The 57,671-nt window shown below is 63.2% G+C and carries 49 protein-coding genes and 1 pseudogene (2 of these 50 only partly in view); 25 read left to right on the forward strand and 25 right to left on the reverse strand.

Going from position 1 to position 57,671, the window contains the following annotated elements; translation table 11 throughout:
* Positions 1-248, forward strand: partial view of a hypothetical protein gene (locus tag PSEEN_RS16305; RefSeq protein WP_011534646.1) — the 3' portion only. 34 nt of this gene lie to the left of the window's left edge; only the last 248 of its 282 coding nucleotides appear in the window; its start codon lies beyond the left edge, outside the window; the stop codon is at positions 246-248.
* Positions 249-289: 41 nt separating this feature from the next.
* Here the strand turns inward: PSEEN_RS16305 and PSEEN_RS16310 are convergent, their stop codons facing one another.
* On the reverse strand, positions 290-2,092 hold the full coding sequence (locus PSEEN_RS16310; protein WP_011534647.1) for an aminopeptidase P family protein: 1,803 nt from the start codon (positions 2,090-2,092) through the stop codon (positions 290-292).
* Between the two features lie 130 nt (positions 2,093-2,222).
* A complete protein-coding gene (locus PSEEN_RS16315; protein WP_011534648.1) occupies positions 2,223-2,591 on the reverse strand; it encodes an antibiotic biosynthesis monooxygenase in 369 nt (122 codons plus the stop codon).
* A gap of 85 nt (positions 2,592-2,676) precedes the next feature.
* On the opposite strand from PSEEN_RS16315, the gene soxR reads away from it, so the two are divergent.
* The gene (gene soxR / locus PSEEN_RS16320) at positions 2,677-3,129 is read left to right on the forward strand and encodes a redox-sensitive transcriptional activator SoxR (protein ID WP_011534649.1); all 453 of its coding nucleotides are present in this window, start codon (positions 2,677-2,679) and stop codon (positions 3,127-3,129) included.
* Between the two features lie 8 nt (positions 3,130-3,137).
* Here soxR and PSEEN_RS16325 read toward each other — a convergent pair whose 3' ends face one another.
* Complete coding sequence (locus tag PSEEN_RS16325; RefSeq protein WP_044488243.1) at positions 3,138-3,701, reverse strand: helix-turn-helix domain-containing protein; 564 nt, start codon at positions 3,699-3,701, stop codon at positions 3,138-3,140.
* An 84-nt stretch (positions 3,702-3,785) separates the two neighbouring features.
* On the opposite strand from PSEEN_RS16325, the gene PSEEN_RS16330 reads away from it, so the two are divergent.
* The 7 genes from PSEEN_RS16330 (at position 3,786) to PSEEN_RS16360 (ending at position 10,928) form a co-directional block, all read left to right on the forward strand.
* A complete protein-coding gene (locus tag PSEEN_RS16330; RefSeq protein WP_011534651.1) occupies positions 3,786-4,730 on the forward strand; it encodes a DMT family transporter in 945 nt (314 codons plus the stop codon).
* Between the two features lie 149 nt (positions 4,731-4,879).
* Positions 4,880-7,786: a monovalent cation/H+ antiporter subunit A gene (locus tag PSEEN_RS16335; protein ID WP_011534652.1), complete on the forward strand. Its 2,907-nt coding sequence runs from the start codon at positions 4,880-4,882 to the stop codon at positions 7,784-7,786.
* A complete protein-coding gene (locus PSEEN_RS16340) occupies positions 7,786-8,130 on the forward strand; it encodes a Na+/H+ antiporter subunit C (RefSeq protein ID WP_011534653.1) in 345 nt (114 codons plus the stop codon). The genes PSEEN_RS16335 and PSEEN_RS16340 overlap by 1 nt, the downstream gene beginning before the upstream one ends.
* Complete coding sequence (locus PSEEN_RS16345; protein WP_011534654.1) at positions 8,127-9,806, forward strand: monovalent cation/H+ antiporter subunit D; 1,680 nt, start codon at positions 8,127-8,129, stop codon at positions 9,804-9,806. Before PSEEN_RS16340 ends, PSEEN_RS16345 begins: the two co-directional genes overlap by 4 nt.
* Complete coding sequence (locus PSEEN_RS16350) at positions 9,803-10,291, forward strand: Na+/H+ antiporter subunit E (RefSeq protein ID WP_011534655.1); 489 nt, start codon at positions 9,803-9,805, stop codon at positions 10,289-10,291. Before PSEEN_RS16345 ends, PSEEN_RS16350 begins: the two co-directional genes overlap by 4 nt.
* On the forward strand, positions 10,288-10,566 hold the full coding sequence (locus tag PSEEN_RS16355) for a K+/H+ antiporter subunit F (protein WP_011534656.1): 279 nt from the start codon (positions 10,288-10,290) through the stop codon (positions 10,564-10,566). The genes PSEEN_RS16350 and PSEEN_RS16355 overlap by 4 nt, the downstream gene beginning before the upstream one ends.
* Positions 10,563-10,928 carry a Na+/H+ antiporter subunit G gene (locus PSEEN_RS16360; protein WP_011534657.1) on the forward strand — a complete coding sequence of 122 codons (366 nt, stop codon included), beginning with the start codon at positions 10,563-10,565 and terminating at the stop codon, positions 10,926-10,928. Before PSEEN_RS16355 ends, PSEEN_RS16360 begins: the two co-directional genes overlap by 4 nt.
* A gap of 18 nt (positions 10,929-10,946) precedes the next feature.
* Here PSEEN_RS16360 and PSEEN_RS16365 read toward each other — a convergent pair whose 3' ends face one another.
* The 5 genes from PSEEN_RS16365 to PSEEN_RS16385 form a co-directional block, all read right to left on the reverse strand.
* Entirely contained in the window at positions 10,947-11,147 is a 201-nt protein-coding gene (locus tag PSEEN_RS16365) for a hypothetical protein (protein ID WP_011534658.1), read from the reverse strand.
* Entirely contained in the window at positions 11,144-11,614 is a 471-nt protein-coding gene (locus PSEEN_RS16370) for a hypothetical protein (protein ID WP_044488245.1), read from the reverse strand. Before PSEEN_RS16370 ends, PSEEN_RS16365 begins: the two co-directional genes overlap by 4 nt.
* Before the next feature lie 389 nt (positions 11,615-12,003).
* The gene (locus tag PSEEN_RS16375) at positions 12,004-12,198 is read right to left on the reverse strand and encodes a hypothetical protein (protein WP_011534660.1); all 195 of its coding nucleotides are present in this window, start codon (positions 12,196-12,198) and stop codon (positions 12,004-12,006) included.
* Positions 12,199-12,312: 114 nt separating this feature from the next.
* A complete protein-coding gene (locus PSEEN_RS16380) occupies positions 12,313-13,911 on the reverse strand; it encodes a methyl-accepting chemotaxis protein (protein WP_083789187.1) in 1,599 nt (532 codons plus the stop codon).
* Between the two features lie 161 nt (positions 13,912-14,072).
* Entirely contained in the window at positions 14,073-14,477 is a 405-nt protein-coding gene (locus PSEEN_RS16385) for a TraR/DksA family transcriptional regulator (protein ID WP_011534662.1), read from the reverse strand.
* A gap of 340 nt (positions 14,478-14,817) precedes the next feature.
* Between PSEEN_RS16385 and PSEEN_RS16390 the strand changes: the two genes are divergently transcribed.
* Entirely contained in the window at positions 14,818-19,362 is a 4,545-nt protein-coding gene (locus PSEEN_RS16390; protein WP_011534663.1) for a hypothetical protein, read from the forward strand.
* A 38-nt stretch (positions 19,363-19,400) separates the two neighbouring features.
* Here PSEEN_RS16390 and PSEEN_RS16395 read toward each other — a convergent pair whose 3' ends face one another.
* The 8 genes from PSEEN_RS16395 to PSEEN_RS16430 all read right to left on the reverse strand — a co-directional run bounded on the left by PSEEN_RS16395 (position 19,401) and on the right by PSEEN_RS16430 (position 31,629).
* Entirely contained in the window at positions 19,401-20,174 is a 774-nt protein-coding gene (locus tag PSEEN_RS16395; protein ID WP_011534664.1) for an enoyl-CoA hydratase, read from the reverse strand.
* Positions 20,175-20,187: 13 nt separating this feature from the next.
* On the reverse strand, positions 20,188-21,315 hold the full coding sequence (locus tag PSEEN_RS16400) for an acyl-CoA dehydrogenase (protein ID WP_011534665.1): 1,128 nt from the start codon (positions 21,313-21,315) through the stop codon (positions 20,188-20,190).
* A gap of 8 nt (positions 21,316-21,323) precedes the next feature.
* The gene (locus PSEEN_RS16405; protein WP_011534666.1) at positions 21,324-22,517 is read right to left on the reverse strand and encodes an acetyl-CoA C-acyltransferase; all 1,194 of its coding nucleotides are present in this window, start codon (positions 22,515-22,517) and stop codon (positions 21,324-21,326) included.
* A gap of 12 nt (positions 22,518-22,529) precedes the next feature.
* Positions 22,530-23,297 carry an SDR family NAD(P)-dependent oxidoreductase gene (locus PSEEN_RS16410; protein ID WP_011534667.1) on the reverse strand — a complete coding sequence of 256 codons (768 nt, stop codon included), beginning with the start codon at positions 23,295-23,297 and terminating at the stop codon, positions 22,530-22,532.
* Positions 23,298-23,309: 12 nt separating this feature from the next.
* A complete protein-coding gene (locus PSEEN_RS16415; RefSeq protein ID WP_011534668.1) occupies positions 23,310-24,956 on the reverse strand; it encodes an acyl-CoA synthetase in 1,647 nt (548 codons plus the stop codon).
* An 89-nt stretch (positions 24,957-25,045) separates the two neighbouring features.
* On the reverse strand, positions 25,046-29,599 hold the full coding sequence (locus tag PSEEN_RS16420) for an NEL-type E3 ubiquitin ligase domain-containing protein (RefSeq protein ID WP_011534669.1): 4,554 nt from the start codon (positions 29,597-29,599) through the stop codon (positions 25,046-25,048).
* A 70-nt stretch (positions 29,600-29,669) separates the two neighbouring features.
* Positions 29,670-30,701, reverse strand: coding sequence for an AraC family transcriptional regulator (locus PSEEN_RS16425; RefSeq protein WP_011534670.1), 1,032 nt, complete (start codon positions 30,699-30,701; stop codon positions 29,670-29,672).
* A 64-nt stretch (positions 30,702-30,765) separates the two neighbouring features.
* Entirely contained in the window at positions 30,766-31,629 is an 864-nt protein-coding gene (locus tag PSEEN_RS16430) for a LysR substrate-binding domain-containing protein (RefSeq protein ID WP_011534671.1), read from the reverse strand.
* Between the two features lie 113 nt (positions 31,630-31,742).
* Between PSEEN_RS16430 and PSEEN_RS16435 the strand changes: the two genes are divergently transcribed.
* Both PSEEN_RS16435 and phnX read left to right on the forward strand, forming a co-directional pair.
* Positions 31,743-32,849 carry a 2-aminoethylphosphonate--pyruvate transaminase gene (locus PSEEN_RS16435; protein WP_011534672.1) on the forward strand — a complete coding sequence of 369 codons (1,107 nt, stop codon included), beginning with the start codon at positions 31,743-31,745 and terminating at the stop codon, positions 32,847-32,849.
* A gap of 34 nt (positions 32,850-32,883) precedes the next feature.
* Positions 32,884-33,711 (forward strand): phosphonoacetaldehyde hydrolase, encoded by an 828-nt coding sequence (gene phnX / locus PSEEN_RS16440; protein ID WP_011534673.1) that lies wholly within the window; start codon positions 32,884-32,886, stop codon positions 33,709-33,711.
* A gap of 81 nt (positions 33,712-33,792) precedes the next feature.
* Here the strand turns inward: phnX and PSEEN_RS16445 are convergent, their stop codons facing one another.
* Positions 33,793-34,350, reverse strand: coding sequence for an NADPH-dependent FMN reductase (locus tag PSEEN_RS16445; RefSeq protein WP_011534674.1), 558 nt, complete (start codon positions 34,348-34,350; stop codon positions 33,793-33,795).
* A 158-nt stretch (positions 34,351-34,508) separates the two neighbouring features.
* Here PSEEN_RS16445 and PSEEN_RS16450 point away from each other — a divergent pair, with 158 nt between their 5' ends.
* Complete coding sequence (locus PSEEN_RS16450) at positions 34,509-34,727, forward strand: hypothetical protein (protein WP_011534675.1); 219 nt, start codon at positions 34,509-34,511, stop codon at positions 34,725-34,727.
* Here the strand turns inward: PSEEN_RS16450 and PSEEN_RS16455 are convergent.
* The 4 genes from PSEEN_RS16455 to PSEEN_RS16470 form a co-directional block, all read right to left on the reverse strand.
* Positions 34,711-36,951, reverse strand: a complete 2,241-nt coding sequence (locus PSEEN_RS16455) for an Orn/Lys/Arg family decarboxylase (protein ID WP_011534676.1) — start codon at positions 36,949-36,951, stop codon at positions 34,711-34,713. The genes PSEEN_RS16450 and PSEEN_RS16455 overlap by 17 nt on opposite strands.
* 128 nt (positions 36,952-37,079) lie before the next feature.
* Positions 37,080-37,835, reverse strand: coding sequence for a DNA polymerase III subunit epsilon (gene dnaQ, locus PSEEN_RS16460; protein WP_011534677.1), 756 nt, complete (start codon positions 37,833-37,835; stop codon positions 37,080-37,082).
* A 160-nt stretch (positions 37,836-37,995) separates the two neighbouring features.
* Entirely contained in the window at positions 37,996-38,442 is a 447-nt protein-coding gene (gene rnhA, locus PSEEN_RS16465; RefSeq protein ID WP_011534678.1) for a ribonuclease HI, read from the reverse strand.
* 7 nt (positions 38,443-38,449) lie between these two features.
* Complete coding sequence (locus PSEEN_RS16470) at positions 38,450-39,229, reverse strand: class I SAM-dependent methyltransferase (RefSeq protein ID WP_011534679.1); 780 nt, start codon at positions 39,227-39,229, stop codon at positions 38,450-38,452.
* An 80-nt stretch (positions 39,230-39,309) separates the two neighbouring features.
* Here PSEEN_RS16470 and gloB point away from each other — a divergent pair, with 80 nt between their 5' ends.
* From gloB to PSEEN_RS16525, 12 genes and pseudogenes are all read left to right on the forward strand, one after another.
* A complete protein-coding gene (gene gloB / locus PSEEN_RS16475) occupies positions 39,310-40,089 on the forward strand; it encodes a hydroxyacylglutathione hydrolase (RefSeq protein WP_011534680.1) in 780 nt (259 codons plus the stop codon).
* A 100-nt stretch (positions 40,090-40,189) separates the two neighbouring features.
* On the forward strand, positions 40,190-41,620 hold the full coding sequence (locus tag PSEEN_RS16480; RefSeq protein ID WP_011534681.1) for a lytic transglycosylase domain-containing protein: 1,431 nt from the start codon (positions 40,190-40,192) through the stop codon (positions 41,618-41,620).
* Positions 41,621-41,854: 234 nt separating this feature from the next.
* Complete coding sequence (locus tag PSEEN_RS16485) at positions 41,855-43,687, forward strand: extracellular solute-binding protein (protein ID WP_011534682.1); 1,833 nt, start codon at positions 41,855-41,857, stop codon at positions 43,685-43,687.
* Positions 43,684-45,516 carry an extracellular solute-binding protein gene (locus PSEEN_RS16490; protein ID WP_011534683.1) on the forward strand — a complete coding sequence of 611 codons (1,833 nt, stop codon included), beginning with the start codon at positions 43,684-43,686 and terminating at the stop codon, positions 45,514-45,516. Before PSEEN_RS16485 ends, PSEEN_RS16490 begins: the two co-directional genes overlap by 4 nt.
* A gap of 1 nt (position 45,517) precedes the next feature.
* Positions 45,518-46,591: a microcin C ABC transporter permease YejB gene (locus tag PSEEN_RS16495; RefSeq protein WP_011534684.1), complete on the forward strand. Its 1,074-nt coding sequence runs from the start codon at positions 45,518-45,520 to the stop codon at positions 46,589-46,591.
* Between the two features lies 1 nt (position 46,592).
* Positions 46,593-47,612: an ABC transporter permease gene (locus tag PSEEN_RS16500; RefSeq protein WP_011534685.1), complete on the forward strand. Its 1,020-nt coding sequence runs from the start codon at positions 46,593-46,595 to the stop codon at positions 47,610-47,612.
* 1 nt (position 47,613) lies between these two features.
* Positions 47,614-49,224 (forward strand): ABC transporter ATP-binding protein, encoded by a 1,611-nt coding sequence (locus PSEEN_RS16505; protein ID WP_011534686.1) that lies wholly within the window; start codon positions 47,614-47,616, stop codon positions 49,222-49,224.
* Positions 49,225-49,387: 163 nt separating this feature from the next.
* Positions 49,388-51,214 carry an ATP-binding protein gene (locus PSEEN_RS26225; protein ID WP_011534687.1) on the forward strand — a complete coding sequence of 609 codons (1,827 nt, stop codon included), beginning with the start codon at positions 49,388-49,390 and terminating at the stop codon, positions 51,212-51,214.
* Between the two features lie 456 nt (positions 51,215-51,670).
* Positions 51,671-51,916, forward strand: a complete 246-nt coding sequence (locus PSEEN_RS16510) for a hypothetical protein (RefSeq protein WP_011534689.1) — start codon at positions 51,671-51,673, stop codon at positions 51,914-51,916.
* Between the two features lie 141 nt (positions 51,917-52,057).
* Positions 52,058-52,327: a DUF3077 domain-containing protein gene (locus tag PSEEN_RS16515; protein ID WP_011534690.1), complete on the forward strand. Its 270-nt coding sequence runs from the start codon at positions 52,058-52,060 to the stop codon at positions 52,325-52,327.
* A gap of 174 nt (positions 52,328-52,501) precedes the next feature.
* Positions 52,502-52,942: pseudogene (locus PSEEN_RS16520) on the forward strand (GNAT family N-acetyltransferase); the annotation flags it as partial.
* A 361-nt stretch (positions 52,943-53,303) separates the two neighbouring features.
* The gene (locus tag PSEEN_RS16525; RefSeq protein ID WP_011534692.1) at positions 53,304-53,651 is read left to right on the forward strand and encodes a DUF3757 domain-containing protein; all 348 of its coding nucleotides are present in this window, start codon (positions 53,304-53,306) and stop codon (positions 53,649-53,651) included.
* Positions 53,652-54,004: 353 nt separating this feature from the next.
* Here the strand turns inward: PSEEN_RS16525 and PSEEN_RS26695 are convergent, their stop codons facing one another.
* The 4 genes from PSEEN_RS26695 to PSEEN_RS16545 form a co-directional block, all read right to left on the reverse strand.
* Positions 54,005-54,703, reverse strand: coding sequence for a hypothetical protein (locus tag PSEEN_RS26695; protein ID WP_011534693.1), 699 nt, complete (start codon positions 54,701-54,703; stop codon positions 54,005-54,007).
* A 48-nt stretch (positions 54,704-54,751) separates the two neighbouring features.
* Positions 54,752-55,915 (reverse strand): AAA family ATPase, encoded by a 1,164-nt coding sequence (locus PSEEN_RS16535; protein ID WP_011534694.1) that lies wholly within the window; start codon positions 55,913-55,915, stop codon positions 54,752-54,754.
* A gap of 82 nt (positions 55,916-55,997) precedes the next feature.
* Positions 55,998-57,314, reverse strand: a complete 1,317-nt coding sequence (locus tag PSEEN_RS16540; RefSeq protein WP_011534695.1) for an APC family permease — start codon at positions 57,312-57,314, stop codon at positions 55,998-56,000.
* 281 nt (positions 57,315-57,595) lie between these two features.
* Positions 57,596-57,671, reverse strand: the final stretch of a protein-coding gene (locus PSEEN_RS16545) for a helix-turn-helix domain-containing protein (protein WP_011534696.1). The gene runs 737 nt beyond the window's last position; only the last 76 of its 813 coding nucleotides appear in the window; its start codon lies off the right edge, out of view; the stop codon is at positions 57,596-57,598.

Below are 57,671 nucleotides of genomic sequence, written 5' to 3' on the forward strand. Positions count from 1 at the left end.
CCATTGCTGGATGCGCCGCTACAGCCAAGACCGAGGTGAAGCGGGGAAAAAAGGGCTTGCATATCAATTGCTCAGGCCTCTCCTCATCGTGGGAGAAGTGTTACAGCAAGGCTGCCGCCTCGTGTGGCAGCAAGGGCTACAAGGTCATTGCTCGCTCCGGTGACACTGACGAAGAGCCAGGGGATTATGTCTTCGGCATCAACCCCGCCGGCTATACCAGCCGCAGCATGATCGTGATCTGCAAGTAAGCAAAAAGGGCAGCCAGTGGCTGCCCTTTTTCATTGGAAGGTCACAGTGGTGCGGTACGTCGCACCAACCAATCCAGCGCATCGCCCTGAAGCAATGGCGAGACACGCTCTCGGACCGTTTGGTGATAAGCGTTGAGCCAGGCAATGTCGTCCGCCCCAAGCTGCTCCGGCAAGAGGCAACGGGTATCGATCGGACACAAGGTCAGCGTCTCGAACGCCAGGAAGTCGCCGAAGACACTGCTCCCCACTTCACGATTGACGACCAGGTTCTCGATGCGCACCCCCCACTCACCAGGGCGATAGGTGCCCGGCTCGATCGAACTGATCATCCCCGGTTGCATCGCCGTCTGTGGCGCGGTGGCCGCCTGGTAGGCAATGACCTGTGGCCCTTCGTGCACGTTCATGAAGTAGCCCACACCATGGCCTGTGCCATGGCCGTAGTCGACCTGATCTGCCCAGATAGGCGCACGGGCAATGGCGTCGAGCAGCGGTGAGAGGATGCCGCGCGGAAACTTTGCCCGCGACAACGCGATCATGCCTTTGAGCACTCGCGTGCAGTCGGCCTTCTGTACGTCGCTCGGCTGGCCGATGGGTACCATCCGGGTGATATCCGTCGTCCCCCCCAGGTACTGGCCGCCCGAATCGATCAGCAACAACCCATCACCTTCGATCACCGCGTGGGACTCGTCAGTCGCCCGATAGTGGGGCATCGCGCCGTTGGCGTTATAAGCGGCAATCGTGGAGAAGCTCAGCGATACAAAATCCGGGCGCCGGGCACGGGCGGCGCTCAGTCGCTCGTCAACGGTCAATTCGGTGATGCGCTCCTTGCCCAGGTTCGCCTCGAACCAGGCAAAGAACTCGCAAAGCGCAGCGCCATCTTGCTCCATGGCCCGACGAATATGCTTGAGATCACCCTCATCCTTGCGCGACTTGCTCAAGGTGGTCGGGTTGATGCCCTCGACCAGACGCACCTGCGTGTCGAGGTGCTCGATCAGGCCACACGTGACCCGCGCCGGATCTACCTGCAGGCTGCTGCCCGGGGCGATCGCCGCAAGGGCTGTGCCCACCTCGTCGTAATCACGAACTTCGATACCATCGGCCGCGAGCACGTTGCGCAAGTGACCATCGACCTTGTCCTTGCCGACGAACAGGTAGGCCTTGTCCTGGCTGATCAAGGCGAACGAGACGAATACCGGGTTGTAGGAGACATCGCTGCCCCGGAGGTTGAACAACCAGGCGATATCGTCGAGGGTCGCGATAAAATGCCAGTCGGCACCTTTTTCCAGCAGTGTCTTGCGCAGGTCCTCCAGCTTGCGTGAACGGCTGACCGTCGCATGAGGCGGCAGGTGTTGGTATACAGGATTGCCTGGCAGGCCAGGCCGCTCGATCCATACCTGCTTGAGCAGGTCCGAGTGAGTCTGCAAACGTGCGCCACGGGCTTCCAGGCGCTCGCCTAGCTGTCGCGCCGAAGCCAACGCCATGACCGCGCCGTCCACCGCGACCGTGCCCTTGGCCTGTTCGCCAAGCCACTCCAGCGCCCCCGGTTGCCCAGGCCGCAGCTTCATCAATTCAATGCTGCTGCCCGCCAGCTCCTTCTCGGCCTGCTCCCAATAACGGCTATCGGCCCACACGCCGGCAAAATCTGCCGTCACCACCAGCGTGCCCACCGAACCGTGGAATCCGGACAACCATTGCCGCCCCTGCCAATACCCTGGCAGGTACTCGGACAGGTGCGGGTCGGCCGACGGTACCAGCAGGGCATCCACACCCTCCCTGGCCATGGCCTCACGCACACGGGCCAGACGTGCCGGCACGGTTTCCGGAAGGGGGGACTGACTGTTCATGCGCACTCCTGCGAATTCATCTTGACTGATCCAGGCCAAGGATAATGGTACAGCCCGCGAGCGCCCGCAATCTTCCCGGCGCATACAGGGCACGCTTTGCCCCAAGCACCCTGTGACCGTGCAGTCAAACTTATCGCGCCGCAGTGCCGACCTGGCAGTGCAGGCCGCCATCGTTACCGCGCACCAGGCTGCGCAGGGCCTGGTACGCAGCGAAGTTGACGCCACGCGCCTGGTGCTGGCTCAACAGTTCCAGAAAAGGCTCCTCGACAAAGCAATCCGCAGCGGCGGCCCACGCCTGGCGCGATTGCCACTGCAGGTACTGCAACACCCGGCAACCATCGTCGCTGGCCTGGATGCTGACACCTTGCAAGCCTTCACACCGTTGCGCCAGATGCTCGCTGCGGGCCACCAGCGCCTGCGCCAAGGCCGCCTGCCGCCCAGGCGGCACGTCGTATTCGATCATTTGGGTGAACCACAGGGAATGGGAATGAACCGCCATGGACTGTCTCCTTGATTCCGGCACTTGCAGCCAGTTGCCGCGGAGGGTAAAACCTCCAGTTAACTCAAGGTCAAGGATTTTCTGCATGAAGACGCCCCCTTCCCCGGAGCGACTGCTCAGTGTCGGTCAGCTGGCCGCGCGCAGCGGGGTGGCGGTGACCGCCCTGCACTTCTACGAAACCAAGGGCCTGATCCACAGCATCCGCAACGCCGGCAACCAGCGCCGCTATCCGCGTGCCGTACTACGTCGGGTGGCGGTGATCAAGATGGCACAACGCCTGGGCATCCCCCTGGCGGACATCGCCGAGGCACTGGCCACCCTGCCCCGCGACCACACGCCGACGGCCGCTGACTGGCAGCGCCTCTCCGCGCAATGGCGTGACGATCTTGATCGGCGTATTGAGCAGATGATGTTGCTGCGCGACCAGCTCGATGGTTGCATCGGCTGCGGCTGCATGTCGCTGAAGGAGTGCCCGCTGCGCAATCATCACGATCATCTCGCGCAAGATGGGCCTGGCCCCCACCCCTCGATAGCGTGACAGATGCGTCAGATCACCACATTGCGTACAAAGCGCACAGCCACGTCGCCGTCATTGCGGTAGGCATAACGGCAATCGCTGGGAAAAACAAAGAACTCGCCACTGCGCAAGCGCTGTTCCTGCCCCTCGATCACCAGGGTCAGGCAGCCTTCGGCGACATAGATCTGCTCACGCCATCCCGCCGCATCGGCCTCACTGGTGTAGCACTCGCCGGGGGCCAGGGTCCACTCCCACAGCTCGACCTCACGCCGCGCCGGGCTGCTGCCGAGCAGCACGGCGCGGCTGCCGGGATGCTCGCCGGCCCACGCCAGCTCGTCGATACGACTGGGGTCGCGCTGGTCGGGCGCCTGGATCAGGGTGCTGAATGCCACGCCAAGGGCCTCGGCGATCAGGTCCAGGGTCGTCAGGCTGACATTCTTCTCGCCCGCTTCGATGGCCACCAGCATCCGCCGGCTCACTCCTGAACGTTCCGAGAGAGCGGCCTGGCTCAAGCCTGCATCACTTCGCAAGCGGCGGACATTCTGGCTGACATGCTGCAACACCGACGCGCGGTGTTCGGAATCTTTGTGCACTATATTGCTCACTGATAGAAGTTGCGCAGTATACTGCCCACTTTGCGGCGGATTGTGCGCCGCCCCTTTCGAGTACGCAAGACCATGAGCCAAGCCCCCAGCCACAAACCCGCCGTCACCTTCCGCCTGAGCAAGGCTGAACTGGTGCTGGTGTTCATCACCATGCTCTGGGGCGGCACCTTCCTGATCGTGCACAACGTCATGACCGTCAGCGGCCCGATGTTCTTCGTTGGCTTGCGCTTCGCCGCCGCCGCGCTGTTCGTCGGCCTTGTCTCGGCGCGCTCACTGCCGGGGCTGACCTTCACCGAACTGAAGGCCGGGGTGTTCATCGGCGTGTCGATCATGCTGGGATACGGCTTGCAGACCATGGGCCTGCAAACCATCAGCAGCAGCCAGTCGGCGTTCATCACCGCGCTTTACGTGCCCTTCGTACCCCTGCTGCAATGGCTGGTGCTGGGGCGCCGCCCAGGCCTGATGCCGAGCCTGGGCATCGGCCTGGCCTTCGCTGGCCTGATGCTGCTGGCCGGCCCCGAGGGCGGCGCGCTGCACTTCAGCGAGGGTGAACTGGTGACCTTGGTCAGTGCCGTGGCGATTGCCGGCGAGATCATCCTGATCAGCCGCTACGCCGGCAAGGTCGATGTACGCCGGGTCACCGTGGTGCAATTGGCGACCGCCTCGGTACTGGCGTTCCTGATGATCGTCCCCACCCAGGAACGCCTCCCCGACTTCTCCTGGCTGCTGCTGGTCAGTGCCGTGGGCCTGGGCGCGATGAGCGCGGTGATTCAGGTGGCGATGAACTGGGCGCAGAAGTCCGTCTCGCCCACCCGCGCCACCCTGATCTACGCCGGAGAACCGGTGTGGGCAGGCATCGTCGGGCGTATCGCGGGTGAGCGCCTGCCAGGTGTGGCCCTGCTTGGCGGGTTGCTGATTGTCCTGGCGGTGGTGGTGAGCGAGCTGAAAATTCGTCGCGCAGACGAAACCGCCATTGCCGACGACGATGCGCAACGCCAGCGTGAAGCCGGCCTGTAAAGCCGCCAGCACCCGCTATGCTCTGAAAGAAACTGTTATAAAAAAACAGCTTGTCACAGCACATTTGTAGGATTCTGCAACTGCTCGCGTGTTGGTGATCAACGGCCCGGCACGTATGATCCTTGGCAAACTTCTCAGAACAGAACGCTATGTCATTGATTGTGCTATTGCTTCTGCCCTTCCTGGGCAGCTGCCTGGCGGCGATCCTGCCGCACAACGCACGCAACGCCGAGTCCATTCTCGCCGGACTCGTGGCCCTGGTCGGTACTGTCCAGGTAGCGTTGCTGTACCCTCAGATAGCCGATGGCGGCGTGATTCGCGAGGAGCTGCTGTGGCTGCCCAGCCTGGGCCTGAACCTGGTCCTGCGCATGGACGGCTTCGCCTGGCTGTTCAGCCTGCTGGTACTCGGCATCGGCACCCTGGTGTCGCTGTATGCCCGCTACTACATGTCGCCACAAGACCCGGTGCCGCGCTTCTTCGCCTTCTTCCTGGCGTTCATGGGCGCCATGCTCGGCCTGGTCATCTCCGGCAACCTGATCCAGCTGGTGTTCTTCTGGGAGCTCACCAGCCTGTTCTCGTTCCTGTTGATCGGCTATTGGCACCACCGCGCCGATGCCCGTCGCGGTGCCTACATGGCGCTGATGGTCACCGGCGCCGGGGGCTTGTGCCTGCTGGTCGGGGCCCTGCTGCTCGGCCATGTGGTCGGCAGCTACGACCTTGACAAGGTCCTGGCTGCCGGTGACATCATCCGCCAGCATGCGCTGTACCCGGTGCTGCTGCCCCTCATCCTTGTCGGCGCGCTGAGCAAAAGCGCACAGTTCCCCTTCCAGTTCTGGCTGCCCCATGCAATGGCGGCGCCCACCCCCGTATCGGCCTACCTGCACTCGGCGACCATGGTCAAGGCCGGGGTGTTCCTGCTCGCCCGGCTGTGGCCGGCGTTGTCGGGCAGTGAGGAGTGGTTCTGGATCGTCGGCGGCGCCGGCGCGGCCACCTTGCTGCTGGGCGCCTTCGCCGCGATGTTCCAGAACGACCTCAAGGGCCTGCTGGCCTACTCGACCATCAGCCACCTGGGCCTGATCACCTTGCTGCTAGGGCTGAACAGCCCGCTGGCGGCTGTGGCCGCCGTGTTCCACATCCTCAACCACGCCACGTTCAAGGCCTCGCTATTCATGGCTGCGGGGATCATCGACCATGAAAGCGGCACCCGTGATATCCGCCGCCTGAGCGGTTTGTTCCGCCTGGTGCCCTTCACCGCCACGCTGGCCATGGTCGCCAGCGCCTCGATGGCCGGTGTACCGCTGATGAACGGCTTCCTGTCGAAGGAAATGTTCTTTGCCGAGACCGTGTTCATCACCTCCAGCGCCTGGGTCGAGGCCGCCCTGCCGGTGATCGCGACACTCGCCGGGACCTTCAGCGTGGCCTACGCGCTGCGCTTCACCGTCGATGTGTTCTTTGGCCCGCCCGCCCAGGACCTGCCGCACACACCCCACGAGCCACCGCGCTGGATGCGCGCGCCGGTCGAGCTGCTGGTGCTCACCTGCCTGGTGGTTGGCATCTTCCCCGCGCAATCGGTCGGTCCGTTGCTGGCCGCCGCCGCACTGCCGGTGGTTGGTGGCACGCTACCCGAGTACAGCCTGGCCATCTGGCACGGCTGGAACGCCCCGTTGATGATGAGCCTGATCGCCATGACCGGCGGAATCGTGCTCTACCTGCTGCTACGCAAGCAGTTGCAGCGCGGCCGCTTCCCCCATCCGCCGCTGATCGAGCGCTTCAACGGCAAGCGCCTGTTCGAGCATGGCCTGGTGCGCCTGATGCTGCTGGCCCGGCGCATCGAGCGGCTGCTGACCACCCGGCGCCTGCAAAAACAACTGTTCATGCTGGTGCTGGCGGCGTTCATCGCCGGTCTGGTACCGCTGCTGTACAGCGGCCTGAGCTGGGGTGACCGGCCGAAGATCCCCGGCTCCGGGGTGTTCGTCGCGCTTTGGCTGATCGCCATTGCCTGCGCCATTGGCGCAGCCTACCAAGCCAAGTACCACCGTCTGGCCGCGCTGATCATGGTCAGTGTCTGTGGCCTGATGACCTGCATCACCTTCGTCTGGTTCTCCGCACCGGATCTGGCGCTCACGCAGTTGGCGGTCGAGGTGGTGACCACCGTGTTGATCCTCCTCGGCCTGCGCTGGTTGCCCCGGCGTATCGAGGGTGTCTCGCCATTGGCCGGCACACAAGAGCGCGCGCGCCTGCGGCGCCTGCGCGACCTGGTCCTGGCCGTGCTGGTCGGTGGCGGCATGGCGCTGCTCTCCTACGCCATGCTGACCCGCCCCACCCCCAATGACATCTCCTCGTTCTACCTCAGCCGCGCCCTGCCACAAGGTGGCGGTACCAACGTGGTCAACGTGATGCTGGTGGACTTCCGCGGCTTTGACACGCTGGGCGAGGTCACCGTGCTGGTGGCCGTTGCGCTCACGGTGTTCGCCCTGCTGCGCCGCTTCCGCCCCCCCAAGGAAAGCATGCAGCTACCCGCCCAGCAGCGTCAGCTGGCACCGGACGTGGTCACCGACCTGGTCAACCCGCGCCATGCCACCGACACCGCCCTGGGCTTCATGATGGTGCCCGCTGCGCTGGTGCGCCTGTTGCTGCCCATCGCCCTGCTGGTGTCGATGTACCTGTTCATGCGCGGCCACAACCAACCGGGCGGCGGGTTCGTCGCCGGTCTGGTCATGTCAGTGGCGTTCATCCTCCAGTACATGGTCGCCGGCACCCAGTGGGTCGAGGCGCAGATGAGCCTGCGGCCATTGCGCTGGATGGGTACGGGCCTGCTATGCGCCACCCTCACCGGCGCCGGGGCGATGCTGTTCGGCTATCCGTTCCTGACCACCCACACCGCCCACCTGCACGTACCGCTGCTGGGTGACGTGCACGTGGCCAGCGCGCTGTTCTTCGACATCGGCGTGTACACCGTGGTGGTCGGTTCGACGCTGCTCATCCTCACCGCCCTGGCCCACCAGTCGGTGCGCGCCTACCGCCCCGCCAAGTCCAGCCAAGCAGGAGCCGCCTGATGGAAGAAGTCATTGCAGTCGCCATCGGTGTCCTGGCCGCCTCCGGGGTCTGGTTGATCCTGCGCCCACGGACGTACCAGGTGATCATGGGCCTGTGCCTGCTCTCGTATGGGGTCAACCTGTTCATCTTCAGCATGGGCAGCCTGTTCATCGGCAAGGAACCGATCATCAAGGATGGGGTGCCCCACGATCTGTTGCACTACACCGACCCGCTGCCCCAGGCTCTGGTGCTGACCGCCATCGTCATCAGCTTTGCCATGACCGCGTTGTTCCTGGTGGTATTGCTGGCTTCGCGCGGCCTCACCGGCACCGACCATGTCGACGGCCGGGAGCGTGAGGAATGAGCACCATGAATCAACTGGTCATCGCACCGATCCTGCTACCACTGGTGACCGCCGCGCTGATGTTGCTGATCGGTGAAAAACACCGCTGGCTGAAGGCGCGCCTGAACCTGCTTTCCACGTTCGCCGGCCTGGGCATCGCCGTTTCGCTGCTGATGTGGGTACGCACCCAGGGGCAGGCCGAGTCCATCGGTGTCTACCTGCCGGGCAACTGGCCGGCGCCGTTCGGCATCGTGCTGGTGGTGGACCACCTGTCGGCGTTGCTGCTGGTGCTGACCGGTATCGTCGGCAGCAGTGCACTGCTGTTCGCCCGGGCGCGCTGGGACGGCGCCGGTGCCAGCTTCCACGCCTTGTTCCAGATCCAGCTGATGGGCCTGTACGGCGCCTTCCTGACCGCCGACCTGTTCAACCTGTTCGTGTTCTTCGAAGTCCTGCTGGCGGCCTCCTACGGCCTGCTGCTGCACGGCTCGGGCCGGGCGCGGGTCAAGGCCGGGCTGCACTACATCGCCATCAACCTGTTCGCTTCGTCGCTGTTCCTGGTCGGTGCGGCCATGCTCTATGGCGTGACCGGCACCCTGAACATGGCCGACCTGGCCCTGAAAGTTCCGCTGGTGCCTGAAGCCGACCGCGGCTTGCTGCATGCCGGTGCGGCCATCCTGGCAATCGCCTTCCTGGCCAAGGCCGGGATCTGGCCGCTGAACTTCTGGCTGGTACCCGCCTACTCGTCCGCCAGTGCGCCCGTGGCTGCGCTGTTCGCAATCATGACCAAAGTCGGCCTGTACGCGGTGCTGCGTCTGTGGACCTTGCTGTTCTCCGGCCAGGCCGGCGCCTCGTCGTACTTCGGTGGGGACTGGCTGGTTTACGGTGGGCTGGTGACGCTGGCCGTGGCAGCCACTTCCATCCTTGCCGCCCAGCGCGTCGACCGCCTGGCAGCACTGAGCATCCTGGTATCGGCCGGCACCCTGCTGGCAGCGGTTGGCTTTGGACAAACCGTACTGACCGGTGCCGCCCTGTTCTACCTGGCGAGTTCGACCCTGGCGCTGTGTGCACTGTTCCTGCTGGCCGAGCTGATCGAGCGCTCACGTTCGGTCAACGAAGCACCACTGGACGATGAGGAAGATGCAATGCCTCCGGCATTGGTAGCGTCGCACCCTGCCAAGGGGATCAACCTGGACGACGATCAGAAGGCCGTGATCGGCCAGATCATCCCCTGGACCATGGCTTTCCTTGGCCTGAGTTTCATCGCCTGCGCCCTGCTGGTGATCGGCATGCCACCGCTGTCGGGCTTCATCGGCAAGCTGAACCTGATCAGCGCGCTCTTCAACCCCGAAGGGCTGGGTGTCACCGCGCAGAAACCTGTCGGTGCCGCTGGCTGGACCCTGGTCACCTTGCTGCTACTTTCGGGCCTGGCCTCGCTGATCGCCTTCGGGCGTGTCGGCATCCAACGCTTCTGGAAGCCCGAGGAGCGCCCCTCGCCAGTCCTGCGAGGCTACGAGTGCATACCCGTCGCCATCCTGCTGGCCCTGTGCATCTTCCTCAGCCTCAAGGCCGAGCCGCTGTTGCGTTACACGCAGGACACCGCCGCCAGCCTGCAGGCACCCGACACCTATATCAATGCGGTGATGGCGACCCGGCCATTGCCTGGCCCTACCACGCTCAATGCCGAGGCACAGCCATGAACCGACTGTTCCCCGCCCCCTTGCTGTCCGTGGCGCTGTTCGTGCTGTGGCTGCTGCTGAACCTGTCGATCAGTCCGGGCAACCTGCTGCTGGGCGCCGCGCTGGGTGTCCTCGCCCCGATCCTGATGGCGCCGCTGCGCCCGCAACACGCCCACGTGCGTCGCCCACTGGTGATCGCCCGGCTGATCGGCCGTGTGGGTATCGATGTGGTAGTTTCCAACCTGCAAGTGGCACGAGGGGTACTGCGGGCCAGCACCAAGCCACCGCGCTCGGCTTTCGTGCACATCCCCCTCGCCCTGCGCGACGCGCACGGCTTGGCGGCGCTCTCGATGATCACCACCGTGGTGCCGGGCACCATCTGGTCGGAACTGGCCCTGGACCGCAGTGTACTGCTGCTGCACGTGTTCGACCTGGACGACGAAGCAGCGTTCGTCGAGCATTTCAAGCACACCTATGAACGCCCGCTGATGGAGATTTTCGAATGAGCGGCCTGCTTGCCAACGCCGTCCTCGCCAGCCTGTTCATCTTCGCCCTGGCCATGGGCCTGACGTTGATCCGGCTGTTCCGCGGCCCCTCTGCCCAGGACCGCGTACTGGCCCTGGACTACCTGTACATCCTGGGCATGCTGATGATGCTGGTGCTGGGCATCCGCTACGCCAGCGACACCTACTTCGAAGGCGCACTGCTGATTGCCCTGTTCGGCTTCGTTGGCTCGTTCGCCCTGGCCAAATTCCTGCTGCGAGGCGAGGTGATCGAATGAATGAGATCGTTGTCTTGCCGTTCTGGCTGGAACTGGTCGTCTCCGCGCTGCTGCTCATCGGCAGCCTGTTCGCATTGATTGGCGCCATCGGCCTGGTGCGTCTGAAAGAGTTCTTCCAACGCATGCACCCGCCCGCGCTGGCTTCGACCATTGGCGCCTGGTGCGTGTCGCTGGCGTCGATTCTCTACTTCTCGGTGCTCAAGCAAACCCCGGTGCTGCACGCCTGGCTGATACCGATCCTGCTGTCGATCACCGTGCCCGTCACCACGCTACTACTGGCCAGGGCGGCGCTATTTCGCAAGCGCACTTCGGGAGAAAACGTACCGGAGGAGGTCAGCAGCGGCCGCGACAGCGGCAACTGAGCGTACCTGCACGCCTGCTCACTCCTGGGTCAGGCGCTGCAGCTCCCGGCGAACCATCGCCGCGTAGGGGGCCGGGCTCAGCGCGTAGAGCTGGCCTGCCACCCAGCCCAACCATGCCCCCTGCAGCGCCTCCCGTTGCGCCAGCAACCGCTCGGCCTGCTCGGCGGCCCGGGCCTGATGCTCACGATGAAAGTCAGCGCGGCTGCCCGCCTCGCTCATTCGCTGGCCTTGAATGTGGTCAATTCACCCTTGCGCCATTTTGCGACCTTGCCGGTGACCGCCTTGAGCAGCTTGCCCAGGCCTTCCTGGACCTGTTGCTGGGCCGCGAACACCATCATCACCCCATGCCCTTCACGGAACACGATGGCATCACCTTCCGGCACCGAGACGAACGCATAGTCGCCCTGGCCATAGACATTCAACTTGATCTCGCGAAAACGCAGTTCGAGCTTGCCGCCTTCACGGCTGGGCAACACCGCTGCGCGGAAATGGTCGCCTACTTTCAATTCAAGGCGCTGCTTGTCATCGACCACCATCGCGCTGTCGGTGTCGATCTCGGCCATGTACAGGCCTTCGGGGTTCTGCTCGGTGACGTAGATGAAACGCCCCTGAAAGAGCTTGACCAGCTTGGCGCGCAAATCGCCCAAGGCAAACAACGCATGGGTATCCAGAGTACTGACTGCCAATGAAAAGCTCCTCACATCAATTACAACCGGCAAAACCGCCCACACCCCATCGGGCATCCGGCGGTCGCCATTTCAAGTCAAAGTCCGAAGGACCGTGGAATCCATGGACAAAGATCCACGCAAATGGGCCACGCGTTCAGCAGGAAGGGTTTCTCCTGCACGCGGGCCGAGGCCTTTGTGTGTTCTTCGGCATGAATCCGTCAAAAAAGGATACGTAATGCCTGATCTGAAAGAGTCAGATGGCGGCGACAAAGCCTGATCAGCATCCGGCGCAAAGGGGTGCTGAACGTGAGTCGCGCATTACTGGGTGACGAATATGCACGAAAAGACCGAAACACGTCGAGAGGCAAGACACATTTCTTGCCTCGGTTCTGCATTGGCCAAGCCGCTCAGGCCGCCTGCACGCTCACCAACTGCGCTTCCCAGGCGGCCTGGCACTCCAGCGCCTCGGCACGGCTGGCAAAGGCCGTTCCGCGGCGCTCGCCATTGACCAGCACCACCCAGCACGCCCGAACGCCCAACGCCTGCAATGTCGCCGGCACTCCGGTGCCGATCATCACGGCTACATCGACTCGGCTATTCATCATCCCTCCGGAATTTAATTAGCAACCTAACGATGCGCGCATGATACGCCCCGCCCCCTCTGGAAAAAAGCATGGTTTGGTACAGCTGTATTGCATGACGAGCAACAAATCGACTCAATCGAGCCCCGGCTCAGGCCGATACCCCAGGCGCAGGCCGCCCCAGTGCCGGTCCTGGACGAAGATCGGCACCGAAAGGTCATGCATCAGTTCACCCGTGTCGCGCGTGTAGGTTTGCAGCAGGACTCGTTGCTGGTGACTGCCACAACGAATACCCGTGCGGTCGTCGAACGTGCGCTTGCTGCGGTTGTGAGCGGTGTCGTGCTGCGCATCACCGGTCAGTGGCTGGTTGAAGGCACTGTTGTGGGTGGGCACATAACCCTGCTGAGTGCAGGCGATGGCATACACCAATCCATCGTGCTGTTGCAGCAATGGTTCCTGGATCTGCGGCAGCACGGTATCGGTGTAATGGTCGAAACGCGTGGTGAAGCGCGGTGGCTGCATACCCGCGATAGGCCGGTAATGACGATCGAACAAGTCATCCAGCGTGACGCGCCCCTGGGCGACATCCGCCTCGAAACGTTCCGCGATCTGCCGGGCGCCTGCCTGAGCCAACTCGAACACCCGCTGGTGGTAGGCGTCCAGGCCCACCTCAGCCAAACGCTCGCTGAGATTCTCCACCTGCCCTTCCATCTGCACCGCCGCCTTGGCCAGCCGACGGGTTTGCTGGTCGCTGACCTCCAGATCGCCACGCACTTGGGCCACCGCCTGGAACAAGGTATCGAGCTGGGCGCGGTTGGTCTGGGTGCCCTCGGCGATTTCGCTCACCTGCCCCTCGACGCTGGCGGCAAGCCTGGCGATCTGTTGCAGTTGCCCACCGGTCTGCTCGACCTGCTCGACACCACTGCCCAGGTCATCGGCCAACTCACGGATCTGCCCCACCACCTGGGCGGTACGCGCCTGGATGTCCGCCACCATCTGCCCGACTTCTTCGGTGGCACTGGCAGTGCGCCCAGCCAACCCGCGCACTTCGTCGGCAACCACCGCAAAACCACGCCCGTGCTCGCCGGCACGGGCTGCCTCGATGGCGGCGTTGAGCGCCAGCAGGTTGGTCTGGCTGGCGATGGACTGGATCACCAGGGTCACCCGGGCAATATCATCGCTGCGCTGATGCAGTGCTTCGATCAATTCACGGCTGGTGGTTGCACGCTCGCTCAGGTCGTGCATGCGCTGGATGGACTCGGCCAGCACCGCGCTGCCTGCAACGCTGCTGCCATGGGCCGAGCGCGCGGCATCCAGGGCCTGCTGGCTGAGCTGGGCGGCGGCCTGCTCAGTGACAATCATGGCCTCGGCGCTGCCGACAATGTCCTGGGCTGCGCTGAGCTGAGACTGAACGCGCGCGGCCAACTGTTGTACGGAATGCGCGACAGCGGCAGCCGTCAAGGCGTTATGGCTGGTGCCTCGAGCCAGTTCCTGGATCAGGTCACTGCCCTGTGCTGCTGTTTCGACCGGCGCAGGTGCAGGCACCCGCCTCCAATGGGGCAGGCAAAGCACCAGCAACGCCAGTGGCAAGGCGAAGTACAGGGCCAGCCCGGCGAAGGCCATAGCCGACAGCACGGCGCACAGGGCAAGTGCCTGCAGCACCGCGGTCATCGTTCCTCGGGCCGTCATCGGGCGCAGCATTTCGCCGGCCGCCTGAGATCCTTCTCGCATCATCGTCGTGGTCCATCCAAATGTCGTTATTGTGACGCCATTAAACGCCACTATAACGCCATTATCCACGCTCACTTGGATGCAGGCCGCCCCCCGTTGATACAGGGCAAGAAAACATGAAGGCCCCAGGGATCGCTCCGTGGGGCCTTGCGCAGGGGGCTGGATCAGATCTGCCGCTGGTGACGGTCGAGCTGCTCGTGGCGCTCCTGGGCTTCGATGCAGTACTTGGTGGTCGGGCTGATCAGCAGGCGTTTAAGGCCGATCGGCTCGCCGCTGTCGTCGCACCAGCCGAAGCTTTCGTCGGAGATGCGGTCCAGGGCCATCTCCAGCTGCGGCAGCAGGCGCTGATCGCGGTCGATGGCATTGACCAGCCAGGTACGCTCTTCCTCGACCGACGCCACGTCGGCAGGATCCGAGGGGCTGTCCAGGCTTTCGATGGACGTGCGGCTGAGTTCGATGCGCTCGTGCGTTTCGACTTTCATCGCTTGCAGCAGCTTGGTGAAGAACGCGAGCTGTTCGGCGTTCATGTAGTCATCGGCCGACATGGCCAGCAACTGTTCCTTGGTCATCGATTTCTCTATGAAAAAATGTGCATTTGGGCGATTCGGGTGCCGCCGACGATGCTTCGTCGACGGCGGAATTCTTCAAGCGCCAACCGGCACTCTTTTACAGGGGGCGGCAGTCTAAGGTGCCAGGCGGCAAGGGGCAACATAAATGACGGTGGTTTTGACCGAAATGGCCAGGAATCCGCCCGTTGGTGCCGTGGATGCACCACCCGACGCGCGTGCAGGACGCCGCCGGGCAATATACCGCAACAAATCCACTACCCGGTGTGGTAACCGACTAGTGCACGGTGCCGCGCGAAAGCGCGCCTGATAGGCGCCCTTTCATTCGACCGAGGCCATTGCCATGAACGAGAACCTACGCCAACGCCTGGCCAACTTCAGCACGCTGGACTGCAAGGTCGCCAGGCGCTTCAGCGACCGCCCGACACTGCTGGACGCCGCCGACGACATCCTGCGCGAAGAGTGGCAACACCGCCACCTCAGCAGCGCCCACGACCCACTCGCCCTGTACCTGGCCAGCGCGCAACCGGCACCGGGCACAGCCTGGGTCCGTCCGCTGTCAGAGGTTTTGGTGGAGCGCTACTGCCAGCCCGGCACCTTGAACCTGACCGCCGATGAAGACTACCTCACCACACGGGCAGATGCCGATCCTGCCTGGAAAGTAGACATCGATCTACACGAAGTCGAAGTACTGATCAACGAGACCGGCCCTCTGCTGCTCGACATCTACCTGCAACAGCAGGTTGCCTATTGGAGCCGCTACGACAGCAGCGGCATCACACCCTGGAGCTGGTACTCCAACTACCTGCGTGAACAGTTTCAGCAGGCTCTACGCGGGGCGGACAACTTGCCAGGCTTTGCTCGTGCCATCCTGCAAATGGTCCATGACGCCCCCGCCGATGGCCAGCGCGGTCGCTGGGCCAACACAAAAGGGCTCAAAACCCTCAACATGAGCCTGGACTTGTCGGCCAGCGGCAAGTTCGATGCCGATCTGGCCAGCGCGGTGTTGATCGAACACAGCGACGACGAACCGGCACGTAATGTGGCGCTGCTTTTTACCCTGACCGGTCGTCTGTTGCGCTACCCCTCACGCCCGGCGTTGCTGCAGGCGCTCAGCCATGCCGAGCCACCATCGCTGCAGGGCAGCCCACGCCAGGTCGAAATCGCCGCGTCGACCAATTCGGTGTTCGAGGTCCAGGCCCTGGGGCTGTTGAACCAGCAGCTACGGCTCATCGAGCACCTCGCGGGGCAATACCAGGGGAGGCTCGACGCCATCGCCATGAACCGCGACCTGGACCGCCTGACCTCGTTGATCGACTTGTGCGACGAGGCCGAAACCGCCCAGCGCCAAAGCCTCAGTGAACAACTGCCCGATTGGTTGCGCAATGCCTCTAGCCGTTCACTGATGCAGTACAGCGAGCGGCTGATCGACGTCGCGCAGCAAACCCGCGACAGCAACGGGCAGTTCTGGCTCGATGGCATCGATGAGGCCGAAACCTTCGCCAACCGCAAGCTGGCGGCGCGCCTGGCCGCAGACCATCCGCAGGACACGCTCGCGCCCGAGGATGTCGTGGTCACCAACTACCAGACCACCGCCAGCGCGACCGCAGGTCAGGATACGATCATCTCGTCAGGAGAGGTCACACCCGTGTTCTACTCGCTGGCTCAACTGGCCATCGGCAACCTGGGCCTGCTCAAGCCGGGGCGCGTGGCCTTGAGCCGCAAGGACGAAGGCGCCCTGCCGAGCTGGATGAACGAGGCCTACCTGCGCCGCCTGGTCAGCGAACTGGATATTGGCCGCGCCTACCCCGCCATGTTGCGCGAGAAACTGCTGGACGATCCGGTCCGGCGCCTGCAACGCCAACACCAACTGAGCGATCAATTGCGGGTGCAATTGCCGGCGCTGGCCATGGAGCTGTACCTGCGCGGCCAACTGCCAGCCCCCGCCTTCGCCGAACACATAGCCCAGGTGTTCGCCCCTGGCCCCGGCCAGGGCACGACACGCTGGATCATGCGCGCGCTGGGGTTCATCAAGGCGCCTGGTTCTACACCGGATCACCCGCTCAACACCTGGTTGATCGAAGCCGAACGTCCCGGCACCGAAGGGTGCCTGCTGTATCGCCCCCTGCACCCAGAGCCACTCCTGTACTTCGGCGACCGCATGGCTCTGTTCGTCGCCATCAGCACCTCAGGCGCCTTGCAGGACGACCTGTTGCAACGTCTGCCCGCCGAGGACCGCCGTTTCTACGCCCACGGCGGCTTTCTCGAACCGCACCTGTTCGTCCCGTTGGACGATACCAGCGCCGTGCCCTTTGGCACACCGGGACCGGTAACGCTGTCCATCGAGGATGCGCTCGCCGACATCGGCAAAGCCCTCTACGACGGGTGCGTCAGCGAGTCGATCCAACGCTTCGAGGTGCAATCCAGCACGACTGCGCAAACCCGCTGGAACAGCTGGAAGGAGCTGGGCTGGCTGCTGTTCAACACACTCTTGCCACTGGCAAGCAACACCTTGGGCAAGGTGGCGTGGTTGGCCCAGATGGAAATCGCCCTGGCCGACTTCGTCGAGTCCGATGCCGAGGACAACCCGACCGGGCATGAACTGTCGCTGGTCAACCTTCTGCTGAATATCGCCTTGTTGCTGTTCTCCCATTCGATCTTCCGCTTGCAACTGGAACAAGGCGCGAAGGTGCAAGTGCCCTCAGACGAACACGTGCCTGTGGAGCACGGGAGCAGCACACCTCTGTCCGTCGCCACCCAGTCGTCGCCGACCCGGCTCGAGTCCAGCTGGGCGCATCCCAATCGTAAGCTCAACGCCACGCAGCGAGCGGCTCTGGAAGCCCTTCAAGCCACGATTGCACCTTCCACACTGGGTAAACCGGTGCCACTCGGCACCCTTCGCGGCCTTTACCTCAAAGGTACTGGCTTCTTCACCTTGCTCGAGAACAAGGTCTACGAGGTCGAGCTGGTCGAACCGCAGAAGCTGCGCATCATCGGCCCGAATGGCGCCCAAGGCCCATGGCTGCACCGCGACGAAATCGGTCGCTGGCAGCTTGACCTGCGCCTGGGCTTGAAGGGGGGCATGCCATTGTCCGAGCAGCTGCGCAAGCTGCGCCTGGACAAGGAACAGGCAATGCTCGCGGCCAACGAGGCGATCAAGGCGGACAAGGCAGTCCTCTCTGCCAAGCTCCGCGAAATGAGTACGATCGAAAAACTGGTGCATGCCACCCTCGAGGACGCCATCCTCGAGCAGTGCCAAGGCAAGATACAGGCACTCTCGCAGTTCTGGGCCGAGCACATCGAGCACCTCAGGGCACGCAACGCCATGCAACCGGTCAAGGATTTCAGGAAAGTGCACGCCTTCGCGCTGTATCAGGACGCCTGCTGCCAGCATCTGCTGGGCACGCTGCTGAACAAGCGCTACAAGCCTGGTCGGGAACAGTTGCTGGAGATCGCCCGGCAACAGCAGCACGACGGCCAGGCACTCACCACCACCGATATCCGCATCGCTACCCAGCGCCTGGACACACTGGTCCCCCTGCTCAAGCAGATGATCGACAACAACACCCTGCTGCGCCAACGCCAGGAGGAGCTGGCCAAACTGGCCAGCCAGCGACATCCCAACATCGTCGAATGGCGTGACTTGGCGGCGCGCCCCGCAGCGACGACGCAGAAGGACCTGCTCCTGCGCTTCCTGCACCTGGAGGGGCTGCTCAATCGCTTGACCCTGGTCCACGGCATGAGCCGCGAAGCCGCTTACTGGCGGGATCGTTTCTGGAGCAACTTCCAACTCGGAATCGTCCAGCGCAGCGAACTGTACAAACTGAGCGATCCCGCACAGGAACTGACCGTGCGCCTGCTGCGCAGTATCCAGGGGCACTTTCAGGCGGCGGCACGCCAGCTGAGAAACCTCGTCGAACTGATCCAGGGCGAGGCCGCGCACCAGACCCTGCGCCAGTTGCAAGATGAGTTGGAACATATCCAGGCACTCATCGCGCAAGACCTCGGCAACCTGCCTGACTACCCACCGGTAAGCTCACTGAAGCAACTACGCAGCAAGGCCCCTGGCCTGATCGAGACCACCGAGCACGGCCTGCTGCTGGCCGAGCCCCGCGCGGACGACGAAAACACCGTCGACATCCCCGGCCCGGACAGCAAGACCCCCGGCCAGACCTACCACCTCAAGCGAGGCGAGTGGGTGCAGGTCACGCCGGTCATTGCCCCGGACCGTCCTTCCGGCCTCAGCCTCAAACGCCTGCTCAAGAGCAGTGACGGACTGATCGCCGAAACCACCCGAGAGGTCGACCGTCTGCAACGCGCCTCGGACAGCTACCTGCCGGTGGAGATCGAAGAGTCGGTGCTGCACCAGCGCAACCGCGTGCAAGGCTTGGTCGACGACATCGAGGCGCGTTTGACCCAGGACAATGAAACCGATGAGGCCAGCCAGGGCAAGGACGCCGAAGTGGTCGCCAAACGTCTGCGGGACCTGGCCGAGACCCTGACAACCCAGGCGACACAGCTGCGAATCGGCGCTGCGGTGACGGGCAAGCCGAGGATGGGCGAGGTGCAGTTCCTGCTGGAAAAAAGCGAGGTACGTATTGCCGTGGTGGGCAGCCGCACGCGCCTGGCCAAGGTGAAGGGCCGCCCCGCCGACTACCTCGACGAGTACAGCATCAGCCGTAACGGCCAGGTGCTGTGGTACGCGCACTTCCATTACCCGACCCTGGACACGGCCAAGGCCGACTTCACCGCCGGCCACCTGAAGACCGCCGCCCAACGCCATGCCGCGGGAGGGCGCTTCACCGATGCCAGTGGCAAGGAGACCGACGTCTACCGCGCACCGATTACCGGCGCGGCGGCACAACGGTATTTCTTCAACCTGCAATGACCGGTTCGGGGCGCCAGCCAACTGGCGCCCCGCACTCGTCAACGGTCCTTGAATTGTGCCTCGCGCTTGGCGATGAACGCCGCCATGCCTTCCTTCTGGTCTTCGGTGGCGAAGGCGGCGTGGAACACCCGACGCTCGAAGCGCACGCCTTCACTCAGGGTGACTTCAAAGGCACGGTTGACGCTCTCCTTGACCATCATGCTCACCGGGATCGACTTGCTGGCGATGGTTGCGGCCACCTTCAGCGCTTCCTCCACCAGCTCGGCCTGCGGCACGATACGCGCCACCAGGCCGGCGCGTTCGGCTTCCTCGGCGCCCATCAGGCGGCCAGTCAGGCACAGCTCCATGGCCTTGGCCTTACCGATCGCACGGGTCAGGCGCTGAGTGCCGCCCATGCCTGGCAGCACGCCCAGGTTGATTTCCGGCTGGCCGAACTTGGCGTTGTCGCCAGCGAGGATGAAGTCGCACATCATCGCCAGCTCGCAACCACCGCCCAGGGCGAAGCCCGACACCGCGGCGATGATCGGCTTGCGCCGGTTGGCGATACGATCGGCGTCGCTGAACAGGTCCTCGACGTAGATCTGCGGGTACTTCAGGTCCGCCATTTCCTTGATGTCGGCACCTGCGGCGAAGGCCTTGGCGGAGCCCGTCAGCACCACGCAGCCGATGTTCGGGTCCTTTTCCAGCTGGTCCAGGGCCTGGTTGATCTCGCCGACGATCTGCGCATTCAGCGCGTTGAGCGCCTGTGGGCGGTTGAGGGTGATCAGGCCGACCTTGCCGTGGATGTCCAACAGGATGGTTTCGAATGCCATGCAGGCTGCTCCTTCAAAGATTGCGCGCAATGACCATGCGCTGAATGTCGCTGGTGCCTTCGTAGATCTGGCAGACCCGGACGTCACGGTAGATCCGCTCCAGCGGGAAGTCACTCAGATAGCCATAACCGCCCAAGGTCTGCAAGGCGTCCGAACAGACCTTTTCGGCCATTTCCGAGGCGAAAAGCTTGGCCATCGAGGCTTCCACCAGCGCCGGGCGCCCGGCGTCGCGCAGGGCGGCGGCGTGCAGCACCATCTGCCGGGCCACGGCGATTCTGGTCGCCATGTCGGCCAGGCGGAAAGCCACCGCCTGGTGCTCGATCAGCGGTTTGCCAAAGCTCTGGCGTTCGTTGGCGTAGTCGCGGGCCACCTCGAAGGCGGCACGGGCCATGCCCACCGACTGCGAGGCGATACCAATGCGACCGCCCTCGAGGTTGGCCAGGGCGATCTTGTAGCCCTGCCCTTCCTCGCCCAGGCGATTCGCTACCGGCACCCGCACGTTGTCGAAGACGATCTGGCAGGTGTCGGAGGCGTGCTGGCCGAGCTTGTCCTCGACCCGCGCCACCTGGTAGCCGGGCGCGTCGGTGGGCACGATGAAAGCGGTGATGCCGCGCTTGCCGGCGTCGGGATCAGTCACGGCGAAGACGATTACCACGCCGGCGTTTTGCCCGGAGGTAATGAACTGCTTGCTGCCGTTGAGCACGTAGTGATCACCGTCCAAGCGTGCGCGGGTCTTCAAGCTGCTGGCATCGGAACCCGCCTGGGGTTCGGTCAGGGCGAACGCGCCGAGCATCGCGCCACTGGCCAATGGCGCCAGGAACTGCTGCTTCTGCGCTTCGGTACCGAACTTGAGGATCGGCACGCAGCCCACCGAGTTGTGCACGCTCATGATGGTCGAGCAGGCACCGTCGCCGGCGGCGATCTCTTCCAGGGCCATGGCATAGGCGACATAGCCGGTGTCACTGCCGCCGTACTGCTCCGGCACCAGCATGCCGAAAAGGCCGAGCCCGGCCATCTCCTCGATGGCCTCCTTGGGGAAGCGATGTTCCTTGTCCCACTGCTCGGCGAACGGTTTCAGCCGTTCCTGGGCGAAAGCACGCACCGCGTCGGCGATTTGTTGTTGCTCTTCAGTTACCAGCATGGTTCACCTCAGTACAGGCACTCGACCGCCATGGCCGTCGCTTCGCCACCACCGATGCAGATGGCCGCCACGCCGCGGCGCAGGTTGTTCTGGCGCAGGGCCGACAGCAGGGTCACGAGGATACGCGCGCCCGAAGCGCCGATCGGGTGGCCCAGGGCGCAGGCGCCGCCATGGATGTTGACCTTGTCGTGGGGCAGGTCGAGCTGCTTCATGGCCGCCAGAGTGACCACGGCGAAGGCCTCGTTGATTTCGAACAGGTCCACTTCCGCCAGGTTCCAGCCGGTGCGCTTCATCAGCTTGTCGATGGCGCCGATCGGCGCGGTGGGGAACAACGCCGGGGTATCGGCGAAGGCCGCATGGCCATGGATCACGGCCAGCGGCTTGAGGCCGCGCTTCTGGGCTTCGGAGCGACGCATCAGCACCATTGCCGCAGCGCCATCGGAAATGGAGCTGGAGTTGGCCGCGGTGACGGTACCGCCTTCGCGGAAGGCCGGCTTGAGCTGCGGGATCTTGTCCAGGCGTGCCTTGGGCGGCTGCTCGTCATCCTTGATGACGCGCTTCTCCTTGCCCTCGGTGACTTCCACCGGGACGATCTCGGCGGCGAAACGGCCGCTCTTGATCGCCTCCTGGGCGCGGGTCAGCGAGGTAATGGCGAAAGCGTCCTGGGCTTCGCGGCTGAAGTCGCCTTTCTGCGCACAGTCCTCGGCGAAGGTGCCCATCAGGCGGCCCTTGTCGTAGGCGTCCTCAAGGCCGTCCATGAACATGTGGTCGATGATCTTGCCGTGGCCCATGCGGTAGCCGCCACGGGCCTTGTCCAACAGGTACGGCGCGTTGGTCATGCTTTCCATGCCACCGGCGACGATCACGTCGGCGCTACCCGCCAGCAGTTGATCGTGGGCCATGATCGCCGCCTGCATGCCCGAACCACACATCTTGTTCAGGGTGGTGCAAGTGGTGTGCTTGTCCAGACCGGCACCGAGGGCGGCCTGGCGCGCCGGCGCCTGACCTTGCCCAGCCGGCAGCACGCAGCCGAACAGCACCTGCTCGACACTGGCCGCATCGATGCCAGCACGCTCGACAGCGGCACGGATCGCCGCGCTGCCCAGTTGCGGCGCGGTCAGGCTCTTGAGGTCGCCCTGCAGGCCGCCCATGGGCGTGCGCACGGCGCTGACGATGACAATAGGATCGTGGTTCAGGCTCATATTCGGTTCTCCTTACTTGGCAGCCATGCGCAGCGCGCCGTCGAGACGGATAACCTCGCCGTTGAGCATGCTGTTCTCGATGATGTGGCGGGCCAGCGCCGCGTATTCCTGCGGGCGGCCCAGGCGTGGCGGGAACGGCACGCCGGCGGACAGCGAGGCACGGACTTCCTCGGTCATGCCGGCCATCATGGGGGTTTCGAAAATGCCGGGGGCGATGGTCATCACACGGATGCCGAAGCGTGCCAGTTCACGGGCGGCCGGCAAGGTGAGGCTGGCGATAGCGCCTTTGGACGCGGCATAGGCCGCCTGGCCAATCTGGCCATCGTAGGCGGCGATGGAGGCGGTATTGATGATCACGCCACGCTCCCCGCCTTCGTCCGCCTGCCCTTCGGCCATGGCCGCGGCAGCCAGGCGCAGCAGGTTGAAGCTGCCGATCAGGTTGACGTTGATAACCTTGGCGAAGCTGCCCAGTGCGTGCGGGCCGTTCTTGCCCAGGACCTTCTCGGCACCGACGATGCCAGCACAGTTGACCAGCCCGTGCAGGCTGCCGAAGGCGCTGACGGCGGCATCGACCGCGGCCTTGGCGGCCTGCTCGTCGCTGATGTCGGCCACCGCGAAGCGCGCGTTGGCGCCCAGCTCGCTTGCCTTGGCCTCGACGGCGGCGGCGTTCAGGTCGACCAGCATGACCTTGGCGCCCGCCTCGATGAGCATCTGCGCAGTGGCGGCGCCCAGGCCCGAGGCCGCGCCGCTGACGATGAAGTGCTTGTGAGTGATTTGCATATCGGTCTTCCTTCAGGCGCCCGCAGCGATCGGCTGCGCGGCTTGTTGTCGGGCGATTTCCTGGTTGCGCAGGATGAAGCGTTGCAGCTTGCCGCTCGGGGTCTTGGGCAGCTCGCCGACGAATTCGATTTCACGGGGATAGGCGTGGGCATAAAGGCGCTGGCGTACGTGCTGGCGCAAGGTTTCCTCCAGCTCGGGGCTGCCCTCGAAGCCCTTTCCAAGCACCACGAAGGCCTTGATCAGCTCGGTGCGCTCAGGATCCGGCTTGCCGATCACTGCCGCCTCGACCACCGCCGGGTGCTCGACCAGTGCGCTCTCCACGTCGAACGGGCCGACCCGGTAGCCGGAGGTGGTGATCACATCGTCGCTGCGGCCGACGAAGCTGATGCTGCCGTCCTGGTTGAGTTCGACGGTGTCGCCGGACAGGTAGTACTTGCCGACGAAGGCCTTGGTCGGCAACCCGTGGTAACCGGCGAACCAGCACAGCGGCGACTGCTCGCGGTCAACCGCGAGGATACCGGGCTGGCCGGCTGGCAGTTCGTTGCCCTGCTCGTCCACCACCACGATGCGATGGCCAGGGATGGCGAAACCGGCCGAGCCCAGGTGTACCGGATGCGACAGCGCATGGTGGTTGCACAACACCATGCCCAACTCGGTCTGGCCGTAGTGGTCGTGGATGGTCACCCCGAGCTCGTCGGCGAACCAGCGGATCACTTCGGGGTTGAGCGGTTCGCCGGCACTGCTGACCACGCGCAGGCGGCCCTTGATCGGTGCCGAGAACGCGCTGCCCGCCGCGATCAACAGGCGATAGGCCGTCGGTGAACCCGCCAGGTTGGTGATGCCCAGCTTGTCGATGACCCGGGCGCAGCTTTCGACGCTGAACGGGCCGTCGTAGAACGTGGTGGCGTGGCCCAGCGAAAGCGGCCCGGTGACAGCGTAATAGAGCCCATAGGCCCAACCTGGGTCGGCCAGGTTCCAGAAGTTGTCCTCCGGGCGCAGGTCGATGGCGTCGCGCATGTAGCCCTGGAAGGCGACGATGGCCCGCAGCGGTACTTCCAGCGGCTTGGCCGGCCCCGTGGTGCCTGAGGTGAACATCAGCAGGAACGGATCGTTGCCCGTGCGCATCACCGGCGCGCAATCGCTGGCGGCGGCTTCAAGGCTGCGCTGGAAGTCCAGCTCGCCCTCGGCCGCGCCGACCGTGACGATGGTCGGGCAATCCGCCACGTCGTCGAGCTTGGGTCGGTTGTTGCGGTCAGTGACCACTACCTTGGCATGGGACTGCTCGAGGCGGTGCTCGATGGCTTTGGGCCCGAACGCGGTAAACAGCGGCTGATAGACCGCGCCCAGGCGCCAGGTGGCGAGAATGGTAACCAACAGTTCCGGGGTACGCGGCATCAGCCCGGCGACCCGGTCACCCGCCCCTACGCCTTGCGCCTTGAGCACATTGGCAAAGCGCGCGGCCAAGGCCTGCAACTGGTCAAAGGAGTATCGCCCGCCGTCGCCGTCACGGTCTTCCCAGACCAGAGCGGTTTTGCCCATGCCGGCGTGGCGGTCGCAGCACTCGACACAAGCGTTGAGGGCCTCGAAGTTGCCATGCAGCGCCGCCGCAGCAGCCTGGGCATGGTCGAACGAACGGGCGGCTTCGGCGTAATCGCGCATCGTCAGACTCCTGGTTTCTTATTGTTGGAGTGCACCTTCAATCTGACGATGTTCGCGCCGGCCGCCTCAACCGGCAATGGCCAAAGCTGTCAATCCGGCTGAGCGGATTCGCCATCCTCCGGGTCGAGCTTCAGCCCCAGAGCTTCCTGGTCCAGCACATCCTGGCTGAGCGCAAGCAGCACGGCCCGCTCGCTGGCCTCACGCTCCGTCGCCACGGCATTGCAAGCCTTGAGGTACTCGTCGCTGCTCATCGCCTGCTCGTCCAGCTCGGCGAGCTTGTCGACGAACTCCTCGTCATGCTTGGCGAACAGCGTGGCATGGCGCTGCTTCAGGTAGTCGCGCCAGAACTCGCGATTGACCAGGCTCTGCACCAGCTGCCCATCGGTCTCATCCGCCAGCACGGCGTCGACGGCCCGCTCTTTGAGCACCACCGTGATGTCCGCGATGGCGGAGAACAGCATCGACCGGGGTTGCCCGATCAGCCCCAGGGTGTCCGCCAATTCGACCCGCAGGCCAAGCACGACTTCGAGTTCGTCGACATCCTGGCCCAGCGCCTCGCGCTGCATGACTTCCTCCCTGGCAAACTCATCCAGACGGTCCAGACGATAGAGGGCGCGCCCCAGCCTCAGGAGATAATCACCATGATGACCGGTCTTGCCTTCTGCCTCGGCATGATGCACCAACGCCCGCAGCCATATACGGCTGAAACGCTCTGCGACACTGTCGTGGCAGGTGAGTTGCACCCCAGCGTGGGTGAAGAGGTCGTCACGCAACGTAGTGTCGGTGTCGAGATCCTCTATCAACTGCCAGACCTGCTCGCCAATGTAGTCAGGCGCCTGAATGAAGTCCTGGGTTCTGGTGAGACTGGCCAGCAGATTGAACAGCTCGGTGCTGCCTTGGAGCTGCTGAACGCGCAACCACATGGCGCGCCGCACTGGGCGCGCCTGTGGCTCGACCGTCTCGAGCCAACGCTGCAACGGGTCGGCGACCGCCGGCTGTGGCGCCTCGACAGGCTCGCCAGCATCCCCGGCCATGAACGCGGTCAGGGTTTGCAATGGCAATGGATTGCCATCCAGGTTCACCCGCCGCCTGAACGCCCTTGACGTGGCCATCAGCCCATTGGGAACCGTGGAGATAAGGTTGAAGCGCAGGTCAGCCACTATCAGTTGAGCGCACCGCTCGAGACCCGCCGGCACGCTTCTCAGGGAACAGCGATTCACTCTCAGGACCTCCAGTCGAGTGAGGCGGGAAAAGTCCAGGTCGAGTGAACGCAGGGGGTTGAAATCGAGCACCAGTGTCTCCAGCGCCTCGAGCCTGGACAACGCAGCCGTCCCCGCAGCGTTCATGTGGATCCGGTTGGACCTCAGCTCCAGCCTTCTGAGACGGGGTAGCTGGGTAACCTGAGCGGGTACCGAGGTCAACAGGTTGTTGTTCAGGTTCAGGGATTCCAGGGAATCAAAGCAACCCAGGAAATTCGGTTGCACATCCAGCAAGTCCATGCCGGACATCCGCAATTCATAGATGTGCCCCATGTCGACCTCAGCTGGCAGTTCCGGCAATGTGCCGACACGCCAGCCCTCGGTATTCAGGACTCGCCCGATCCTGTCGCCGCTGCGGCTGCGGACCGTTTCCCCTTCGTACCGCCAGGCACCGCGCAAGCGATTGGAGAACTGCCGGCGCCGGTTGCGCATGCTCCGGCTGCGTGGCTCGCGCTCCCAGGCGATCAGTGCGTCATCGAGGAAGGTGAAGTTGGTTTCCTGGGACAGCAGCTCTTCGATGGCATCCCCTGTGCTCACCTCCCACTCGTGGACCATCCTGTCCACCTCGACGACACTCAGCGAGGGGTAGAGCGCCCGGGCACGTTGCCTTAGCGTGTCCAGGGTCCCGGCGCTTCGTGAGAGGGACCCGCCCAGGGTGTAGCCGACGCGCCCGTCGGGCAAACGCCTGCCTGGGTTGAATCGAGGCGTGCCTGGCCTCCAGCCCAACCGATTGACGACACCGGCCCGGGTGTTCGGCAGCAAGGCGATCACCGCCTCGCGCAACTGCTCGGCGGGCGCCGCCCCCGAGAGTTCGAGCGCCTGCTTCCCACCAACCCCCAATACCGCGATCAAGGCCTGGAACAAACCGCCGGGCGCCTCGACTTCCCGCTCCAACGCCATTCCCTGGGCGTCATAGAGGTGGAACTGTCCCGACCGCCAGACCAGGATGGTGCGTTTTCCTGGTACCCCTTGCGGGTCCATCACACTGATCAGGCGGCCGAAAGGGGAGCCCTCGCGCAGCTCAAGGTTGATCGACCTAGGCCAATTGGCAAGCCTGGACAGCAGGCCCAGCACCAGTTCACCGGTTCCGTCGCTGTAGCTGATGCCCAGCAGAAGGCCTTCCAAGGCACGCGTCAGCCGCGCCTGGAAAAGCAGCGGGCGGACTTGCCTGAGAATGGCCATTGGCAGGCGGGACTCATCGGTTGCGACCCGCCGCAGCACGGAATCGGCGCTTTGCAGGGCCTCCGCCGCATATGCCGGGGGCAAGCCGGGAAACTCGCTTTGCAATTGCACGAGCAGCTCATCTGTCGCCACCGCCTCATCCGGCAGTGCCTCCAGAGGGTCTTCGGCGAGTAACGTCTCTTCGGCCAGGTATTTCTGCAGGGGCTCCCAAAGCTCATGGCGACGCGCCAGCAATTGCTTGCCGATCGCCTCTTCATCCAGCGCCCGCATGTCGTCACGGGCCTTGCACCATGCCATGAGCTGGGCGTCCTCGAGGACCGCGTTGGGTGCCTTCAGTGCGCTGAACAACGCCGTGATCCGCTGCGTCGCCATATAGCGGCGCAACGTGTCACGCAAGGCAACTGGCGCCGGACGGTTCTCCACGAGCACACCTCGCAGTTCGTCCTTGTCGACACCGGCAACCCGCAGGATCCGATTGGCCATCTTGTCGGACAGTGGCGGGTCCATCGGCCACAGGCGGTTGAGCATCAGCGTGCTGTCATCCCACTCCAGAGGCCGCTCCAGGCGGATGCGCCAGCTTCGCTCGCCATTGAAGTCGACCGGCGGCCCAAAACCATCCTCGCGACTGGCATGGCGCAAACGCCACGATTTACCCGGGAGGTCCTGCTTTAGCTCGTAGTACTTGTCTTCGACACGCAGCCAGCGCCGCGTGCCTTCGCCATACAGGCCGTTATCCAGAAGCGGCGCGGCGCCGGGGTCCGACTCGTATACCTGCAGATCGGCGCTCCACAGCCGCGAACCACCACCCCACTTGACCGGGTCCAGGTCATCGACGAACGCACTGCGCGCGAACACCCGCGTCGCCACAGTCGCCCCGGCAGCAGTGGCCGCCGTGATGGCCACGGTCTCGGCGACGTGGAACAGGTGTTCGAGCGCTTCATGCTGGTGCCCCTCGCTCCAGTCGACAACGCCTTCGTAGACGTGTGCGAGCGTGTCCACCACCAAGGTCGCGAACAGCGCCACGCCAACGATCGGGATACCCAGGCCGGCGAGCCCGAGCACACTGAGGCCGAACTCGGTCCAGGCCTCCAGGCGCTCGTTGGCGGCCCGTTGGTCAGCGTCCGCGCTCGAGACCAACAACAGCTTGCCATCATCCTGGAACCGCCCGATCTGGCTGTTGGCCAGGGTGGTGAAGATGTCTTGCCCGGGGGAGCCTGCCTCAAGCGCAAGATCAGGCGCATCATCGCTCAGGCGCATGTCCAGCAACTTGCTGAAGGCGGCCCGATCACGCAGGCGAATCCGCTCGCGGAAGTCCCGCCGGATATCGGCATTGCCCAGTTCACTCACCAGTGCCAGCGCCATCCGCTCGGACGATTGGAAATACCGCAGGGAATTCTGCCCATCGTCGGGCACGTACAGGATCACGCCCTTGTCCTCACCCGCCCCATCGCGCAACTGGATTTTCAACGCGTTTTCGACGATGCACCCCAACATACGCAACTCACCCGCGCTGGCGAAGCATTGCTGGCCTGGCTGGTCGGCTTTTGCGCTCGCCAGTTGGCTCAGTGCCATGTACTGCTCGACGCTGATCTGCTCGCGGCACAGGGCGAGCTCGCACATCAGGGCGAACGCATCGCGCTTGTGCTGGGCGAGCAGCGTGCGATTGGCCGGCGTGAGCACCTGTCCGATCAGGGTCTGGTACTGCTTGCCCAGGTCCAACGTGCGGCACCGGCGGGCGACATCGTCGGGGTCGACCAGTACAACCGAAGCGCCACTGCGCACCAGGCCGGTTGCAACGAAGAACGACGAGGACGCGGAAAAGTTCTGCATCAGCCGAAGCCTTGCGGATAAGCGTATGGAACGGGGTTCGACGCTTGGCGTGGACATGATGGGCGACACTTCATACCAGGCACTGATCCACTCCAGGGCATCGAGTGCGGGGCCGTCGGGCAACAGCGCTTCGAGCATCGGCTTGAGTTTCTGCTCGGCGAACTGCTGTGCCGACACCAGTCCTGAAGTCGCCTGCGCCAGGCGCTTGCGGCTTTTCTCATGGGCCGTGAAGGCTTCATGCAGGGCCTTGAGTCGGTGCACGGACGCCTGCTTGAGCCAGGCAGGCAGCTTGGCGCCGATGAAGTCATCCAGGAGCTTATGCGAACGCTCGAGTTTCGTGGCCACTGGCTGTGCCGGGGGATTCGCTTTCATGCAGTGAGGTCCTTGTGATTTAAGGCGCCCCACGATGCCCAGGCCATCGGCCACCCTTCAGGGGGAAGGCTCACCCATGCGCAGCCTCTGCCCCCTCACGGGTGACCAGCGAGCGGTAGTGCCCAGGGTTGCAGCCGAACCACTTGCGAAACGCCCTGTGGAACGAGCTGACGTCGGCGAAGCCGAGACGCTCGGCGATGTCGCCCAGGCCTAGCCGCGCCTGCGCCAACCAGGCAATAGCCAGTTCCCGCCGCACCCCATCCTTGATTCCCTGATAGCTTTGACCTTCCTCCGACAGGCGACGTCGCAAGGTCGATACCGACATGTGCAGGGTTCCCGCCACCTGCTCGGCATCCGGCCACGCTCCCGGCGACACCGTCAGAAGCCGATGACGGATGTGCCGGGCCAGGCTTGCCGGGTCGCGGTACTTGACGAGGATGTTGCCGGGGGCCTCGGCCAGGAAACGCTGCAACTCTTCGTCCGTGCGCCGCACCGGCAGTTCCAGGCATTCGGCGGCGATGATCATCCGCGTGCGCGGGCGCTCGAACTGCAGGTTCTCGGAGAACATCACCCGGTAGTCATCACAGAACGGCGGCTCGGCGCAACGCAGGTCGATGGCCAGGATCGGAATGCGCCGTCCGGCCAACCAACACGCCACGCCGTGGACAATCATCCAGAAAGTGAAATAGGTGAATGCCCGCCGCGGTTGGTCGCTGGGCTCGTTAATGACGATCTCGGCCAGGCTCTGTTGGCGCACCAGGCTTGGTTGCAAGTCTTCCAGCATGAGCGACAGGAAGGCCAGCACACCGTCGAGCGCAGCCCCCAGCGTGGGCTGGGCCATGGCGCTGCGGGCGATGAAGGCCAGGCTGCCGCTGCGTAGGCCGCGCCGGTCCATGGCGAAGAATTCATCGTTGCAGCGCCGCGCCAGCAGGCGCCAGAGCCGGGCATAGGACTCGGCGCTGACCCGGGCCTCGGGCCGGTCCAGTTGCTCGGCATCGATACCCGCGCGCGCCAGCAGCGCGGCGTCGGGCTCGCCGGCCGGGCAGGTCTGCAGCAGCGCCTCGCGCACCAGCTGCATGGAAATGGTGTCCTTCTCGCTCATCGACAATCCAGTCTGTTCAGTGCCGGCCATCTTAGGCCGGTGGAGGGGAAACGTCAGCCGCCGATCACTGGCCGGCGGCCAGGCCCAGGAACGCCTGGATCAGGCGCAGCTCGCGCCTGCGCTCCAGGCAGCCGACCATGTGCTGGTTGACCAGGCCGAGGCCCGACAAGGGGCGCGCCACCACCCGCGGGTCATGGGCCACCTCGGTGGAGGACACCACGCCAATGCCCAGTTGCGCCGCTACCGCCTCGGTGACCGCCTCGCGGCTGTCCAGCTCCAGTAGCACCCGAGGCTGCACACCCGCCTCGGCGCACGCCTTGTCGAAGGTGCGCCGCGTGGTCGAGCTTGGCTCGCGCAGCACCATGATCTGCTTGTCCAGCTCGGCCAGCGGCAGGTCGCCTTCGGCCGCCGCCCAGGCATGCCCAACCGGCAGCAGCGCGCACAACCGCGACTCGCACAGGCTTTGCAGGTGCAAGCCCTTGCGCGGTTCGATCTCGGTCAGCACCGCCACATCGGCATGCTCCGACAAGAGTGCACCCAGGGTTTCCTGGGCATTGCCCAGGCGCAGGTTGACGGTGATGCCGGGGTAACGCTCGCGCAGTTGCGCCAGCATCGGCATGACCCGGTGCGGGCCATCGGCTGCGACCTCCAGACGCCCGGTGAGCAACTGGCGGTTGGCCTCGAGCATGGCCTGGGCCTCTTCGGCCAGGCTGAACATCGCCCGGGTGATGGCCGCCAGGCGCGTGCCCTCCTCGGTCAGCTCGACCCGGCGCGCGGTGCGCCGCAGCAGGGTGATCTGGTAGTGCTCCTCCAGGGCCTTCACGTGCCCGGTGACCGCCGGCTGGCTGATGAACAGCCGCTCGGCGGCGCGGGTGAAACTGCCCTCGCGAGCGACGGCGTCGAAAGCACGGAGCTGGAACAGGTTCATATCTATCGGCCTTACTTATGGCTGGCATATCTACAAACAATTTGATTGATGATTCGGCGAATTGCAACCTAGCCCCACTAGTTTCCAGCCCACCGCACGTGAGGAACCTCGGAATGAGCAACGCCCCGATCCTGCTGACCCCCGGTCCACTGACCACCTCGACCCGCACCCGCCAGGCCATGCTCGTGGACTGGGGCTCCTGGGACCGCGACTTCAACCAGCTGACCGCCAGCGTGTGCGAGCAACTGCTGGCCATCATCGACGGCAGCGCCAGCCACCACTGCGTCCCCCTGCAAGGCAGCGGCACCTTCGCCGTCGAGGCCGCCATCGGCACCCTGGTACCGCGTGACGGCAAGGTGCTGGTGCTGATCAACGGTGCCTACGGCCAGCGCCTGGCCAAGATCTGCAAGGTGCTCGGCCGCACCTTCAGCACCTTCGAAACCGCCGAGGACCAGCCGACCACCGCCGAGGACGTCGACCGCCTGCTGGCCGCCGACCCTGCCGTGACCCACGTGGCGTTGATCCACTGCGAGACCAGCACCGGTATCCTCAACCCGCTGCCCGAGATCGCCCAGGTGATCCAGCGCCACGGCAAACGCCTGATCATCGACGCCATGAGTTCGTTCGGCGCATTGCCGATCGATGCTCGCGAAGTGCCCTTCGAAGCGCTGATCGCGGCCTCCGGCAAATGCCTGGAAGGCGTGCCGGGCATGGGCTTCGTGTTCGCCGAAAAAACCGCCCTGGCCGCCGCCGAAGGCAACGCCCATTCCCTGGCCATGGACCTGCAGGATCAACACGCCTACATGGCCAAGACCGGCCAGTGGCGCTTCACCCCGCCGACCCATGTGGTCGCCGCCCTGCACGAAGCGCTGCTGCAGTACAACGAGGAAGGCGGCCTGCCCGCCCGTCACCAGCGCTACCAGGACAATTGCCAGACCCTGCTCGACGGCATGGCGAAGATCGGCCTGCACAGCTTCCTGCCCGCCGAGATCCAGGCGCCGATCATCGTCACCTTCCACGCGCCTAAAGACCCGCGCTACCAGTTCAAGGACTTCTACGAGCGGGTCAAGGCCAAGGGCTTCATCCTCTACCCGGGCAAGTTGACCCAGGTCGAGACCTTCCGCGTTGGTTGCATCGGCGTGGTCGGCGCGGCCGGCATGCAGGCCGCCGTGGATGCCGTGGCCGAGGTGCTGCGGGAAATGGAAGTGCTGGACATCTGACCCTCTGCCTACCGAACTCAAGGAAAACGCGCACATGAACTACAGCAACCCCACCCAGCTGCAAGCCGCCATCCTCGACTGGGCCGGCACCGTGGTCGACTTCGGCTCCTTCGCCCCCACGCAGATCTTCGTCGAAGCCTTTGCCGAGTTCGACGTGCAAGTGTCCATCGAAGAGGCCCGTGGCCCGATGGGCATGGGCAAGTGGGACCATATCCGCACCCTGTGCGACGTGCCGGAGATCGCCGAGCGCTATCGCAAGGTGTTCGGCCGCACCCCGACCGATGACGACGTCACCGCCATCTACGAGCGCTTCATGCCGCTGCAGATCGAGAAGATTGCCGTGCACTCGGCGCTGATTCCCGGTGCGCTGGATACGCTGACCGGGTTGCGCAAGGAGGGGCTTAAGATCGGCTCGTGCTCGGGCTACCCGAAAGTGGTGATGGACAAGGTGGTCGAGCTGGCCGCGCAGAACGGCTACGTGGCCGACCACGTGGTAGCCACCGACGAGACCCCGAACGGCCGCCCATGGCCGGCCCAGGCCCTGGCCAACGTGATCGCCCTGGGCATCGACGATGTGGCGGCGTGCGTGAAGGTCGACGACACCGTGCCGGGGATTCTCGAAGGGCGCCGCGCCGGGATGTGGACCGTGGCACTGGTGTGCTCGGGCAATGCCCTGGGGCTGACCTGGGAAGGTTACCGGGCGCTGAGCGCGGAAAAACTGGAGAGCGAGCGCAAGCGTATCCACGGGATGTTCGCCGCCTCGCGGCCGCACTACCTGATCGACACCATCAACGAGCTGCCCGAAGTGATCGCCGATATCAACCGGCGCCTGGCCAAGGGCGAGATGCCGCAAGCTGTTTGATCGCGGTATGCGAGCGGTTCGCCGGCAAGCCGGCTCCTACACCATACCCGTAGGAGCCGGCTTGCCGGCGAACCGCCCCTTTCAGACAGCCCGGTTCAGCTTCACCCACGACGCGAACTTGTCGATGAACGCCTGCAGGAACGGCCGGGTCTTGTCATTGAGCTTGCCGCTGTCGTCGAACAGCGTCGCCGCCCCGCCGATATACGCTTCGGGCATCTGCATGCACGGCATGTCGAGAAACACCAGCGACTGACGCAGCGCATGGTTGGCGCCGAACCCGCCGATGGCCCCTGGCGACACGCTGGCCACCGCCGTCGGCTTGCCGCTCCAGGCACTCTGGCCATAAGGCCGCGACCCCACGTCGATGGCGTTCTTCAGGCAACCCGGCACCGAACGGTTGTATTCCGGGGTGACGAACAGCACCGCGTCGCTGCGGCGAATCTCGTCGCGAAAGTGCTTCCACGCCTCCGGCGCCTCGGGCTCGACATCCTCGTTGTACAACGGCAGGTCGCCGATCTCGACGATCCGCAGGGCAAGGCTGGACGGCGCCAGCTCAGACAGCGCGCGGGCCACCTTGCGGTTGTAGGAGTCCTTGCGCAAGCTGCCGACGACCACCGCTACCGAATAGACCTGGCTCATGGCGATAAACTTCCTGTGCTGGAAAAGGGACGTAACTAGTTATAGATGACCGTTCCTCGGGCTTCGGATTTTTTTCCATCCGGCTGAAAACTTCCCACGCCTTTTGCTGGTCTATGGGTACAGACATTTCCTACACGTTTCCGAGGTTTCCACTCAAAATGGCAGCAGTAATGGTCGGCCAGTTCCACGCCCGCGACGCCGAAGGCCGTATCTACCCCGTTCACGAGTTCCAGGAGTCCACCCTCCAGGCCGACGGCAGCACCCTCGGCGCGCCCGTCACCACCTACCGGCTGGCCATCGGCGACCGCGTCAACCACCTGGGCGAGGACCGCTTCGAGCTGGCCCAGACCGGCGTCGAGATCATCCGCATTCCCTGACGCAATCCACCGTGTACAGCGGCCCGTCATGCTGCAGGCCGTGCACATCGGCGACAAAGCCCGGGAAGCCCTGGTCGAAGGCCCGGGCAAACGCCAGGTAGTCGAGGATCGAGCGGGTCGCCTCGGTGAAACGCTCGCCCGGCATGATCAGCGGGATCCCCGGCGGATAGGGCACCAGCATCACGGCGCAAACCCGCCCCAGCAGCTGTTCGATCGGCACCGCCTCCACCTCCCCCTTCACCATCCGGTCATAGGCCTGGGCCGGGCTCATGGCCACCTCGGGTAACCGCGTGAACAACCGTTTGAGTTGCTTGGCGGTGGCATTGGCGCGATAGCAGGCGTGCAATTGGTCGCACAGGTCGCGCAGGCCCAACCCCCGATAACGCGTCGGCTGCACCGCCACCACGCTGGCCAGGCACTGGTCGAGCGGCGTGTTGCCATCGTAATGGCGCTTGAACTCCAGCAATTCGGTGAGCAAGGTGCTCCACTTGCCCTTGGTGATGCCCATCGAGAACAGCACCAGAAAGCTGTACAGGCCGGTCTTCTCCACCACTAGGCCGCGCTCCCAGAGGAACTTGCTGACCACCGCAGCCGGAATGCCCTGCTCGCCCAACTTGCCCCCGGCATCGAGCCCTGGCATCACCAGGGTTACCTTGAGCGGGTCGAGCAATACGTAGTCGTCAGCCACCTCGCCGAAACCATGCCAGTCCGCCCCCGGCTGCAACACCCAGTCCGCCGCCGCCAGGCGCTCCGTGGCCGGCGGCTGCCAGATACTGAACCACCAGTCCTGCGCCGCAAGGTGCTGGCGCAGGTTGGCCAACGCCCGGCGAAAGCTCAGGGCCTCGTCGAACATCTCCTGCAGCAGCGAACGCCCGGCCGGCCCCTCCATCATGCTCGAGGCCACGTCCAGCGAGGCGAGGATGCTGTACTGCGGCGAGGTGGAGATATGCATCATGAACGCTTCGTTGAAACGGTCGCGGTCCAACTGGCGGGTCGCGCCGTCCTGCACATGGATCATCGACGCCTGGCTGAACGCGGCCAGCAGCTTGTGGGTGGAGTGGGTGCTGAACAGCAGTGGATCGTCCGCCGCCCGCGGCGTGCCCATTGCGTAACGGCCTTCGAAGAAATCGTGGAAGGCGGCGTAGGCGAACCAGGCCTCGTCGAAATGCAGCACCTCGACGCTGGCGCCCAAGGTCTGCTTGATCAGCCCGGCGTGGTAGCACAGGCCGTCGTAGGTGGAGTTGGTGACCACCGCCAACTTGATCCTCGGCGTGCGCCCCTGGGCCAGCGGGTGGGCCTGGATCTTCGCCTGGATCGACGCCGGGCTGAATTCGCTGAGCGGAATCGGCCCGATGATCCCCAGTTCGTTGCGCTCCGGGCACAGGTAGATCGGAATCGCCCCGGTCATGATGATCGCGTGCACCACCGACTTGTGGCAGTTGCGGTCCACCAGTACCAGGTCGTCGCGCCCGACCATGGCGTGCCAGACGATCTTGTTGGCGGTGGAGGTGCCGTTGATGACGAAGAAGGTGTGGTCCGCGCCGAAGTTGCGCGCGGCGCGGGCCTCGGCTTCGGCCAGGGGGCCGGTGTGGTCGAGCAGCGAGCCCAACTCCGGCACGGACACCGACAAGTCCGAGCGCAGGGTGTTTTCGCCGAAGAACTGGTGGAACGCCTGCCCCACCGGGCTCTTGCGGTAGGCCACCCCACCGCCGTGGCCCGGCGTGTGCCAGGAATAGTTGGATTGCGCGGTGTGCTGCACCAGCGCCTTGAAAAAAGGCGGCAGCAGCCCGTCGAGGTAATTGTGCGCGGCCCGCGCCACCTGGCGGGCGAGGAACGGCACGGTGTCTTCGAACAAATAGAGGATGCCGCGCAACTGGTTGAGCTCGCCCATGGCCTCGGCCGGGGCGTTTTCCAGGGTGACCTGCTCGCCCAGGGCGAAGATCGGCAGGTTGGGCGCACGCAAGCGGGCCAGACGGATCAGCTCGGCCATGTTCTGTAGCAGGTGGGAGTTGTCGCCGGCGCCTTCGGCGGCGATCAGCATGCAGGCCAGGCCGTGGTGGGTCGCGGCGACCAGGCGGGCTTCTGCCTGGTCGGCGGCGGCGAGGATGGCGAAGCCGTCCTGGGCCAGTTCGTCGGCGATGCCCCGTACCCGCTCGCCGGCGACGCTGTCGGCCTTGATCGCGCGATGGACGATGAGGATCGGGAACTTGAGGTCCTTGTACATCGGGCGGCTACCTCTGCGGGGGCTTTTCCCACAGGGTAGTTGATCAAGCCCATTCGCCGGCAAGCCGGCTCCTACAGAGATCTCGTAGGAGCCGGCTTGCCGGCGAAAGGGCCGGTACTGCCTTCACATCAACTGGCGGCAGGCTCGGTCAATGCCTGCCACATCGACGGCCCACCCGCCGACTTGGCGATGGCCGCCAACCGTTCGGCGTGAGCTTGCAGTTCTTCCTCATTGGCCATGATCACCCGACCGGCCGCACGCCCGCTAATCCGACGGATCTCACTGCCCGTGCCGCCCTGCCCATCTTCACTTTGCGCACCATCGCCCGCCAGCGACAGGCTGGTCTGCCCCCCGGTCATTGCCAGGTAGACGTCGGCCAGCAGTTCCGAGTCGAGCAACGCACCGTGCAGCTCACGGCCGGAGTTGTCGATGCCGTAGCGTTTGCACAACGCGTCGAGGCTATTGCGCTGCCCTGGGTGGCGCGAGCGCGCCATCATCAGAGTGTCGAGGATGCTGCAGTGCTGCGAGATGTCGGCGCGATCGTGCTGGCCCAGCAGGGCGAACTCGTTGTTGATGAAGCCAACATCGAACGCCGCGTTGTGGATGACCAGGGTGGCGCCCTCGATGAACTCGAAGAACTCCTGGGCCACGTCACCGAAGCGCGGCTTGCCAACCAGGAACGCGTCGGTGATGCCGTGGACGCCAATGGCGCCCTCGTCGCTCTCGCGGTCCGGTTGCAGGTAGACGTGGAAGTGCCGCCCGGTCAGGCGCCGGCCCATGACCTCGACGCAACCGATCTCGATGATGCGGTGGCCATCGCCCACCGGCATACCGGTGGTTTCGGTATCGAGAATGACCAGCCGTTGATCTTGCTGCTGCTCCACGGGGTGACTCCAACTTGCGCTGCTTGAATATGGCGCGGGAGTATACCGGAATCGGGGCCGCTTTGCGGCCCATCGCGGCTGAAGCCGCTCCTACAGAGACCGCGCGGATCCGGGTAGGAGCGGCTTCAGCCGCGATGGGCTGCACCGCAGCCCCTTGCGATCAACGCTGCGCCCGCACCTCGTCGACCCCACGATTGGCCAGCTGATCAGCCCGCTCGTTGCCCGGGTGGCCGATGTGCCCACGCACCCACTTCCAGGTCACCTTGTGCCGGTTGACCTGCTCATCGAGGGCCATCCACAGGTCGGCGTTCTTCACTGGCTCCTTCGCGGCGGTCTTCCAGCCGCGCTTCTTCCAGTTGACCATCCACTCGTTGATGCCCTTCATCACGTACTGCGAGTCGGTGGTCAGCACCACCTCGCACTCACGCTTGAGTGCCTTCAGGCCTTCGATCGCGGCCATCAGCTCCATGCGGTTGTTGGTGGTCTCGCGCTCGCCGCCCCACAACTCCTTCTCGACGCCCTTGAAAACCATCAGCACACCCCAGCCGCCCGGGCCAGGGTTGCCCTTGCAGGCACCATCGGTGTAGATCTCGACGCTATCGCTCATGTACCACTCATGTTAAGTGCTTGTCAGTATCGGGATTGCTCGCCGTGCGGTTGACCTTGGCCAGCGGCAACGGCAGCAGCTTGCCCATGGGCTCGCGGCGCTCCAGGCGCAGGGGCCGCAGGCCGACCACCATCTTGCGCGCCACCAGCAGGTAGACACCGCCACCGGCGCTCTGCCAGCCCCCGGCCACCCGCTCCCAGCCGGCCAGGCGCTGTTGCCAGGCCGGTGAGGCAAGCGGCGGACGATAACACCCGAATCGGCGTTTCTCCAGCGCGAAGCCCAGCAGGTTGAGCCAATCGCCGACCCGCGACGGCGAGATGCAGCGGGCCTTGCGCAAGGCGCCATGGCTGAAGAGGTGGCGAATGCCCCAACTGCTCCAGGGGTTGATCCCGACGATCAGCAGGTGCCCGCCCGGGCGCACGGCGCTGGCCGCCTCGCGCAGCAGCCCGTGGGGTGAAAGGCTGAAATCCAGGCCATGCTGCAACACCACCACGTCGGCGGCGTGCTCCGAGAGCGGCCAGGCCTGCTCTTCGCAGACGATCTCCACCCCCGGCAGCGGCGCCCCCAGGCGCACGTTGCGCTGTACCTGAGGGGCGCTGGGCGGGGGTTCGGCGCAGGGGCCGTAGTGCACCAGGTAACCACCGAAGAAACGCCGCAGCTCTTCTTCGAGCAACTTTTCTTCTTCCTTGAGCATCAACTGCCCAAGAGGGCCCTCGAACCAGTCGCGGGCCAGGCTGATCAGTTCGACCCAGTCGGGGTCGGCCTGGGCGAAGGCTTGGTCGGTCATTGCGTTCTCCCTCGAAGGTTCTCCGGCCGCGCCATCGCGGCTAAGATGCCCTCAATGTCCAGGCTTGGCGAATCCGCACCATGATACAGATCGACGCCCTACCCGCTTTCTCCGACAACTACATCTGGTTGTTACAGGATACTGCCAATCGCCGCTGCGCGGTGGTCGACCCCGGCGACGACGCCCCGGTGCTCGCCTGGCTGGGCAAGCATCCCGGCTGGGTGCTGGAGGCGATCCTCGTCACCCACCATCACCACGACCACGTCGGTGGCGTCGAAGCCCTGAAGCACGCCACCGGCGCCCAAGTGTTCGGCCCGGCCAACGAGCGTATCCCGGCCCGCGACATCGCCCTCGAGGACGGCGCGCAAGTACACGTGCTGGGCCTGGCGTTCGACGTCCTGGCCATGCCCGGCCACACCCTCGGGCACATCGCCTATTACACTGCGCAATCGCCCACGCCGCTACTGTTCAGTGGCGACACTCTGTTCGCCGCCGGCTGCGGCCGGTTGTTCGAGGGCACCCCGGAGCAGATGCACCATTCGCTGCAGCGCCTGGCCGCCCTGCCCGAGCAGACCCAGGTGTACTGCGCCCACGAGTACACCTTGAGCAACCTGCGCTTCGCCAGGGCCGTCGAGCCGCACAGCGAGCCGGTGCAGCAACGCTTCGAAGCGGTCACCCAACTGCGTGCCGACAACCGTATCAGCCTGCCTTCGACCATCGGTATCGAGCGCCAGACGAATCCATTTCTTCGCACAGCTGAAATATCCGTTAAACAAAAAGCAGACGAATGGAAGGGGCATTCCAACCCCACCCAAGCCTCTGTTTTTGCTGCCTTGAGGTCTTGGAAAGACGTCTTTTGATAACCTCAAGATATATCGCGCCATAAGCGCAAAGGTTGACCAGGCCGGGGCCGGTTTTTAGAATCGCCGAACTTTTTTGCCCGGATACCCGTCCCAGCCGATGTCTTCCCGTAGCCGCAGAACCTCTCATTCGGTCGCTTTGACGCGACTGGCCCAGATCAGTGCACTGGCGCTGGCCGCCACCCTGGTCGGCTGCCAGAGCACCCGTCAGCTCGACGAAGCAGACAGCGTTCGCGCGCACAACTACCAGGCGCGGATCAAGCACAAGCCCGCGCCCCTGGCAGTCAAACCGAAGGAGCAGGCCCCGCCCCAGGACGTCTGGGAACGCATGCGCCAGGGCTTCGCCCTGCAGGACGGCATCGACGTCAACCCGCGTATCGAGCAGCAGCGCCTGTGGTTCGCCAGCAACCCGTCGTTCCTCGAGAACGCCGGCGAGCGCGGCAGCCTCTACCTGCACTACATCGTCGAGCGCCTCGAAGAACGCGACATGCCGCTGGAGCTCGCGCTGCTGCCGGCCATCGAGAGCGCCTACAACCCGATGGCCTACTCGCGCGCGCATGCCGCCGGCATGTGGCAGTTCATCCCGTCCACCGGGCGCCACTTCAACCTGCGTCAAACGAATTTCTACGACGGCCGCCGCGACATCACCGCATCGACCAACGCTGCGCTGGACTACCTGAACCGCCTGCACGACATGTTCAACGGCGACTGGCTGCTGGCATTGGCCGCCTACAACGCCGGTGAAGGCACCGTCAGCCGCGCCATCGAGCGCAACGAGCGCCTGGGCCTGCCCACCGACTACTGGAACCTGCCGCTGCCGCAGGAAACCCGCGACTACGTGCCCAAGCTGCTGGCCCTGTCGCAGGTGGTCAGCACGCCGGATGCCTACGGCATCAACCTGAACCCGATCGCCAACGAGCCCTACTTCGAAGCCGTCGCCATCAACGACCGCCTCGACCTGTCGCGCGTGGCGGCCTTCGCCGACATCGACGAAGACGAGCTGATCCAGCTCAACCCCGCGTTCAAGAAGCGCATGACCGTGGACGGCCCGCAGCAACTGCTGGTGCCCACCGCCAAGGCGCAACTGCTGACCGACCGCATGTCCAACCTCAAGCCCGAGGAACTGGTCAGCCTGCAACCGAACAAGGCCGTGTTCCAGGCCGCGCTCGCCGAGAACAAGGCGCCGGCTTCGCGCAGCTATCGGGTCAAGCGTGGCGACAACCTGGGCAGCATCGCCAAGGCCAACCGCGTGGCGGTCAAGGATATCCAGCGTTGGAACCGCCTGTCCGGCAAGAGCCTGAAGGTCGGCCAGGTGCTCGCCCTGCGCGGCGGCAACGCCCCAAGCCCGGCGGCCAACCGCACCGCCGATTCGAAACAGCGCGCCACCCAGTACAAGGTACGCCAGGGCGATTCGTACTATCTGGTCGCCAAGCGTTTCAATGTCGAGATGAAGCACCTCAAGCGCTGGAACCCGCGCAGCGGGCATGCCCTCAAGCCGGGCCAGACCCTGACCGTCTACCTGTCGCATTGATGTGAGTCCTGGGGGCGCTTTGCGCCCCTTTCGCGGCACAAGGCCGCTCCCACAGGAGATGCGCAAACCTTCAGGCTGGCGCAGCTCCTGTGGGAGCGGCCTTGTGTCGCGAAAGGGCTGCATAGCAGCCCCAATAAGCCAATTCCCTCCAGCCGACTCGCACCCTTTTTCCATTCCAGACAAGCTGTTACTGTACCCCGACCAAGCCCAACGCCCTCTGGATCGGATGCCGACGTGATACGTCCCCTCCTGCTGTCCCTCAGCCTGGCCTTGAGCTTCCCCGCCGTCGCGATGGTGAGCGAAAGCCACGGATACGCGCAGTTCGGCACGCTCAAGTACCCGGCCACCTTCACCCACTTCGACTGGGTCAACCCGCAAGCCCCGAAAGGTGGCACCTTGCGGGCCATGGCGTTCGGCACCTTCGACACGCTCAACCCCTACACGTTCAAGGGTTCGAGCCCGGTCACCACGCCCAACTTCCTGCAGTACGGCATCAGCGAGCTGAACGAGACGCTGATGGTCGGCACCGGCATGTACGACCCCTCTGGCGACGAACCCACCTCCAGCTACGGCCTGATCGCCCGCTCGGTCGAGTACAGCGAGGATCGCAGCTGGGTGGTGTTCAACCTGCGCCCTGAAGCGCGCTTCCACGACGGCACGCCGATCACCGCCGCCGACGTCGCCTTCAGCTACCGCACCCTGCTCAAGGACGGCCACCCGATCTACCGCACCAACCTGCAGGAAGTGGCCCGGGTCGACATCCTCAACCCGCTGCGCATCCGCTTCGTGTTCAAGCGCGCCGGCAACCCGCTGCTGATCCTGCGCCTGGGCGAAATGCCGGTGCTGCCCAAGCACTACTGGGCCAAGCGCGACTTCAAGGCCACCACCTTCGAGCCGCCGCTGGGCAGCGGCCCCTACCGCATCACCGAGGTGCAACCGGGCCGGCGCGTGGTGTTCGAGCGGGTCAAGGACTACTGGGGCAAGGACCTGGCCGTGAACCGCGGCAAGTACAACTTCAACCGCGTCGAATACGAGTTCTACCGTGACGCCACCGTGGCCTTCGAAGCGTTCAAGGCCGGCGAATTCGACATCTATATCGAGCACCAAGCGAAGAACTGGGCCAACGGCTACACCTTCCCCGCCGTGCGCCGGGGCGAGGTGATCAAGGCGCAGATCCCGCACCAGATCCCCACGCAGACCCAAGGCCTGTTCATGAACAGCCGCCGTGCCGCGTTCAGCGACCCACGGGTACGCCAGGCGCTGGGCTTGATGCTCGACTTCGAATGGACCAACCGCGCCCTGTTCAATGGCGCCTACCGGCGCGCCACCAGCTACTACCCCAACAGCGAGTTCACCGCCAGCGGCCTGCCCACCGGCAAGGAGTGGCTGCTGCTCAAGCCGTTCCGCGACCAGTTGCCCGAAAAGCTGTTCACCCAGCCCTACCAGGTCAGCCACACCGACGGCAGCGGCATCAGCCGCCCGGCCCTGCGCCAGGCCCTCGACCTGTTCGCCCAGGCCGGCTGGAAGCTCAACGGCCAGCGCCTGGTGGACAGCAAGGGCCAGCAGTTCCGCATGGAACTGCTGTTGGTGAACCCCAACCTCGAACGCATCCTGCAACCTTATGTCGAAAATCTGGCCAGCATCGGCATCGACGCGCGCTTGCGCACAGTCGACCGCGCCCAGTACAAACAACGGCTCGACCAGTTCGATTTCGACATGATCCTGATGACCCTGAACCAGACCCTGAGCCCGGGCCTCGAACAGTGGCTGTACTTCCACTCAAGCCAGGCCGCCACCAAGGGCAGCAAGAACTATGCTGGCGTGAAGGACCCGGTGGTCGACCACCTGCTCGACACCCTGCTCGCCGCCCGCAGCCGCGATGACCAGATCGCCGCCGCGCGCGCCCTGGACCGCGTGCTCTCATGGCAGTACTACATGATCCCCAACTGGTACCTCGACAATCACCGCCTGGCCTACCGCAACCGGTTCGCCTTCGTCACCACGCCGCCCTACACCCTCGGGCTGAACAGCTGGTGGATCAAGAAGACTTCGGAGAAAGCCAAATGACGCCGACCCTGCGCCGCCTGGCCGCCAGCCTGCTGCTGGCCTGCCTCACGCTCCCGGCCGTTGCCGCCCCGCAACACGCCCTGACGCTGTATGGCGAAGCGCCGAAATACCCGGCCAACTTCCAGCACTTCGACTTCGTCAACCCCGACGCCCCCAAAGGTGGCACCTTCCGCCAGTCCAGCTTCGGCGGCTTCGACAGCCTCAACCCGTTCATCAACAAGGGCGTGCCCGCCGACAACGTCGGCAGCATCTACGACACCCTGATGCGCCAGAGCCTGGACGAGCCCTTCACCGAGTACGGCCTGGTGGCCGGCAAGATCGAAAAGGCCCCCGACAACAGCTGGGTGCGCTTCTACCTGCGCCCCGAGGCGCGCTTCCACGACGGCCACCCGATGCGCGCCGAGGACGTGGTGTTCACCTTCAACGCCCTGATCAAGGACGGCGCGCCGCTGTACCGCCAGTACTACGCCGACGTCGCCGAAGTGGTCGCCGAAGACCCGCTCAAGGTGCTGTTCAAGTTCAAGCACACCAACAACCGCGAATTGCCGCTGATCCTCGGCCAACTTCCGGTGCTGCCCAAGCACTGGTATGCAAACCGCGACTTCAACCGTGGCAACCTGGAAATACCGCTCGGCAGCGGCCCGTACAAGGTCGCCGAGGTGAAGGCCGGCCGCTCGATCCGCTACGAGCGCGTGAAGGACTACTGGGCCAAGGACCTGCCGATCAACCGCGGCTTCTACAACTTCGACGTGATGACCTTCGACTCCTACCGCGACAACACCGTCGCCCTCGAAGCGCTCAAGGCCGGCCAGTTCGACTACGCCCTGGAAGTCAGCGCGAAGAACTGGGCCACCGCCTACGACGTGCCCGCCGTGCGCGACGGCCGGCTGATCAAGGAAGAAATCCCCAACGGCAACCCGGTGGGCATGCAGGGCTTCATCTTCAACCTGCGCAAACCCATGTTCCAGGACGCCCGCGTGCGCCAGGCCATCAGCCTGCTGATGGACTTCGAGTGGACCAACAAGCAGCTGTTCAACGGCGCCTACACCCGCACCGGCAGCTACTTCGAGAACTCCGAGATGGCCGCCAGCGGCCTGCCCACGCCCGCCGAACTGAAGATCCTCGAACCGCTGCGCGGCAAGGTGCCCGACGCGGTGTTCAACAGCGCCTTCCACAACCCCGTCACCGACGGCAGCGGCATGATCCGCGACCAGCAGCGCCAGGCCTACAAACTGTTGCAGGAAGCCGGCTGGAAGATCGTCGACGACAAGATGGTCGACAAGGACGGCAAGCCGCTGACCATCGAGTTCCTGCTGGCCCAGACCCAGTTCGAGCGCGTGCTGCTGCCGTTCAAGCGCAACCTCGCGGACCTGGGCATCAACCTCGAGATCCGCCGCGTGGACGTGTCGCAGTACATCACCCGCCTGCGCTCGCGGGACTACGACATGATCGTCGGCGGTTTCTCGCAATCGAACTCGCCCGGCAACGAGCAGCGCGAGTACTGGAACAGCGCCGCCGCCGACAACCCCGGCAGCCGCAACTTCATCGGCCTGCGCGACCCCGCCATCGACCAACTGGTTGAAGAACTGATCAACGCCGATTCGCGCCAGAGCCTGGTTGACCACTGCCGCGCCCTGGACCGGGTGCTGCTGTGGGGCTACTACGTGATCCCCAACTGGCACATCAAGACCTCCCGCGTGGCCTACTGGAACCACATCGGCCACCCCGCTGTGTCGCCCAAGTACGACATCGGCATCGACACCTGGTGGATCAAACCCAACGTGACGCCCGCCGTGAGCACAGCCCCAGCCGCAGAAGAGGCCCACTGACATGCTGGCCTATATCCTGCGGCGCCTGCTGCTGATCATCCCGACCCTGTTCGGCATCCTCATCATCAACTTCATCATCGTTCAGGCCGCCCCTGGTGGCCCGGTCGAGCAGATGATCGCCAAGCTCGAAGGCTTCGACGGTGCCACCAGCCGCATTGCCGGTGGCGGCGCCGAAGTGTCGGTGGCCGGCTCCAACTACCGCGGCGCGCAAGGCCTGGACCCGGCGCTGATCGCCGAGATCGAGCGCATGTATGGCTTCGACAAGTCGGCGCCCGAGCGGCTGTGGATCATGGTCAAGAACTACGCCCAGCTGGACTTTGGCAACAGCTTCTTCCGCGACGCCAAGGTCATCGACCTGATCGCCGAGAAGATGCCCGTGTCCATCTCGCTTGGGCTATGGAGCACGCTGATCATGTACCTGGTGTCGATCCCCCTGGGGATCGCCAAGGCCGTGCGCCACGGCAGCCATTTCGACGTGTGGACCAGCTCGGCGATCATCGTCGGCTACGCCATCCCCGCATTCCTGTTCGCCATCCTGCTGATCGTGCTGTTCGCCGGCGGCAGCTACTTCGACTGGTTCCCGCTGCGCGGGCTGACCTCCAACAACTTCGACGAGCTGAGCACCACCGGCAAGGTGCTCGACTACTTCTGGCACCTGGTGCTGCCCATCACCGCGCTGGTGATCGGCAACTTCGCCACCATGACCCTGCTGACCAAGAACAGCTTCCTCGACGAGATCAACAAGCAGTACGTGGTCACCGCCAAGGCCAAGGGCCTGAGCCGTTCGCGGGTGCTGTACGGCCACGTGTTCCGCAACGCCATGCTGCTGGTGATCGCCGGCTTCCCCTCGGCGTTCATCGGCATCTTCTTCACCGGTTCCTTGTTGATCGAGGTGATCTTCAGCCTCGACGGCCTGGGCCTGATGAGTTTCGAAGCGGCGATCAACCGCGACTACCCGGTGGTGTTCGGCACCTTGTTCATCTTCACCCTGCTCGGTCTTGTGGTGAAGCTGATCGGCGACCTCACCTACACCCTGGTCGATCCCCGCATCGACTTCGCCAGCCGGGAGCACTGACATGGCCCTGTCCCCCCTCAATCGCCGGCGCTTCGAGCGCTTCAAGGCCAACCGCCGCGGCTGGTGGTCGCTGTGGATCTTCCTGGTGCTGTTCGTGCTGAGCCTGGGCGCCGAGTTCATCGCCAACGACAAGCCGATTGCCGTGCGCTACGACGGCGCGTGGTACTTCCCCGCCTTCAAGCGCTACCCCGAGACCACCTTCGGCGGCGAGTTCCCGCTGGAGGCCAACTACAAGAGCCCGTACATCCGCGAGCTGCTGGAGAAGAAGGACGCCTTCGTGCTGTGGGCGCCGATCCCCTACAGCTACCAGAGCATCAACTACGACCTGAAGGTGCCGGCCCCCGCGCCGCCCTCCACCGACAACCTGCTGGGCACCGACGACCAGGGCCGCGACGTGCTGGCCCGGGTGATCTACGGCTTCCGTATCTCGGTGCTGTTCGCCCTGACGCTGACCATCGCCAGCTCCATCGTCGGCGTGATCGCCGGCGCCTTGCAGGGCTTCTACGGCGGCTGGGTGGACCTGGCCGGCCAGCGCTTCCTGGAGATCTGGTCCGGCCTGCCGGTGCTGTACCTGCTGATCATCCTTGCCAGCTTCGTGCAGCCCAACTTCTGGTGGTTGCTGGGCATCATGCTGCTGTTCTCGTGGATGAGCCTGGTGGACGTGGTGCGTGCCGAGTTCCTGCGTGGGCGCAACCTCGAGTACGTGCGCGCCGCCCGCGCGCTGGGCATGCGCAACGGCCCGATCATGTTCCGGCATATCCTGCCCAACGCCATGATCTCGACCATGACCTTCATGCCGTTCATCCTCACCGGCGCCATCGGCACCCTCACCGCCCTGGACTTCTTAGGCTTCGGCCTGCCTGCCGGCTCGCCGTCGCTGGGCGAGCTGGTGGCCCAGGGCAAGTCCAACCTGCAAGCCCCCTGGCTGGGCATCAGCGCCTTCGCCGTGCTGGCGGTGATGCTGAGCCTGCTGGTATTCATCGGCGAATCCGCCCGCGACGCCTTCGACCCGAGGAAATGACATGAGCCAAGACACCCTGATCGAAGTCCGCGACCTGGCGGTGGAGTTCGTCACTGGCGAGCAGGTCAACCGCGTGGTCGACGGCATCAGCTTCGACATCCGCAAGGGCGAGACCCTGGCCCTGGTCGGTGAAAGCGGCTCGGGCAAGTCGGTGACCGCGCATTCGATTCTGCGCCTGCTGCCCTACCCGCTGGCGCGGCATCCTTCCGGCACCATCCAGTACGGCGGCAAGGACCTGCTGCACCTGGGCGAGAAACCCATGCAACGGATTCGCGGCAACCGCATTGCGATGATCTTCCAGGAGCCGATGACCTCGCTGAACCCGCTGCACAGCATCGAGAAGCAGATCAATGAGATTCTGTTGCTGCACAAGGGGCTGACCGGCAAGGCCGCCACGGCGCGCACGCTGGAGCTGCTGGAGCTGGTTGGTATTCCCGAGCCGAAGAAGCGCCTGAAAGCCCTGCCCCATGAGCTGTCCGGTGGCCAGCGCCAGCGGGTGATGATCGCCATGGCCCTGGCCAACGAGCCCGAACTGTTGATCGCCGACGAGCCCACCACGGCGCTCGACGTGACCGTGCAGTTGAAGATTCTCGACCTGCTCAAGGAGCTTCAAGCGCGCTTGGGGATGGCCCTGCTGCTGATCAGCCACGACCTCAACCTGGTGCGCCGCATCGCCCACCGCGTGTGCGTGATGCAGTGCGGCAAGATCGTCGAGCAGGCCAATTGCGCCACGCTGTTCAGCAAGCCGCAGCATCCGTATACGCAGATGCTGATCAACGCCGAGCCCAGCGGCGCGCCTGCCGCGAATGCCGAAGGGGCGCCGTTGCTGGAGGTGAAGGACCTGAAGGTGTGGTTCCCGATCAAGAAGGGGCTGCTGCGCCGGACCGTAGACCATGTAAAGGCCGTGGATGGGGTGAACTTCAGCCTGCCACAGGGGCAGACGCTCGGGATCGTTGGCGAGAGTGGGTCGGGCAAGTCCACCTTGGGACTAGCCATCCTGCGGTTGATTTCCAGCCAGGGTGGTATTCGCTTCCATGGGCAGAATCTTGAAGGGCTGAACCAGAAGGCCGTGCGGCCGCTGCGGCGGGAGATGCAGGTGGTGTTTCAGGATCCCTTTGGCAGCCTGAGCCCGCGCATGTGCGTGGCGGATATCGTTGGCGAAGGATTACGGATTCACAAGATCGGCACGCCGGCTGAGCAGGAAGCGGCGATTATCGCGGCGCTTGAGGAAGTGGGGCTGGATCCGCGGACGCGCCATCGGTATCCCCATGAGTTTTCTGGGGGGCAGCGGCAGCGGATTGCGATTGCCCGGGCGTTGGTGTTGAAGCCTGCGTTGATTTTGCTGGATGAGCCTACCTCGGCGCTGGATCGGACGGTGCAGCGGCAGGTGGTTGAGTTGCTGCGGAATTTGCAGGTTAAGTACAACCTCACCTACCTGTTCATCAGCCATGACCTGGCGGTGGTGAAGGCGTTGAGTCATCAGTTGATGGTGATCAAGCATGGGCAGGTGGTGGAACAGGGGGATGCGGGGGCTATATTTCATGAGCCGAAGCATGGGTATACGAGGCAGTTGTTGCAAGCGGCGTTTTTGGAGAGTGCGCCATCTGCTTGATTGACAAAAAAGGGGCGTACCGCATTGAAAGCTAGCCAACAATAGCTATCCTATGGAAATCGAAAGCTAAAAACTTGCCATCGGCAATCGCCCCAAAACCACAAACCACCCATATAGTAAATAGCAAAAAATTTCGAACAGCTTACTTCTCAGCGAGGGATCCATGAGACTTAAGACAATAGCGATAAAAAATTTTCGCTGCTATTCGGAAAAAGTAACCATCCCAATTGAAGACCTCACTACCATTATCGGGAAAAACGATATAGGCAAATCTTCAATTCTTGAGGCTTTAGAGATATTTTTCAACAACGAAACCATCACCATAGAACAAGGCGACGCCAACATCTCCTCAGAGGATAAATCTGTAGAGATATGCTGCGAATTTGAAAACCTGCCAACCCCTATAAGCTTAGACTCGGGAGCTGAAACCTCCCTATCAGAGGAGTACCTTCTCTCTTCAGAAGGCACCCTAAAGATTCAAAAAATATTTAATTGCAACAACAAAAAAGTCACCGAAGAAATCTTTATAATTGCCCAACACCCATCAACAAAAGGATTTGAAAATCTACTCGAACTTAAAGAGAAGGATCTACAAGCAAGGATAAAAGAGCTAAAACTGGACACTCCTCTCAAAGGCAATCCAGGCATGCGCAAAGCCTTATGGGCCGCAGCCGGAGATCTCCAACTTTCAGAAACAGCGATACCCACAGGCAAAGCCAAAGAGGATACAAAGCGAATTTGGGAACAAATTGAAATTCATCTGCCTTTATTTGCTTTGTTCCAAAGTGACAGAAGTAGCCGTGACTCTGACACAGAAGTCCAGAGCCCGATGAAAGCGGCAATTTCCGCAGCAATAGCTGAAGTCCAAGATGATATAGCCAACATCCAAAAGAAAGTACAAGAAAAAGCGGAAGAAATAGCCCACAGAACCCACGAAGCGCTTAAAACCCTTGACATTAACTTAGCTAACGAACTGACACCAGAATTCAGTGCCCCCTCTCCCGCCAAATGGACAGGATTATTTTCAATCGGTTTAAACACTGACTCAGGGATACCCCTAAACAAACGTGGAAGCGGCGTGCGTCGATTGGTACTCGTAAGCTTCTTCAAGGCCGAAGCAGAGCGACGACTGAAAAGTGGAAGCCGCCGCAGTATCATTTATGCCATCGAAGAGCCGGAAACCGCGCAACACCCCAACAATCAAAGACTGTTGATTGAATCATTCAAGTCACTCTCAACCGAACCAGGCTGTCAGGTCATACTAACAACACACAGTCCTGGTTTCGCAGCTCAGCTACCAAGCGACAGCATACGATTTGTCACTAGATGCTCAGAGACTAACAAACCAATTATTTCTATCGGAGCAGATGCTTATGGACCTGTAGCGGAGGCGTTAGGCGTCACGCCTGATAGCAGAGTTCAGGTTTTACTTTGCGTAGAGGGCCCAACGGATGTGGCGTGCATTAAAGCACTAAGCAAAGCACTACACAGCGCGGACCAAAACTTAGTAAATCTAGACACCGAAGAGCGCGTTGCCTTTGTTGTACTAGGCGGCTCTACTCTTCAACACTGGGTAAATCAACATTATCTAAGAACATTAAACAAGCCAGAAGTCCACATCTATGATGGAGACGTTGCGGACTACAGAGACTCCGTGACCCAAATAAATCAACGGACCGATGGATCCTGGGGAGCCATAACCTTGAAGCACGAGATAGAAAGCTATCTCCACTCAACGGCTATTGCTCAAGCTTTTGGTGTAAACATCCAGGTAACAGACCAGCCAGTTAACGGAAAAGCCACGCCAAAAGTATTTTCAGAAGCGTATTCACTCCAGCAAGGTTTTGGTGCTCCTATGAGGGACTCAACAGCAAAAAAACTTCTTGCAAACAAAGCATTTCCTTGCATGACAGCCGCCATGATTCAACAGAGAGATCCGGCTGGCGAGGTGGAAGGTTGGTTCAGAAGAATTGGCCAAATGTTACGATGACTTTAGATCTGAATTACATATTTTTTCAATCAAGAGTATTGGCCGCTTCTAAACAGCAGCGGCCGTTAACCAACCGAGGCAAATAAATATTCCGGCCCGTCTTCGAGCGAACTACGCGCCCATCACACGTAGCAATCTGGCCGAAATCTCTTCGACCTGTAAGGAATCAGATTTAGCCTCTTTTTTGTAGTCCATTTCCCAAAGATAATCGGACCTCCTATTTTCCGTTGCGATCGCCCTGTCATCGCTCTAGTCTCGGCAGGTCGCTGCAAATCAGCGATCGGCTTTGACAGGCCGCGACGCGACACCTGCACTGCTTGCCCTCTATGGCGGCTGTGCATGGGGCACGCTTGCGTGCGCCGGTTTTTGTGTCCGCCGGTCTGTCAACCTATGCATAGCTGCCACCTACCTGTTTGACAGCAGTCCGGTAGCGGCCCCATCAAAGGGCACAAAACCATGCTGAAGATAGTTCCCGATCCACCCCACAACCACCACTCCCTCGAAGACACCATCATCCAGGCCACCGAGTACGCCCTGTGTGCGCAGACCGTGGCGCATCAGGCTGTTCTGCTGCATCCCAAGTCGCCCGTGTCGATTCTGGTCATGGCCGCGATGCATGAAATGGAGGCGCTTCGGGTGCTGCTCGAATCGGCGTTGATTCAGGTGCAGATGCCGCAGGTGGAGCCTCGGACGTTGCATTAAGCCGGTATGTCGTGAGTTGCCTGGGCGGGCCCTGTTCGCCGGCAAGGCCGGCTCCTACGAGGGACGCGATTTGCCTGTAGGAGCCGGCCTTGCCGGCGAATGGGCCCGCCCAGGCACCGAAGATTTCAGGGAGATTGAGGCATGAGCACAGACGACACCACGCCCCACACCACCGTGGGCAAGACCAAGTTCTACCAGGGTGAAAAGCATACCGACCCGCTGTTCTGCATCGAACCCGGCATCCCGTGCCAACACGCACGGGAACAGGCTTCGGAGTTGATGGGCTGCGTGTGCGACCTGACCATCACCGGGATCATGGAGGAGAAGCCTCAGTTGATCTGGGCGTCGTATTACCTGAGCGCGCTAGCCAAGGCGCTGATGGATGATGCGGAGTTGGGGATGAAACACTGACTTCACAGGTAAACGCGGACCCTGTAGGAGCGGCCTTGTGTCGCGAAAGGGCCGCAAAGCGGCCCCAGGTTTCTGATGTGTTGCGAAGATTGCTGGGGCTGCTACGCAGCCCTTTCGCGACACAAGGCCGCTCCTACACCGGCTAGGCTTTGGGCATAAATTCGGGATGTCTCCATGGAATGTCATATCCGCCGCGCTCAGCGCGAAGACGCAGAAGCCATCAGCCGCATCGTGATCACGGCATTGCGCGAATCCAACTCGCAGGATTACCCGGCAGAGGTGATCGCCCAGGTCGAGCAGAGCTTTTCACCTGCGGCGGTCAGTGCATTGCTCGATAGCCGAATGGTATTCGTAGCAGTCAACCAAAACGAATTGCTAGGGACGGCAAGCCTGGATGGCGAGGTTGTCAGGACAGTGTTCGTCGCTCCAATCCATCATCGGACAGGTGTCGGCAAACGGTTGATGGAGGCCGTTCATGCTGCAGCGATCAGGGCAGGTGTCACGGCACTGCGCGTTCCTTCGTCCATCACCGCCCAAGGGTTCTACGCGCGGTTGGGGTATCGGAAGCTTCGTGATGAATTCCATGGCGTGGAACGCACCATTGTCATGGAAAAGTCCACGCTGACCATGACGGCGGCGGCCCTCGCGATTAACGTTTCTTGCGAGCATCTGGCGAAGCTGCTGGATGAGGGAGCAATCCCCCATACCAGCGCTGAAGGTGAACGGGCTATCGCGTTCTCCGAGCTGATTGCCTACAAGGACAAGCGAGACGAGGCCAGCCGTGGAGCGATGGACAAACTGGCAGCTCAGGCCCAGTTGTTAAAGCTGGGCTACGAATGAGGCACTCCTCCTTCACGGTCCTCTGGCACACCAACCGCCTATACCCGGCCCACTGACCTGATATTTTTGCCAGTAGCACGGTGCAATTCCCGCATCACATGATGAGTTTCCCAATTCTGCTGAAGGAATAGCTGTCATGCGTACGATCGGAACTGCCTTGCTGGCTTTGTTCATGGTGGGTAACGCCGTTGCCGCCACCTGCCCAAGTGTTTCAAGCATCACTCAAAAAGAAGACGGTCAAGGCTACGCCTACAGCGCCCCAGGCGGCTGGGAGGGCGATAACCCGATGGCCAGTGAAGAGGACCTCGGCAGCTTCGAGTTCTTCACCGCGAAGGTCACTGAGAAATCAGTGATTTGCCGATACAAAGGCGAGAATAAAAGTGGTGTCAGTCTGACCTTGTCCGGCGCCAGACAAACGGCGGGAGATGGCTGGGAAGACGGTGAATGCACAGCATCTGATGTGGACGCCTGTGCATTCAAGTAGGCCGTCAGCTAGCATCCTGTCTCGGAAATAAGCTGTTCACTTTTGGCGGAGTCTTGGGCGCCCGGCCGACGTTGCCACTCCTCGCCATAGCCCTGCTATGACTCGTCGCGGCGCCTTGGTCGGACATCCAAGCCACTCGCCAAAAGAGAACGTACTTCCGAGACAGGACATTAGGTAGTTTTTCGACTAAACAATTGCAACAAACGCTGGACTTGAATATTGAGACAGGCTGTCATGAGCAATCTTAGTACAGAGTCGGAGGCAAATAATAGCAACATAGCATTTTGACCTACCAAAAAGTCGCAAGCGCGACACAGCGATCCATACACAGCATTATGCCCAAATCAAAAAGCCTAGGTCGGAACTTCAAAATTTAGACTATCGATCTCAAAAATATAGCTATCCCTGAAAACACTCGTGACAGGCAAATCTGGAGCACTTTCTAGGACAGCCTTGATGATCTTCACTGCTGTCACTCTAGCCCACTTCACCAATCGAGCATCGTCAAGCATAAAAATCCAAGAAACAGTACTTCTATCGCTACCAATCACGCCAAGCCGTTGAAGCTCCAAAATTTCTCTAGGCGGCTTGTTTACATTCTGCTCTTCATCCAGCTCAAGCTCATCCGACTTTATATGAACAAGGCTATTTCGCAATTTTACCAACCGACTGAGATTTTTAAATACCTCATCCTCACCTTCCTTCCACCCAGGCACCAAAGCGATCAGCAGCTTTTCATATTTTGCCTTCAGCCCTTCTTTCTCTAGCCCATCAAGCAATGCCATCAACCACCGTTCATCACGCTGGATGTACTCCATTGTCTCGCCAACTAGAAGCCCACCACCAAAAAATCTGGTTTCCGCAGGCTTGAACAAAGTACGTGGAACTGAGTAAGGACGTGGTTTTGAAACGGACTGATAAAAACTCTTGAAGTCTTGAAGAAAAGCCTCTACCGCCATCGCACACAATGCAACGTGCACAGCCCCGTCGTCCGTCAAATTTTTCTCAGACTTTTCAAGCAAAATTACGCCATGAAAAGGAAGCGACAGCATATATATTTCCCCAATTAATAAAGTAAAAAACGGTCCCCATTAATCTTTTCAACGCTTGCCCAGCATCGCCTGGCGCTCCCGCCAGATCTCCTGCACGAACGGATCGGTCACGCCATACAGGCCATGCCCCCGGCGAATGATCAGGTTCGCCGCCAGCAACTCATTGGCCACCGGCTGGATCTCCTCCACCCGCACTTCACGCCCCACGAACGTCGAATACTCCCCCGCCGCCTCGCTGGAAAACACGCCCCGCGTCTCGCCATCCACGGAGGCGATCCGGGCGAAAATGGCCTGGGCCAGTACACCCAGTTCCTCGACCTTCATCAGTTCCAGGTCGGCCGCCGCCGAGCGTAGCGTGGCCGCAATCACCGGCAGCACCACATCCGCCCCGGAACCGAGGCTGGGCGAGTGAATCAACTGCCGCAGGGCACGGATGAACTCTTCAGGCCGGCTGCCCAGTGTCTTGAACGCCTCGGTCGCCACCTCCAGCGAGGGCAGGTTGTCGAGGCCATCTGCGGCGAGCCGCTGGAGCCAGAACGCGACATAGCCCTCGTCCAGCACCGGATAAGCCACGTTGGTGGCGCCGGCAAACGCCTGGTTACGCCGGGCGGTCAGCTCGTTGACCATGGCCCGGTGCGAGCCGGTGCCAATGAACAGGAAATGCCCAGGCGTCGCGGGCCTTGGGTTGATGGCGTCACGTGCGGCCTTCAGGGCCAGCATCATCTGCTGCCCGTCCTCTGTGGTGATGGCATGCTGCACTTCGTCGACGATCAGCACGACAGTCGCCTTGGCCTGGTCCACCGCTTCGGTCAGCGCTTCGGCGAGTGTCACGCCGCCTGCTTCACCCAGGGTATCGAGGTTGAAACCGAATTTGAAACCGGCCAGCTCCACCTCGGCGCCACGCACGCGCCTGAGACGCTGCATGAACGACGAGGTCGGTGTCTGCAGTTCGAGCAGGGCTTTGCGCACGGCAGCCAGCACCAGCTTCACCGGGCTTGTCTGGGTGTCGCTCCACAGGTCGACGTAGATCACCAGTGCGCCCTGTGCCTCCAGGGCCGGGATCAGATCGTTCTTGAGGAAGGTGGTCTTGCCCGTCCGGCGCAGGCCGGACAGGAACAACCCGGAACGCAGGCCGATATCCAGCGCAGAGGGCTTGAGCAGTTGCCTGGCCATATCGGCCGCCAGTTCCGGGCGCAGGAAAATGTCAGCCATGGGTTTATCCTGAATTATGAGATTCCAATAATTATTGGCCTGGAGTAATTCCGTGTAAAGCCGCAGTGGCTTGCGCATCACCTCAAGACTCAACCTCCATAAGCCCCGGCGTGGGCTTGCTGAACCCCGCCGTCAGCCACATCAAGTACAACCCGCCACACACCAGCCAAGCCACCCCGGCCAGTATCACCACCGTGCTCAACAGCGACAGCAGATACAGGTTCACCCCAATCGCCAGCAGCGGAAACACCACGAACCCCACCCCACTCAACCGCTGCTTGCGCCGCTCACGCCGGTAGTACGCGATCACGCAGACATTCACCGCCGCAAACGCCAGGAACGCGCCGAAGTTGATCAGCGAAGCGGCCGAGCTCACATCCGCGCCGATCCCGATCAACCCCAGCCCGGCAATCAGCAGCAGGTTGAACACCGGCGTGCGCGCCCTGCCCTGCAGCTTGGCGAAATAACGCGGCGGCAGCACGCCTTCGCGGCCCATGAAGTACAGCAAGCGGCTGGCGCTGACCTGCACTGCCAGGCACGAGGCGAAGCCGGCGACGATGCCGCCGAGGTTGACGAAGTCGGCGAAGAACTGCCCGCCCACCTTGATCGACAGTGCGTAGGTCGCGGTCTCTGGGTCGGCGAACTGGCCACCGGGGTGGCTCAGTTGCATCAGGTAGGCCACCGCCGTGAACAGCAGCCCGCCCACGCTGATCACCAGCAGCACCGCACGGGGGATGTCGCGCCTGGGCTGTTCGGCCTCCTCGGCCAGGGTGGTCACGGCGTCGAAACCGAGGAACGAATAGGCGGCGATGGCGGCGGCGGCGGTAAGGCCGGTCAAGGTGCTGTGTTCGTTCCATACGGGGTGGGTGAAGCCGACCTGGGGCTGGCCGGCCACATAGCGCAGGCAGTAGCCAATGAACAGCAGCACCAGGGCCACGCTGAAGACCGTGAGCACTTTGTTCAAACGGTCGGTCAGGGTCATGCCGCTGACGGTCACCGCCGTGGTCAGGCCGATGTTGATCAGCAGCCAGCCCCAGGTGGGCACCTGCGGGAACTGGGCGTTGAGGAACACCGACTGCAGCAGCCAGGCGACCATGGGCATGAACAGGTAGGCCAGCAGCACCGCCCAGCCGACCACGAAGCCGCAGCCGGGGCCGAGCAGGCGCTTGGCGTAGTAGTAGGCCGAGCCGGACACCGGGAACAGGCGCGACAGCTTGGCGTAGCTCAGGGCCGACAGCAGCATGGCGCCGGTGGCCAGCAGGAAGGCGCTGGGGGCGATGCCGTCGCTGCGCTCGGAGATCACGCCGAAGATCACCATGGCCAGGCTCGGGCACATGTAGGCCAGGCCGAAGACAGTCAGGGAGGTCAGGGAAAGTTTTGCGGGGGTGGCGTCAGGCATGAGTGGCCTCCTGGCGCGCAGGGGCGATGCCACGGGCCGGGCCGTGAGCGAAATGAGCCATGGGTCATCCTCTTGTGATTGTTCTAGGAAATTGCCCAGCCGGTCTGGCTGCGCGGGGGCGCAGGGACGGCGTGCACAGCAAGTTACTCGGGGGAAGGCACCGGCTTTGCCGGTGATCGCGGGGCTAGCCCACGCCTACAAGGTGCAGGGCCAGTATGCGGATCCCCGTGCGGATTCCTATAACGTCGAAGGATTAACCTGGGGGTAATGGCGCGGGGGAATCACGGCGCCGGTTGCAGGCTGGCGAGGTCTTCACCGGCCAGGAACAGCAGCGAGAACAGCTCGCTCTGGGAGTTC

It is taken from the genome of Pseudomonas entomophila L48, assembly GCF_000026105.1.
Taxonomy (GTDB): domain Bacteria; phylum Pseudomonadota; class Gammaproteobacteria; order Pseudomonadales; family Pseudomonadaceae; genus Aquipseudomonas; species Aquipseudomonas entomophila.

Coding starts and splice junctions, on each gene's coding strand:
- PSEEN_RS16480 (WP_011534681.1), top strand. CDS start 40,190: ATGTCTTCCCGTAGCCGCAGAACCTCTCATTCGGTCGCTTTGACGCGA.
- PSEEN_RS16470 (WP_011534679.1), bottom strand. CDS start 39,229: ATGACCGACCAAGCCTTCGCCCAGGCCGACCCCGACTGGGTCGAACTG.
- PSEEN_RS16435 (WP_011534672.1), top strand. CDS start 31,743: ATGAGCAACGCCCCGATCCTGCTGACCCCCGGTCCACTGACCACCTCG.
- PSEEN_RS16390 (WP_011534663.1), top strand. CDS start 14,818: ATGAACGAGAACCTACGCCAACGCCTGGCCAACTTCAGCACGCTGGAC.
- PSEEN_RS16405 (WP_011534666.1), bottom strand. CDS start 22,517: ATGAGCCTGAACCACGATCCTATTGTCATCGTCAGCGCCGTGCGCACG.
- PSEEN_RS16400 (WP_011534665.1), bottom strand. CDS start 21,315: ATGCTGGTAACTGAAGAGCAACAACAAATCGCCGACGCGGTGCGTGCT.
- PSEEN_RS16395 (WP_011534664.1), bottom strand. CDS start 20,174: ATGGCATTCGAAACCATCCTGTTGGACATCCACGGCAAGGTCGGCCTG.
- PSEEN_RS16365 (WP_011534658.1), bottom strand. CDS start 11,147: ATGAGCGAGGCGGGCAGCCGCGCTGACTTTCATCGTGAGCATCAGGCC.
- PSEEN_RS16355 (WP_011534656.1), top strand. CDS start 10,288: ATGAGCGGCCTGCTTGCCAACGCCGTCCTCGCCAGCCTGTTCATCTTC.
- PSEEN_RS16495 (WP_011534684.1), top strand. CDS start 45,518: ATGCTGGCCTATATCCTGCGGCGCCTGCTGCTGATCATCCCGACCCTG.
- PSEEN_RS16375 (WP_011534660.1), bottom strand. CDS start 12,198: ATGAATAGCCGAGTCGATGTAGCCGTGATGATCGGCACCGGAGTGCCG.
- PSEEN_RS16445 (WP_011534674.1), bottom strand. CDS start 34,350: ATGAGCCAGGTCTATTCGGTAGCGGTGGTCGTCGGCAGCTTGCGCAAG.
- PSEEN_RS16350 (WP_011534655.1), top strand. CDS start 9,803: ATGAACCGACTGTTCCCCGCCCCCTTGCTGTCCGTGGCGCTGTTCGTG.
- PSEEN_RS16450 (WP_011534675.1), top strand. CDS start 34,509: ATGGCAGCAGTAATGGTCGGCCAGTTCCACGCCCGCGACGCCGAAGGC.
- PSEEN_RS16315 (WP_011534648.1), bottom strand. CDS start 2,591: ATGGCGGTTCATTCCCATTCCCTGTGGTTCACCCAAATGATCGAATAC.
- PSEEN_RS16345 (WP_011534654.1), top strand. CDS start 8,127: ATGAGCACCATGAATCAACTGGTCATCGCACCGATCCTGCTACCACTG.
- phnX (WP_011534673.1), top strand. CDS start 32,884: ATGAACTACAGCAACCCCACCCAGCTGCAAGCCGCCATCCTCGACTGG.
- PSEEN_RS16410 (WP_011534667.1), bottom strand. CDS start 23,297: ATGCAAATCACTCACAAGCACTTCATCGTCAGCGGCGCGGCCTCGGGC.
- PSEEN_RS16515 (WP_011534690.1), top strand. CDS start 52,058: ATGAGCACAGACGACACCACGCCCCACACCACCGTGGGCAAGACCAAG.
- gloB (WP_011534680.1), top strand. CDS start 39,310: ATGATACAGATCGACGCCCTACCCGCTTTCTCCGACAACTACATCTGG.
- PSEEN_RS16430 (WP_011534671.1), bottom strand. CDS start 31,629: ATGAACCTGTTCCAGCTCCGTGCTTTCGACGCCGTCGCTCGCGAGGGC.
- PSEEN_RS16510 (WP_011534689.1), top strand. CDS start 51,671: ATGCTGAAGATAGTTCCCGATCCACCCCACAACCACCACTCCCTCGAA.
- PSEEN_RS16540 (WP_011534695.1), bottom strand. CDS start 57,314: ATGCCTGACGCCACCCCCGCAAAACTTTCCCTGACCTCCCTGACTGTC.
- PSEEN_RS16330 (WP_011534651.1), top strand. CDS start 3,786: ATGAGCCAAGCCCCCAGCCACAAACCCGCCGTCACCTTCCGCCTGAGC.
- PSEEN_RS16525 (WP_011534692.1), top strand. CDS start 53,304: ATGCGTACGATCGGAACTGCCTTGCTGGCTTTGTTCATGGTGGGTAAC.
- PSEEN_RS16310 (WP_011534647.1), bottom strand. CDS start 2,092: ATGAACAGTCAGTCCCCCCTTCCGGAAACCGTGCCGGCACGTCTGGCC.
- PSEEN_RS16415 (WP_011534668.1), bottom strand. CDS start 24,956: ATGCGCGATTACGCCGAAGCCGCCCGTTCGTTCGACCATGCCCAGGCT.
- PSEEN_RS16380 (WP_083789187.1), bottom strand. CDS start 13,911: ATGATGCGAGAAGGATCTCAGGCGGCCGGCGAAATGCTGCGCCCGATG.
- PSEEN_RS16335 (WP_011534652.1), top strand. CDS start 4,880: ATGTCATTGATTGTGCTATTGCTTCTGCCCTTCCTGGGCAGCTGCCTG.
- rnhA (WP_011534678.1), bottom strand. CDS start 38,442: ATGAGCGATAGCGTCGAGATCTACACCGATGGTGCCTGCAAGGGCAAC.
- PSEEN_RS26225 (WP_011534687.1), top strand. CDS start 49,388: ATGAGACTTAAGACAATAGCGATAAAAAATTTTCGCTGCTATTCGGAA.
- PSEEN_RS16500 (WP_011534685.1), top strand. CDS start 46,593: ATGGCCCTGTCCCCCCTCAATCGCCGGCGCTTCGAGCGCTTCAAGGCC.
- PSEEN_RS16425 (WP_011534670.1), bottom strand. CDS start 30,701: ATGAGCGAGAAGGACACCATTTCCATGCAGCTGGTGCGCGAGGCGCTG.
- soxR (WP_011534649.1), top strand. CDS start 2,677: ATGAAGACGCCCCCTTCCCCGGAGCGACTGCTCAGTGTCGGTCAGCTG.
- PSEEN_RS16505 (WP_011534686.1), top strand. CDS start 47,614: ATGAGCCAAGACACCCTGATCGAAGTCCGCGACCTGGCGGTGGAGTTC.
- PSEEN_RS26695 (WP_011534693.1), bottom strand. CDS start 54,703: ATGCTGTCGCTTCCTTTTCATGGCGTAATTTTGCTTGAAAAGTCTGAG.
- PSEEN_RS16455 (WP_011534676.1), bottom strand. CDS start 36,951: ATGTACAAGGACCTCAAGTTCCCGATCCTCATCGTCCATCGCGCGATC.
- PSEEN_RS16360 (WP_011534657.1), top strand. CDS start 10,563: ATGAATGAGATCGTTGTCTTGCCGTTCTGGCTGGAACTGGTCGTCTCC.
- PSEEN_RS16535 (WP_011534694.1), bottom strand. CDS start 55,915: ATGGCTGACATTTTCCTGCGCCCGGAACTGGCGGCCGATATGGCCAGG.
- PSEEN_RS16385 (WP_011534662.1), bottom strand. CDS start 14,477: ATGACCAAGGAACAGTTGCTGGCCATGTCGGCCGATGACTACATGAAC.
- PSEEN_RS16340 (WP_011534653.1), top strand. CDS start 7,786: ATGGAAGAAGTCATTGCAGTCGCCATCGGTGTCCTGGCCGCCTCCGGG.
- PSEEN_RS16420 (WP_011534669.1), bottom strand. CDS start 29,599: ATGAAAGCGAATCCCCCGGCACAGCCAGTGGCCACGAAACTCGAGCGT.
- PSEEN_RS16490 (WP_011534683.1), top strand. CDS start 43,684: ATGACGCCGACCCTGCGCCGCCTGGCCGCCAGCCTGCTGCTGGCCTGC.